Annotated in this window: 41 protein-coding genes; 26 read left to right on the top strand and 15 right to left on the bottom strand. The window is 66.9% G+C overall.

What is annotated here, in order from left to right; translation table 11 throughout:
* Positions 1-357 precede the first annotated feature (357 nt).
* Both O3656_RS05605 and O3656_RS05600 read right to left on the bottom strand, forming a co-directional pair.
* Complete coding sequence (locus tag O3656_RS05605) at positions 358-1,605, bottom strand: chloride channel protein (RefSeq protein ID WP_500063008.1); 1,248 nt, start codon at positions 1,603-1,605, stop codon at positions 358-360.
* Complete coding sequence (locus O3656_RS05600) at positions 1,596-2,057, bottom strand: MarR family winged helix-turn-helix transcriptional regulator (protein WP_500063007.1); 462 nt, start codon at positions 2,055-2,057, stop codon at positions 1,596-1,598. Before O3656_RS05600 ends, O3656_RS05605 begins: the two co-directional genes overlap by 10 nt.
* 224 nt (positions 2,058-2,281) lie before the next feature.
* Between O3656_RS05600 and O3656_RS05595 the strand changes: the two genes are divergently transcribed.
* A complete protein-coding gene (locus O3656_RS05595; protein ID WP_500063006.1) occupies positions 2,282-2,611 on the top strand; it encodes a histone-like nucleoid-structuring protein Lsr2 in 330 nt (109 codons plus the stop codon).
* Between the two features lie 106 nt (positions 2,612-2,717).
* Here the strand turns inward: O3656_RS05595 and O3656_RS05590 are convergent, their stop codons facing one another.
* Together O3656_RS05590 and O3656_RS05585 are read right to left on the bottom strand one after the other, a co-directional pair.
* Positions 2,718-3,209, bottom strand: a complete 492-nt coding sequence (locus O3656_RS05590) for a DUF3060 domain-containing protein (protein ID WP_500063005.1) — start codon at positions 3,207-3,209, stop codon at positions 2,718-2,720.
* Between the two features lie 48 nt (positions 3,210-3,257).
* A complete protein-coding gene (locus O3656_RS05585; protein ID WP_500063004.1) occupies positions 3,258-4,466 on the bottom strand; it encodes an OmpA family protein in 1,209 nt (402 codons plus the stop codon).
* 268 nt (positions 4,467-4,734) lie between these two features.
* Here O3656_RS05585 and O3656_RS05580 point away from each other — a divergent pair, with 268 nt between their 5' ends.
* From O3656_RS05580 to ispD, 3 genes are all read left to right on the top strand, one after another.
* Positions 4,735-5,472: a phosphoglyceromutase gene (locus tag O3656_RS05580; protein WP_021612715.1), complete on the top strand. Its 738-nt coding sequence runs from the start codon at positions 4,735-4,737 to the stop codon at positions 5,470-5,472.
* Between the two features lie 275 nt (positions 5,473-5,747).
* On the top strand, positions 5,748-6,266 hold the full coding sequence (locus O3656_RS05575; RefSeq protein WP_048775386.1) for a CarD family transcriptional regulator: 519 nt from the start codon (positions 5,748-5,750) through the stop codon (positions 6,264-6,266).
* Complete coding sequence (gene ispD / locus O3656_RS05570; protein WP_500063003.1) at positions 6,250-6,966, top strand: 2-C-methyl-D-erythritol 4-phosphate cytidylyltransferase; 717 nt, start codon at positions 6,250-6,252, stop codon at positions 6,964-6,966. The genes O3656_RS05575 and ispD overlap by 17 nt, the downstream gene beginning before the upstream one ends.
* A 109-nt stretch (positions 6,967-7,075) precedes the next feature.
* Here ispD and O3656_RS05565 read toward each other — a convergent pair whose 3' ends face one another.
* The 3 genes from O3656_RS05565 to O3656_RS05555 all read right to left on the bottom strand — a co-directional run bounded on the left by O3656_RS05565 (position 7,076) and on the right by O3656_RS05555 (position 9,851).
* On the bottom strand, positions 7,076-7,921 hold the full coding sequence (locus O3656_RS05565; RefSeq protein ID WP_500063002.1) for a hypothetical protein: 846 nt from the start codon (positions 7,919-7,921) through the stop codon (positions 7,076-7,078).
* 322 nt (positions 7,922-8,243) lie between these two features.
* Positions 8,244-9,068, bottom strand: a complete 825-nt coding sequence (locus O3656_RS05560) for a hypothetical protein (RefSeq protein WP_500063001.1) — start codon at positions 9,066-9,068, stop codon at positions 8,244-8,246.
* A gap of 3 nt (positions 9,069-9,071) precedes the next feature.
* A complete protein-coding gene (locus tag O3656_RS05555; RefSeq protein ID WP_500063000.1) occupies positions 9,072-9,851 on the bottom strand; it encodes a hypothetical protein in 780 nt (259 codons plus the stop codon).
* Positions 9,852-10,025: 174 nt separating this feature from the next.
* Here O3656_RS05555 and O3656_RS05550 point away from each other — a divergent pair, with 174 nt between their 5' ends.
* Entirely contained in the window at positions 10,026-11,375 is a 1,350-nt protein-coding gene (locus tag O3656_RS05550; protein WP_500062999.1) for an MFS transporter, read from the top strand.
* A gap of 131 nt (positions 11,376-11,506) precedes the next feature.
* On the opposite strand, the gene O3656_RS05545 is transcribed toward O3656_RS05550, so the two are convergent.
* The 6 genes from O3656_RS05545 to O3656_RS05520 all read right to left on the bottom strand — a co-directional run bounded on the left by O3656_RS05545 (position 11,507) and on the right by O3656_RS05520 (position 20,008).
* On the bottom strand, positions 11,507-12,931 hold the full coding sequence (locus O3656_RS05545; protein ID WP_500062998.1) for a hypothetical protein: 1,425 nt from the start codon (positions 12,929-12,931) through the stop codon (positions 11,507-11,509).
* A gap of 130 nt (positions 12,932-13,061) precedes the next feature.
* A complete protein-coding gene (locus O3656_RS05540) occupies positions 13,062-14,486 on the bottom strand; it encodes a hypothetical protein (RefSeq protein ID WP_500062997.1) in 1,425 nt (474 codons plus the stop codon).
* Positions 14,487-14,550: 64 nt separating this feature from the next.
* The gene (locus O3656_RS05535) at positions 14,551-16,002 is read right to left on the bottom strand and encodes a hypothetical protein (RefSeq protein ID WP_500062996.1); all 1,452 of its coding nucleotides are present in this window, start codon (positions 16,000-16,002) and stop codon (positions 14,551-14,553) included.
* Between the two features lie 50 nt (positions 16,003-16,052).
* Positions 16,053-17,891, bottom strand: coding sequence for a hypothetical protein (locus O3656_RS05530; RefSeq protein ID WP_500062995.1), 1,839 nt, complete (start codon positions 17,889-17,891; stop codon positions 16,053-16,055).
* Positions 17,892-17,935: 44 nt separating this feature from the next.
* A complete protein-coding gene (ispF, locus tag O3656_RS05525; RefSeq protein ID WP_500062994.1) occupies positions 17,936-18,430 on the bottom strand; it encodes a 2-C-methyl-D-erythritol 2,4-cyclodiphosphate synthase in 495 nt (164 codons plus the stop codon).
* A gap of 15 nt (positions 18,431-18,445) precedes the next feature.
* Positions 18,446-20,008 (bottom strand): hypothetical protein, encoded by a 1,563-nt coding sequence (locus O3656_RS05520; RefSeq protein ID WP_500062993.1) that lies wholly within the window; start codon positions 20,006-20,008, stop codon positions 18,446-18,448.
* 123 nt (positions 20,009-20,131) lie between these two features.
* On the opposite strand from O3656_RS05520, the gene thrC reads away from it, so the two are divergent.
* The 6 genes from thrC (at position 20,132) to rlmB (ending at position 28,330) form a co-directional block, all read left to right on the top strand.
* Entirely contained in the window at positions 20,132-21,589 is a 1,458-nt protein-coding gene (gene thrC, locus O3656_RS05515; RefSeq protein ID WP_500062992.1) for a threonine synthase, read from the top strand.
* A 139-nt stretch (positions 21,590-21,728) separates the two neighbouring features.
* Entirely contained in the window at positions 21,729-23,186 is a 1,458-nt protein-coding gene (gene cysS, locus O3656_RS05510) for a cysteine--tRNA ligase (protein ID WP_500062991.1), read from the top strand.
* A 1,139-nt stretch (positions 23,187-24,325) separates the two neighbouring features.
* Complete coding sequence (locus O3656_RS05505) at positions 24,326-24,892, top strand: DUF1697 domain-containing protein (RefSeq protein ID WP_500062990.1); 567 nt, start codon at positions 24,326-24,328, stop codon at positions 24,890-24,892.
* A 90-nt stretch (positions 24,893-24,982) separates the two neighbouring features.
* Complete coding sequence (locus O3656_RS05500) at positions 24,983-25,864, top strand: glycosyltransferase family 2 protein (RefSeq protein ID WP_500062989.1); 882 nt, start codon at positions 24,983-24,985, stop codon at positions 25,862-25,864.
* A gap of 9 nt (positions 25,865-25,873) precedes the next feature.
* Positions 25,874-27,247, top strand: a complete 1,374-nt coding sequence (locus tag O3656_RS05495) for a lipopolysaccharide biosynthesis protein (protein WP_500062988.1) — start codon at positions 25,874-25,876, stop codon at positions 27,245-27,247.
* A 105-nt stretch (positions 27,248-27,352) separates the two neighbouring features.
* Positions 27,353-28,330 (top strand): 23S rRNA (guanosine(2251)-2'-O)-methyltransferase RlmB, encoded by a 978-nt coding sequence (rlmB, locus tag O3656_RS05490; RefSeq protein WP_500062987.1) that lies wholly within the window; start codon positions 27,353-27,355, stop codon positions 28,328-28,330.
* Positions 28,331-28,482: 152 nt separating this feature from the next.
* On the opposite strand, the gene O3656_RS05485 is transcribed toward rlmB, so the two are convergent.
* A complete protein-coding gene (locus tag O3656_RS05485; RefSeq protein WP_500062986.1) occupies positions 28,483-29,115 on the bottom strand; it encodes a hypothetical protein in 633 nt (210 codons plus the stop codon).
* Entirely contained in the window at positions 29,112-29,765 is a 654-nt protein-coding gene (locus O3656_RS05480) for a hypothetical protein (protein WP_500062985.1), read from the bottom strand. The genes O3656_RS05485 and O3656_RS05480 overlap by 4 nt, the downstream gene beginning before the upstream one ends.
* A gap of 83 nt (positions 29,766-29,848) precedes the next feature.
* Here O3656_RS05480 and O3656_RS05475 point away from each other — a divergent pair, with 83 nt between their 5' ends.
* From O3656_RS05475 to ppdK, 15 genes are all read left to right on the top strand, one after another.
* Positions 29,849-30,343, top strand: coding sequence for a DUF456 domain-containing protein (locus O3656_RS05475; protein WP_500062984.1), 495 nt, complete (start codon positions 29,849-29,851; stop codon positions 30,341-30,343).
* A 94-nt stretch (positions 30,344-30,437) separates the two neighbouring features.
* The gene (locus tag O3656_RS05470) at positions 30,438-31,718 is read left to right on the top strand and encodes an adenylosuccinate synthase (RefSeq protein WP_500062983.1); all 1,281 of its coding nucleotides are present in this window, start codon (positions 30,438-30,440) and stop codon (positions 31,716-31,718) included.
* Between the two features lie 408 nt (positions 31,719-32,126).
* A complete protein-coding gene (locus O3656_RS05465) occupies positions 32,127-33,047 on the top strand; it encodes a hypothetical protein (protein ID WP_500062982.1) in 921 nt (306 codons plus the stop codon).
* 227 nt (positions 33,048-33,274) lie between these two features.
* Positions 33,275-33,946, top strand: coding sequence for a heme-binding beta-barrel domain-containing protein (locus tag O3656_RS05460; protein WP_500062981.1), 672 nt, complete (start codon positions 33,275-33,277; stop codon positions 33,944-33,946).
* Positions 33,939-35,108: a CAF17-like 4Fe-4S cluster assembly/insertion protein YgfZ gene (gene ygfZ, locus O3656_RS05455; protein WP_500062980.1), complete on the top strand. Its 1,170-nt coding sequence runs from the start codon at positions 33,939-33,941 to the stop codon at positions 35,106-35,108. The genes O3656_RS05460 and ygfZ overlap by 8 nt, the downstream gene beginning before the upstream one ends.
* Entirely contained in the window at positions 35,108-35,653 is a 546-nt protein-coding gene (gene dtd, locus O3656_RS05450; protein ID WP_500062979.1) for a D-aminoacyl-tRNA deacylase, read from the top strand. Before ygfZ ends, dtd begins: the two co-directional genes overlap by 1 nt.
* A 1,044-nt stretch (positions 35,654-36,697) precedes the next feature.
* Entirely contained in the window at positions 36,698-39,166 is a 2,469-nt protein-coding gene (locus O3656_RS05445) for an ATP-dependent Clp protease ATP-binding subunit (RefSeq protein ID WP_500062978.1), read from the top strand.
* 185 nt (positions 39,167-39,351) lie between these two features.
* Positions 39,352-45,471 carry an Ig-like domain-containing protein gene (locus O3656_RS05440; RefSeq protein ID WP_500062977.1) on the top strand — a complete coding sequence of 2,040 codons (6,120 nt, stop codon included), beginning with the start codon at positions 39,352-39,354 and terminating at the stop codon, positions 45,469-45,471.
* 51 nt (positions 45,472-45,522) lie between these two features.
* Positions 45,523-46,488, top strand: a complete 966-nt coding sequence (locus tag O3656_RS05435; protein ID WP_500062976.1) for an AAA family ATPase — start codon at positions 45,523-45,525, stop codon at positions 46,486-46,488.
* 20 nt (positions 46,489-46,508) lie between these two features.
* Complete coding sequence (locus O3656_RS05430) at positions 46,509-47,735, top strand: DUF58 domain-containing protein (RefSeq protein ID WP_500062975.1); 1,227 nt, start codon at positions 46,509-46,511, stop codon at positions 47,733-47,735.
* Complete coding sequence (locus O3656_RS05425) at positions 47,732-50,404, top strand: transglutaminase-like domain-containing protein (protein WP_500062974.1); 2,673 nt, start codon at positions 47,732-47,734, stop codon at positions 50,402-50,404. Before O3656_RS05430 ends, O3656_RS05425 begins: the two co-directional genes overlap by 4 nt.
* Positions 50,401-51,933, top strand: a complete 1,533-nt coding sequence (locus O3656_RS05420; RefSeq protein WP_500062973.1) for a serine/threonine-protein kinase — start codon at positions 50,401-50,403, stop codon at positions 51,931-51,933. Before O3656_RS05425 ends, O3656_RS05420 begins: the two co-directional genes overlap by 4 nt.
* Positions 51,934-52,069: 136 nt before the next feature.
* Positions 52,070-52,942 (top strand): PP2C family protein-serine/threonine phosphatase, encoded by an 873-nt coding sequence (locus tag O3656_RS05415; RefSeq protein ID WP_016460923.1) that lies wholly within the window; start codon positions 52,070-52,072, stop codon positions 52,940-52,942.
* Positions 52,942-54,258, top strand: coding sequence for an FHA domain-containing protein (locus tag O3656_RS05410; protein ID WP_500062972.1), 1,317 nt, complete (start codon positions 52,942-52,944; stop codon positions 54,256-54,258). Before O3656_RS05415 ends, O3656_RS05410 begins: the two co-directional genes overlap by 1 nt.
* Positions 54,259-54,490: 232 nt before the next feature.
* The gene (gene ppdK / locus O3656_RS05405) at positions 54,491-57,208 is read left to right on the top strand and encodes a pyruvate, phosphate dikinase (RefSeq protein WP_500062971.1); all 2,718 of its coding nucleotides are present in this window, start codon (positions 54,491-54,493) and stop codon (positions 57,206-57,208) included.
* Positions 57,209-57,671 lie beyond the last annotated feature (463 nt).

Raw genomic sequence — 57,671 nt, 5'->3', positions numbered from 1 at the left:
AGGCCGGGGACGAGGCCGGGGTGTCCCGGGCGGTGACGTGCCACTAGGGGGTGGATGCGGCGGCTCGTTGATGCGCGGTGGCCCATTGATGCGCGGCGGCCCGTTGATGCGCGGCGGCCCGTTGATGCGCGGCGGCTGATCCAGGTCGCCGCCGCCATCGGGTGCTGAACGACTGCACATACGAATAGGTAATGAACATCCGGATAGCTTAATAACCTATCCATATGCGCATTACCTATCCAGATAGGAACAACCTATCCATATGTGCGCAACCTATCCGCGTAGCACTCAGACAGAAGCCGCTGCGGCACCCGTAAGGGGGCTACTCAACCCGGTGGGTCAGCGAAATACGGCGGCTCAGTGGGCCCTGCGGCCCGTTGAAGCCCGGCGGGTCAGCCAGGTCGCGGCCGCCGTGGCGCCGCCGACGGCGAGGACCGCGGGCACGAGGATCGTCGTGCCCTGGCCGGTGAACTCGATGACCAGGATGAGCCCGGTAAAGGGTGCCTTCATGGAGGTTCCGAGGAACGCTGCCGCGCCGATGAACGCGAAGGCGGCGACCTCTGAGCCCGGCCATGCGGCAGCCCACGGCAGTCCGATGACGGCTCCCAGCCCGGCGCCGAGCGCGACCGCGGGGGTGAGGACGCCGCCCCAGCCTCCCGCGCCGATCGTCAGGAACGTGGTCGCCGTCTTGGCGAGGAGGACCACCAGTGCGAATGTGAGTCCCGCGCCGGCCGCCCACGTCGCGTCAAACTGCGTCTGCGCGCTGGCCTGCCCGTTGCCGAGCACGGAAGGAATGCGGGTAGAGACCAGGCCGACGGCGACGAACGCGAGGGGCAGGGTGACGAGGATGCGCCAGTCGCGCGGCCGGATTGCCCCGGTGCGCGCGACGGCCTGTTTGAACGCCCATCCAGCGGCGCCGAGCACCGGCCCCATGAGCGCCCCGAAGACCGTGAGGGACAGCGACGGCGTGAGGGTGGGGACCGTGTAGAAGAAGGTCGGCCTCGTGAATCCCGTGGAGATGAGGACTGCGATCCCCGAGGTGATGAGCGCGGGGGCCACCGCGCGCGCCGAGAGCGACACGAGGAGGATCTCGAGGGTGTAGACCGCGCCCGACAGGGGGATCGAGTAGACGGCGGCCAGGCCTGCGCCCGCGCCGCACGCGACGATGATGCGCCGATCTTCGGGGGTGAGCCCCAGCCGGTCGGCGGCGGCCGCGCTGAAGGCGGCGGCCATCTCTCGTGGGGCGACCTCGCGCCCCACAGACGCGCCGAGGCCGACGACGAGGACCTGGGTCAGGGCGTGCCAGGTGGCGCGCAGGGGAGGCATGGGGGTGCCGCTCACGGCACCGGCGACGGAGGTGACGGCCTTGTTGCGGCGGAAGAGCAGGAACCAGGAGAGTGCGCCGACGACACCGGCGAGCGTCAAGACGCCGACGCGACGGGCGGGGGAGACGGCGCTGACGGCCTGCAGGAGGGTGCCGCCGTGCATGTCCCAGGCGAGGGTCTGGATCCAGTGGAGCAGGTGAATGCACGCCAGGCCGACGAGGCCGGCGATGACCCCGGTGAGGAGTGTTGCGACCGCGAGGCGTCGCGTGCTCACGGACATGGCGTGTCGGAGTCGAGGCGCTCGCTCACCCGCGTGAACAGCCCGGTGAGCATGTCGATTTCCTCGGGCGTGATGTCGTCGAGGAAGAGGCGGCGGATGACGTCGCGCTGGACCAGGGCGGCCTCGTCGAAGAGGGTCTTGCCTGCCTGCGTCAGGAAGACGAGGCCTCCGCGCCCGTCGCCCTCGCAGGGGCGGCGCTCGATGAGGCCGCGGGATTCGAGGCGCTTCATCGTGTGGGTGAGGCGCGAGCGTGAGAAGACGACTTGGTGGGCGAGGCGGGAGGGGCGCACGCCCGTCTCCCCGGCGCGGTCGGTCATCAGCAGCACGGAGTATTCTGGCATCGACAGGCTGGCCTGGTACTTGAGGGCGGCTTCGATGCGCTCGGTGAGGCGAGCCGTCGTCGTGAAGTAGAGCTCCCAGGCCGCCGCTCGGGGGTGGTGTGCTCGGCTCACTGGGTCTCCTCGTATCGTGTGGCATCTCGACGAGGCCAAACCGGCCTCGGGTTGCCTACGAGTATAACTTTCAATTACTCCGATCAAAAAATCGATGCTGCGTAGCTCACGTTCCCATGATGAATTGTTTATTAGCAGAAATTGTATGAATTGCGATATCCTCATGATAGGAATTGACTTTTTCAGAAATTCCCCGTCTCTTTTTCTCTGAAAGGACAGACATCGTGAAGAAGACGAAGAAGATTGTGGAAGTCGTCGACGATTTCGACGGCACCCCCGCAGATCAGACCGTGCGTTTCGCATTCAATGGTGCGTCGTACGAAATTGATCTGAACCGCGCCCACTTCGAGGAATTCGCGGAAGCGATTCAGCCCTACATTAAGGCTGGCCGTAAGACGGGGACAACCCGCCGCCGCGGCAACGCCGGTAACCCGGCGCAGCGCCTGGAGAATGCGAAGATTCGCGCCTGGGCGAAGGAAGAGGGACACGACCTGTCCGACCGCGGTCGTATCCCCGCTCCGATTGTTGAGGCCTATCGCAAGGCACACGCCTGAGTGAGAGCAGAATTGCGGGCGCACACCACGTGCGCCCGCAATTCTTTCTCGATGCACTGAAGGGGTGGTACGCAGATGCGTGCCACCCCTTCACCTGCGTCGGATGTCAGTCCTTGGTGACGGCGTTATTCACGCCCGAGTCGGTGCCGGTCTGCGGGGCGTTGCCCTCCTCGTACTGAACCGAGTTGTTGGAGCCCGTGAAGGACACCTTCTGGACGGACTTCACGGCGATGGCATTTTGGGAGCCGTTGACCGTGATCTCGGAGACGGCCTCGCCCTCGATGTGGTTGTTCGAGCCGTTGATGACGACGGTCTTGGTGCCCGCGGGGATCTCGACGTGCGTGTTGGACTCGTCGATCGTGAAGGTGTCGGCGGCGTCGGACTTGCCGGAGTCCTTGGAGGTGTCCGACTTGCCGGAGTCGCTGGATGCATCGGTCTTGGTGTCCGTGCTCGGGCTGCTCGAGGCCTCGGGAGCGGACGAAGCTGCAGGGGCGGAGGAGTCGCCGCCGGACACGTTGGCGGTCTGGGAGCAGCCGGTGAGGGCCACGGTGGCGACGGCGAGAGCGGCCGCAGCGGGAAGGGGGGACTTCAGGGACATGGTGTCTCCCTTTCGTCGATCGGTCGTAGGCAAGCCCTAGTTGGGGTACTAGAAGGCGGGGATGAAGATTTCGACGCGGCGGTTGAGCGCGCGACCTGAGGGGTTGTCCGACCCGTCGGCGTTCTCGTTGGGCGCCACCGGCTTGGACTCGCCGTAGCCGGTCGCGTCCAGGGTGGAGCTCACGCCGTCCTTCTTCAGTTCGGCCACGACGGCGTCCGCGCGCTCCTGGGAGAGCTGCAGGTTGAAGGCCTCGTCCGAGATGGAGTCGGTGTGCCCGTAGACGTGGGCAGCGGGGACCTTGTTGCTGGTGAGCACGGTCGCGAGCGACTTGATCGTCAGGGCAGCCTCGGGGCGGATGTCGGACTTGCCGAAGTCGAAGAGGACGCCATCTTCGAGAGTGATGACGGTGCCGCAGGATTCCACGGGCTTCAGGTTGGCGACGGGCGGGAACTTGCCGAGCTTGCCGAGCTTGCCGACCTTCGGCGCGTCCTTCACTTCCTTGCCGTTGACGGTCGCGGTGCCGTCGCCGTTGTTCTGGATCGTCAGCTTGTCGTCCGAGTAGCTGCCGGTGCCGTCGCCGTTGTTGATGATGGTGACGGTGCCCTTGGAGTACACGCCGGAGCCGTCGCTTTCAACGGTGATGGTTTCGGAGGTGGAGGAGTTGGAGTAGTTGCCGCCGCCCTGGCCGTCCAGGACGATGCTTGTGGTGGGGGTGGAGTAGGTGCCGGAGCCGTCGGTGCTCACGACGAGGGACACCATCGTATCGGCGTTGGAGTAGGTGCCGGAGCCGTCGCCGCCGTAGACGATCGAGATCGGGCCCTCGGTGATCGTGCCGCCGCCCTGGCCGTCGTTGACGACGGTGCCGTTGTCCGAGGAGGAGACGACCGAGCCGTCGCCGCCGAAGACGGTGGAGCCGGACACGAGGGAGGTGCCGTCGCACTTGGCGGGTGAGATGGTTACGCCGGGGACGGTGTTGAGGGACTTGGAGGCGGAGTCGACGATGGCCTTATCGGCGTTGGAGGCGAAGACGTCGACGGAGGGAACGGAGAACAGGGGGATGGCCGGGATTTCGCCGGGGCGGTATCCGGACACGGTCGGGACGGACGAGGCCGTGGCCGAGGGGGTGGCCGCCGGGGTCGTCGGGTCTGCGGCGGGGGATGCATCGGTGGCCTGGGGCTTCGAGGAGCCGCAGGCACCGAGGGCGAGAGCGGTCGCAGCGATGAGAGAGGCTGCCAGGGTGCGTCGTGTGATGTTCATGAAGTTAACCGTACGGGTAAAAACGAGGGGCGCACACTGTTCCGGTAATCATGTAAAACCGCGGAATCTCAAGGCTGTCAGGGGTAAATTTCGGGTGAGTCAGGGGCGAATCAGGGTATGCCCGGGGTCTGGGCCTGACCGAGAGCTCCAGCCGCCTTGGGGGCGTCAGGGGGGAGAGGTGGTCGTGAGGGAGAAAAGTGTCCAAGCTGTGGCGTGATCAACCCCACGGGATGTATGAGGGGGCCTCCACCTGTGGAAGAATGGAGACATGAGCTACAAACTGGTGCTGCTCCGCCACGGCGAGAGCGAATGGAATGCAAAGAACCTCTTCACCGGTTGGGTGGATGTTCCGCTGTCGGACAAGGGCCGCGCGGAGGCTACCCACGGTGGTGAGCTCCTCAAGGAATCCGGCGTTCTCCCGGATCTCCTGTTCACGTCGATGCTGCGTCGCGCCATCATGACCGCGAACCTGGCTCTCGACGCCGCCGATCGCCACTGGATCCCCGTTGAGCGCAACTGGCGCCTCAACGAGCGTCACTACGGTGCGCTCCAGGGCAAGAACAAGAAGGAAATCCGCGACGAGTACGGCGAGGAGCAGTTCATGCTGTGGCGCCGTTCCTTCGACGTGGCTCCGCCCGCCATCGAGGCCGGCTCCGAGTTCTCGCAGGATCAGGATCCCCGCTACGCCGGTGAGCCCGTTCCCATGAGCGAGTGCCTCAAGGACGTCATCGCGCGTCTGCTGCCCTACTGGGACGAGGCCATCGTTCCCGCGATCAAGACCGGCAAGACCGTCATGATCGCCGCGCACGGCAACTCGCTGCGCGCTATCGTCAAGCACCTGGATGAGATCTCCGACGAGGACATCGCTGGCGTCAACATCCCCACCGGTATTCCGCTGGTGTACGAGCTCGACGAGGAGACCCTCAAGCCCATCAAGAAGGGTGGCACCTACCTGGATCCCGAGGCTGAGGCGAAGATCGCCGCGGTCGCCAACCAGGGCAAGTGACCTGACGCCGAGCCCCGGCCTCGTTGATGCTGACGAGGTCGGGGCTTCGCTATGCCTGGAAACACGGGACTTTTCGGGTGTGATGACTCTCCTTATCGTGCACGTTTGATCGTGACCAGGGTCGCATGCTGGGACGAATTGCGGTCGTGCTTGAAGTTTGTTTGTGTCGTTCCTTGTATACGTGTAACGTTGAGCTTTCACACTGTATGGGTCCGATTCTCTCGCCAGCTGGTAGAATAGTTCTGCTATCCACGCAAGCATCCAGGAGTCCATCCATGTCGTTTGAAATCGGTCAGACGGTCGTTTACCCGCACCACGGCGCAGCCACGATCGAAGAGGTCATGACGCGCACCATTCGTGGTGAGGAGCGGACGTACCTGAAGCTGCGTGTGAACCAGGGTGATCTTGAGATTCAGGTTCCCGCCGAAAACGTCGACATGGTCGGCGTTCGCGACATCGTCGACGAGGACGGCCTTGAGGAGGTCCTGTCCGTCCTGCGCGCCCCCTACATTGAGGAACCCACCAACTGGTCGCGCCGCTTCAAGGCGAACCAGGAGAAGATCGCCACCGGCGACATCGTGAAGGTCGCCGAGGTCGTGCGTGACCTGACCCGCCGCGATGACCTGAAGAAGCTGTCCACGGGTGAGAAGCGCATGCTGACGAAGGCGCGCGGAATCCTCACCTCCGAGCTGGCCCTGGCGCGCAATATCGAAAAGTCCGCCGCCGCCGAGCGCCTCGACGCCGTCCTGGCCGAGGGGCGCATCGAAGTCGAAGAAGATGCCGTCGACGAGTGAGGTCCGCGCGGTCCTGACGGCCGCAGGCTCCGGCTCTCGCCTCGGCTGCGAGGGCCCGAAGGCCCTCGTTGAACTTTCGGGTCGCCCCCTGGTCTGGTGGGCGGCCCGCGGCCTACGCGCCGGGGGAGTGGGCGCGATCGTCGTGACGGCCCCGGCCTCGTCGATCGAGGAATTTCGCTCCGCTCTGTCCGATGTCGGCGGCGTGAGTGTCGTTGCCGGCTCCGATCGCTCGCGTCAGGAGTCTGTGGCCCTGGGACTCGCCGCTCTTGGTGAGTGTGAGGCGGACACGGTCGTCCTCGTGCATGACGCGGCTCGCCCCCTGACACCCCCGCGGGTCACCGCGCGCGTCATCGACGCGGTGCGCGCCGGCGCGGGTGCCGTCATCCCCGTCCTGCCCGTCACTGACACTCTGAAGACCGTGGACGCCTCCGGCGTCGTGACGGGCACGCCGCGCCGCTCCGACATGGTGGCCGTGCAGACCCCGCAGGGATTCCGCTGGGATGTGCTCACCCGTGCGCACGAGGCGGGTGCCTCCCTGGGCGCGGACGAGGCCCGGGCGGCCACGGACGACGCCGGCCTCGTCGAGGCGATCGGTGGCTCCGTTCAGACGGTTGCCGGTGACGAGCTGTCCCTGAAGGTCACGCGCCCCCTCGACTTGGCGCTCGCGCGCCTCCTCGCCGATCAGGAGCAGGCGGACTGAAGCGATCAGGGTGCTTCCGCGCGCACCCCGCGCGTGCCAGGAAGCGCGCCAAGGGCGACGGAGGTCAACACCGACCGGCCGTGCGCACCCGCAGTACGCTGCTCGCGATTCAGCGCGGCCAGAGCGCGGGGTTGTCGTCGATGAGTGCCCGAACGAGAGTGACCCCGCCGTCAGTGGCGAGGGCTCCGCGATACTGGGGGCGGCAGGCGAAGCAGCCGATGAGGCGCTGGAGCTGTTGGTATGTGAGGTCCAGGCACGTGATGTCGATCGTCGTGGGAACCGGGTTGCCCGTGGTTGTGATGCGTGCCTTCTTCGTGGAATCCCTCTTCACGGTGACGAGGTCGATGCCCGCGAGGTAGGGCATCCGATCCCAGGCGATGGTGACCGGCTCGGCCTCCAGTAGGGGGTGGAACTCCAGGTGGGTTGGGGTGAGTGTCAGGATCGGGCCCTGGTGGATCGTGTTGAGGCGATAGGCGGTGCCTCGCCGAATGAACAGGGCGACTCCAGTCGCGGCCAGGCCAAAGACGACCGTGACTATATCCAGGCCGATGGTCACCGCGCTGACAGCGCCGCCGGTCGTGGTGGAGGCGGACGACAGGACCATGCTGTGCGTGAGCGCGCACGCGATCAGGGAGATGGGGAACGCCGCTGCCAGCCGGATGAAGTCCGCGGTCACCAGCTTGATGGGCGCCGTCATCGGCGTGAGGCCAACGCCCCCGTTGGAGAACGTGAGATCCGGGCCTCGGCGAAGCCTCCGAGACAGCGCCGCGGCGTAGTAGAAACGCGTCGATGCGTGGCTAGCGAAGATGAAAATCGCGAGGATGAGCATGGAAAACGGGGAGAGCCAGAGGAGAAAGAGGTTGAGCAGTGCAATGAAGCTGTACAGGGCTGCGGTAACAGTCAGGGCAAACACCGCCGCTGAATTCAGGGGCCCGTCGTATTTGTTGGTCAGCATCAGTGTCTACTCTCTGAAGTCATCGGTGGCGGTGGTCGTGCAGTGAGACGAGCGTCCTGCCCAGGTCATGACGCTATCAGGATAGCGCGCGCGATCCTGCCCACCTCCGGGGACGCCAGTCTCGCGGGCTTCTCCGGCCTATTCTTGCCGTGGCTGACGTGCTGACGGCGAATAAGGCTGAGGCTGGGGCGTATCGGTCATCCGTCACCCTCCACGTGCGTCTCCCATGTTCCTGACATACCAGCATATGGCATGTGGTCAGGTTGTGCTGGCGCTTCCCCCGGCCTCGTTGTGTGGATCCTTCGGCCGACGGGGCCGCGTCTTAGGCGTCCGGGTCCTGCCCTCGCAGGAGGGCTCGCACCACGTCGACGCCGGTCTCGGTGCCGAGAACGCGTCGGCACCGGGGGTTGGAAGCGAAATAGTCAATAAGTCGCTCGAGGGCGACATAGGAGAACCCCGGGTCGCTGAAGCGAAGCCATAGGACGCCATCTTCGCCATCCTTGGTGCAGTGAATGGCGGTCGCTCCCTTGATGGTCTCACCCATGCCAACGATATAGCTCCAGGCGACCGTCTCGATACGAGGGACGAAGTCTTTCTCGGCGATTGCGAACCCCTCGGCGACGAGAACAATCATTTGCACATGTGCGCCATGTTCACGCGGAAAGTAAATTTCTGGGACTTTCACGAGGAGATAGATGATGAAAAAGCCCATGCCGAGCGACATGAGGAAGCCATTTTTTGTGCTCGACGAGAATGCGAGAGGAATGAGGGAGATAGCAATGCCGCTCAGTCCCCATGCGATGCCGGCAGCGCGACTCCGGGCAAAGGTGGTGTCCCCGGTGATCATCAGCTCGGTGACCGTGCGGTCCTCCTGGCGCGTTGTGGCGGCGGTTACCCTGGGCGGGCGGCTGGGTGCTCGCGCGTAGGCAACGGCGGCTGGAATGAAGGCGACGAGGAGAATGCAGACGATAGCGAGCCCGTAGCGCAGGCCGAGGGCGGGGAAGCCGAGTGCGATGAGAGCAACGAGGACAAGTGCTGCCGCGACTCCGACGGCATACAAGCACGCGGGGACGATCCATGCTCGTCGCATGATGGCGTCTGCCTGGGTCGGGGTGAGGGGGCGCCGAATGAGCGTCAGGGGGAGCATGGGCTAGCCCGCCGTTAGGATATCGGTGACGAGCTGCGGCCCCTGCGGTGTCCCGAGCGTTGCTCGATCCTCGGGATGGGCGACAAAGTGGTTGATGAGCCGTGCTAGTTGCCAGTAGCAGATGGGCATCCCCCTCATCTCGAAAACGAGCGCATCCTCGGAGTCGCGGGTGGATACGTGCATCAACTGGTGTGGCTCATGGGCGGCGACGAAAAGCTCGAAACCCTCAATCTGGGGATTGTGATCCCAACGGATGTGCGTCGGATTGTCGTGCAGGAGGGGCTGAATCGACAGGTGATCGGGGCCGAGCGTGATCAGTGGCGACCGGTGAATGCGTGAGGGGCGATACGCCGTCATCTTGAGCATTGTGTACCCGAGGAATGAATACGAAAAGCCCAGGATCAAGCCGCTAATGGCGTCTGGATGAATGAGGAACAGAAGGAGGGCGATGGGGCCACAGCTCATCAAGAACACGGAGCTGATCGACGAGACGTAGAAGGGGAAAATAAATGGGTAGAGGGCGATCCCTTCCGGCTCGACATGCATGAGGACTCCACGGTGCTGTCGAGCGATTTCGGCGAAGCCGAGTGTCAGGAAAACGAGCGCGAGGAGAATCGGGACTGCGACAAAAAAGAACGTGTAGGCGATCGGGAAAAAGCTGCTAATGCAGAAAAAGAAGAGCGCGCCAGCAGTGCATCCGGCAGCTGTGACGAAGCTTGTGCGCGTTGTCGACAGTCGTTCGTCTGCCTCGGACACGCTACGCAGTGATTGCTGTGCCATCATCGGCCTCCTTCCCGGGCAACACATCAGCATATGACATGCGGTCAGGTTGTGCTGGTGGTTCCCCCGGCCTCGTTCCGAGGGCGGCTCGAGGAGAGCGTGAAACGCGAAACGTGGTAGGTTCACCCTGGACGCACACGCGCCACCGAGCACTCCCCACCGAAGGAGCCCGATTCCATGAGCACAACGCCCGCCGCCCGCCGCCGCGTGATCACGCGCCAAGTCGTCGAATGGGCGGCCTGGGACTGGGGCAGCGCCGCCTTCAACGCGGTCGCCACGACCTTCGTGTTCACGACCTACCTGACCAGCGACGGTGTCTTCACCGACGCTGGGACCGCCTCAAGCTGGCTCAGCAACGGCATGACCATCGCGGGCCTGTTCATCGCGCTCCTCGCACCCATCACGGGTCAGCGCGCCGATCGACGAGGCCGGGGCGGAGTCTGGCTCGGATGGTTCACAGGGTTGGTCGTCGCCTGCATGCTCGCCATGTACTTCGTACACCCCGAATCGGTGCTCGGACCCAAGGGCGCCCTCATGCTCGGCATCGCCCTGCTGGGCCTGGGCAACGTGTTCTTCGAGTTCGCCTCCGTGAATTACAACGCGATGCTCAACCACCTGGGCGAGAAGGAGGACCGCGGCAAGATTTCGGGCTTCGGCTGGGCGTCCGGCTACATCGGCGGCATCGTCCTGCTGCTCATCCTCTACGTGGGCCTCATCGGCACCAACCTGCTCGGCGTCCCCACGGACGAGTACCTGCCGATCCGTATCTCCATGGTGATCGCCGCCCTGTGGCTCGGCGGCTTCGCCATCCCCGTCATCCTCCACCCGCCGCTGCCCAAGAAGGTCCACACCGGCGGCGATCACGAGTCCATCCTCGACTCCTACAAGCTCCTGTGGCGCACCGTTCGCACCCTGAGCTTCGAGGCCCCGCACACCCTCTTCTTCCTCATCGCCTCCGCCGTCTTCCGCGACGGCCTGGCCGGCGTCTTCACCTTCGGTGCTGTCCTGGCCAAGACCGCCTTCGGTTTCACCGCCGGACAGGTCATGATCTTCGCGATCGCCGCCAACATTGTCGCCGGCCTGGCGACCGTCGCCTTCGGCTGGGTGGACGACAAGATCGGCCCGAAGAAGGTCATCATCCTGTCGCTGTCCGCCATGGTCGTCGCCGGCTTCGGTGTCTTCTTCCTCCACGCCCGCGGCCCCATCGTCTTCTGGACCCTGGGCCTGGCCCTGTGCGTCTTCGTGGGCCCCACTCAGTCCGCGTCGCGCTCCTTCCTGTCGCGCATCATCCCCGCCGGGCGCGAGGGCGAGGTCTTCGGCCTCTACGCGACGACCGGCCGCGCCGTGTCCTTCATGGCCCCCGCCATGTACGGCCTCTTCCTCATGATCGGTAAGGCTGTGACCCCCGCCGGCGAGGACTACACCTACTGGGGCATCCTCGGCATCATGCTGATCCTCCTCGTGGGCCTGGGCCTGACCATCCCCGTGAAGGCAGACCGCGCGACGCTCCACCACATGGAGGACTGAGCGCCCAGGGGCACGAGGCCGTCCAGGCACGCCCCGGCCTCGTCCCAACGAGCCACCCCTGACCACACACGACACGTCCCCGACGCGACCGAGCAAGTCTCGGGCGTCGGGGACGCGTCGTTTATCGGTCGCTACGTGGCGGGTGTGAACGCGACGACGCTGTCGCCCGTGACCCCGATCAGCAGATCGTCGAAGACCCACGCGAGTGTTCGAGAATCGTTGAGTTCCTCGGACTCGTAGGTTGTGCTGTTGGTGATATCGAAGAAATGGACAGTGGTCCGCGATTCGCCGCGTCCCTTCACGAAGAGCGCGGACGCGTCAGCGCTCATGCGCGAATATGTGGGGACGACAGCACCATAACCCGCTTCATCGAAGTAGGAAACGCCTCTGGTGTGAACCATCGGGTAGGAGGTGGCGCCGGTGGGACGCACAGACAGGCAATACTCGTCGTGCTCGTGGTCCAAGGAGATGGAAATCTGTCCGGTGGTCCACACCGGCATGTCCTTGGTGGCGTAGGCCTTGAGTTCCTTGAGCGAGGGCATGTGACCATCATCCGTGGGGGGAACGTCGATGTATTTGGCCTCGTACGTCTCGACGAAGGCTCCCGACGCATCGTAGGCGCTCACTGTGCGGAAATCCTCGATGACGGCCACGCCGTCGCTCGCAAGGATGATCCGAGGAACATCGCGCTCGCCCTTGGGCGGCCAGTCTCCCAGAGTCGTCAGATCGCCAGTGTGGGGGTCGACGATCTGCGGGGTGTAATGCTCGTCGTCAACCGGAACGAGCACCGACGAGCGCCCGTTTGCAGTGAGCACGCCATCGGTTGGGTGCGTGATGTCGGACGTACGCAGGCCCTCGTGATGCTGCGGCGAGGTCGCGGTGCTCCACTGCTGCGTCCATTGCCCGTCCTGCTCTGTCCACCCGCTGCACGACTCGCGCGTGTCACAGGTGACGACGATACCGTCGACAACACCCATGGGCAGAGCGTCTCCCCAGGGGGCCTGAGACTGGGTACCTGTCGCTTTGTCGACCACGAGCCCGTCGATCAGGAGCTGCGTGTCAGTGGTCAGGGAGGCGGGGTTGGGCGTGGCTCGGATGGCGGGAGCCTGCGGGCCGCTCGTCTGCCAGAGTTCGCGTGCATCGGTGCCGGACACGTCGTACGCCATGATCGTCGCTGATGATGGGGCAGTGCCCTCCAGGCCGTAGACGAGCGCGTAGACGGTCGTGCCGTCCGTGACGAGGCGCGGGGGCAGAGACGATGTCCACTGGCCGATGGGAAGTTTCCACGCGACGGCGATCCCCGACGACCATGCCGAGGACAGGGTGTGTGTATCGGTCGCATCTCCGTGGTAGCCCACCGGAGACGAATCCGCCCACACATGGGAGGCGTTGGCGTACTTTGGGTTGTCCTCGTGAACAGGGAGGAAGGTTCGGGCCAGACCGTAGCCTGCGATCATCGTTGCCACCACGACGGCGGCGATGATCAATACTTGGCCTCGTTTACGAGGAGTCTCCATCGTCATGTCGTTCGCATCGGCGCGCTGGTCGGCGGTCATAGTCCCCGTCCTCTCGTGTTGTGTCTGTCGTTGTCGTTAGAACGAATGCGGTGTAAAGGCTGCGATGCCCTCGTCGGTGACCGCAATGAGCAGGCCTCGGGCGTCGGGGACGAGTCGTGTAGAGAACCGCTTACGGGGTCCGCGGTGTCACGGCGATGACCTCGCCGCTGCGCGCCCCCACGAGCAAGTCGTCGAAGACCCACACCAGGTTCGTGGCCTCGTCCAGCTCCCGCGACACGTAGGTCAACTCCCGTTCCATGCCGAAGAAGAAGGGGCCGGTGGGGGTCGATGGCAAGCACTGGACGAACAGCGCCTTGCCGTCTGCGCTGGCGCGCACCTGCGCGGCGGACCAAGGATCCGTCAGCGCGTGGTCGGAGAATGACTCACCGGGGTTGATCGTGCGGCTGGAGTTTCCACTGGTCGGACTCACCGCCAGGAGATAACCGTTGACGTCGCTCGAATAGGGCCGCTCCACGGTGGCCGTCGTCCACTGCGCGCCGCCCTGCGTCAAGAAGGCTCCGACGTCTGCCACGCTCGGGAGAGCGCGATCCGACGCCGGGAAACGGTCGAGCTCCCACCCGGCCCCGAAGGTGCCCACGACCTCGCCCGCGGTGTTGTAGGCGATGGTTTCCTTCTCGCCGGCGACGAGGACGCCGTCGCTCGCCAGCGTGACCCTGGAGACGGGCGCACCGCTCGCGGAGGGTGCCTCTCCGAGAGTCGTCAGCTCCCCCGTGGCCGGGTTGATGAGCTGTGGGGCCTGATGGGCCTCGTCGACGGGGACGACCACGGCGGAACCAGCGCCGCTGCCGATGACGGCGCTCGCGGGAGCCGTCAGCCCCGAGTGGGCCAGGCCCGCGCGGCGCTGGGGCGAGGTCGTCGTGGACCACAGCCTCGTCCACGCGCCCGAGTCGCGGGACCACCCCGAGCACGAGCTGAAGGTGTCGCAGGTGACGAGGACGCCGCCTGCCACCCCCATCGGCAGGTCGGAACCCCAGGGTGCCTGCGTCTGGGCGCCGGTCGAGCGGTCGACGATGATGTCACTGAGCAGAATCTCGTCCTGGGTCGAGACGGAGGACGGGAACGCCTCGGCGCGAATCCGGGACAGTTGGGGTCCGGTCGTGGTCCACTGGGCGACCGGCTCGCTGCCCGACACGTCGTAGGCGGACACTGTGGCGACGGCCTGGCTCCCGCTGCCGTAGGTGAGCACGTACAGGGTCTGACCCACGGTGATCAGCTGCGCAGGCAGGAGAGAGTCGCTGGTGGGCAGGATCCACGCTGTCGAGACGCCCGATGCCCACGCGCTCGACAGCTCGTTCGTGTTGGTGGCGCTCCCCCGGTAGCCGGTCACGTCCGGATTCGTTTCCTGCTCCGAGCCGGTGATGTGCGGAGGCGGGGTCGCCGCCGGGCCGGGGAGCTGGTGGGCGCTCGTGCTCAGCGAGGGAGCGAGGAAGGCACCGAGGCTCGCGACAAGCGCGACGCCCGTCAGGAAGAAGCGCCCGTGCCGCGTGGGCGTAGTTCTCGTGGAAGTCCCGTTGAAGGGGGCGTTGGTACTCATGGGAGTGTCATTTCTGTCGTCGCTCGTGCGGGCGTTCGTGGGCAGGCGCGCGTGGGTTGAAACATCACGAGGCCTTTGGGGTGAAGGCCACGATGCCGTCGATCGTGACGCCAATGGCCAGGTCGTCGAAGGCCCACGAGAGGTCCTCGGCGTCGTGGAACTCCGCCGACCCATGTCCCATCCCGCTCGCCGTGTCGAAGAAGAACCGGTTGCCCGTGGTATTAACTTCGACGGACTCGACGTACACGACCGACATGTCGGCGCTGGCGCGGACCTCTGAGGGCCAGAAGGGGCTGGAGTGGTACTGGTCGTTGTTGGCGGGATCAAGGTCGAATGCTGGGCTTCCGTCGCTCGGGGTCACCGTGAGGGCGAAGGCCCCCGCCTGGGCAGTGACCACCGCATTCGACCACGTGGGCAGTCCTCCGACCAGGAAATCGGTGAGTTCCGATGTGGAGGGCACGCGTCCATCGCGCGTCGGTCTTCTCAGCGATTTCTCATAGGAATGAGTGCCCGTGATGAAGCCGTCGGCGTCGTAGCTAACGAACACGTCGTCGTTGAACGCCACGATCCCGTCGCTGGCGATGACGAAAGACACCACGTTGTTGTCCCTATCCCTGAAGGGGCTCGCAGAGGCGGCGTCCGTGACCCGCCCCGTTCGCGGATCGAGGAGCTGCGCCAGGTGCGTCGGCGAGTCCACCCGCAGGACGACCGACTGGTGTTCTCCGGCACCGATCACGGGAGTGTTGGGGTACGTGAGCATGGCCGAGGTGGACAGGCCACTCCGTTGGCGGGCTGTGGTTGTCTCCCACTGGCGCACCCACGAGGAGGACTCCTGCGTCCAGCCCGAGCACGCCTGTTTGCGGTCGCACGCCACGACGACGCCGTCAACCGCCGCGAGCGCCTCCGACCCCTCCCACGGAGCCAGGGACTGGGCGCCCGTCGCCTTGTCGATGACGATGGAGCCGACGATGAACTGATCGGCCAGCGAGACGAAAGTCGGACGCCCGAAGGACTCGGGAAGAGGGCCTGTCGTGTGCCACAGCTCGCGCGGTTGCGCGGATGCGATGTCGAAGGCCGCGACTGTGGCCCGGTGGGTGGCATTGTCGGGGTCCTCGAAGAGGGCGTACAGGGTGGTGCCCTCAACGGTTGTGATTGCGCGCGGGCCGTACTGTGTGGAGGGGAAGGGGATTCTCCACGCCGTTTCGACGCCCGAGGCCCAGGCGGGAGAGATCGCTCCCGTGCTCGTCGCGGACCCTGAGTAGCCGACGGTAGAGGTGGAGGTGAATGAATGGTGAGGGTCCTGACCCCCCAGGATCTGTGTGAGCTGACGGATGCCGAGGACGGCGACGATGACGACGACGATGCACAGGAGAACCGCGAGAAGGACTGGCCTCCCGCGTCTCCTCGAGCGGGGCCGCGCACTGGCGGGTTGGGGGATTGGGGGCGTCCCGCTCGGCATCACCCACTGTTCGGCGCGCGGTGGAGTGTTCGTGCCCGGATGATCGTCATTGCTCATGTTCATTTTCTACCACATGTCAATGGCGGTGCGGTAACCGGATGTCGGCCTCAGGAGGATGCCGGGACGAATGCCGTGAGTCCGCTGTCGGTCAAACCGATGATCATGTCGTCGTAGACCCACGTCAGTTGGTCGGCCGCATTCATCTCGCTTGACGTATAGGTGAGCCCGTGATCGATGTCGATGAAATATTTGCTCGTGTCCTCGCGATCAAAAGCGTCAATGTAGAGAGCTGATCCGTCGGCGCTGACGCGCAGCTGGCGTGGTTTCATCACGCAGTACTCGGTCGCGTATCGGCGAAGCTCCTCCGGGAGGTGGGTCTTACGCGTCGATCCGCCAGCGGAGAGAGTGGCCACAAGCTTGCAGTCGTTGTCGCGCTCCAGTTTGACCGTACCGCTCGACCATTTCGCTTGCCCCTCAGTCATGTAGTTTTTGAGTCCTGAGATGCTCGGGTACGTCCCGTCATCACTGACCGTCGGCAGAAGAAGCATGCGCGGCGCGCTGAACGTGGATTGCAAGGTTCCGTCACTGTCGAAGAGAGAGCCATGCGACTTGACGTTGTCGAAGACGAGGTAACCGTCGGACGCGACTTCGACGCTCGGGGACTTACTGTCTTCGTCTGAGCCGCTCAGGGTGGTCAGCTCGCCCGTATGGATGTGAATGATCTGGGGACGTTGCGAAAAGCGCGTCGGGAGCAGAACGGAGGTGTGTTCCCCGCTGCCGGAGAGCGTGAACTGAGAGGGCACGTAATCCAAGAAATGTTGCTCCAACCCGCTTTCACTCAGCTGCCCTGTTGGTGTTGTCCACAGGGTCGTCCATTCGCCGGATGCCCTCGTCCACCCGTTGCAGGTGGACGGTGGCATGCAGGTCACGAGGATGCCGTCGGCATATGCGAGGGGAAAAGCCGTGCCCCAGGGGGCTTGGGTCTGCTCACCAGTCGTCTTGTCGATGATGACGTCGCGGAAGAAAACGCTGTCGTCGCTCGAGACGAACGCGGGCGTGTAGGGGCTGGATACGTCACTCGCTGAGGGGCCGGTCGAAGACCATAGGAGGGCGGGTTGTTCCCCTGACACATCGTAGGCAGTGACGGTGACGGCTTGGCTGGCGTCGCCTTCGGGAGAGCCTGGACCGACGAGGTAGACGGTCGAACCGTCGACGTGCACCTGGGGCGGGAGCGCGGAGTGCTGCTCCGGAATGGGCAGCGTCCATGCGGTGGCCACGCCCGAGGCCCACTGAGGCGACAGCGAGTGCGTGTTCGTGGCGCTCCCGCGGTATCCGGGTGCGCGGGCGGGCAGGTTCGCCGCATGTTCGCGCGCGTCCGTGCTCGTCGCAGCGGTGGCGTCCGCCGACGGCTTCGACGAAGGCGTCGATGAGGACCCGAACAGGCCGGGAACGAAGAGAACGATCCCGAAGTTGAGCGCGGCAATGCAGCCGAGCACGATCATAACGACGGACGGCTTGCGCTTGACAGCTGCCGTGTCCACCCGCGTTCCGGAGGACGCCGAGCCGGGGGTGTGGAACTCCGTCGTCGCCTGGTCGCCTCCGGGATTCGCCTGCGACGAGGCCGTGGCGACGATCGGGGAAGCGGTGTCCTTCGAGGTGGGCGCAGCCTCCTCCGAGGAAGGCCCGTCCGGCATAAGAGTGGATGCGGGCAGGGCGGTGCCGGCCTCGTCGGTGAGCGGCGACGGGGTCGCGGCGAGGAGATCATCCAAGTCCGGTAGCGGCGCCAAGTCCGGCAGCGGTGCGAGGTCGGGCAGCGGCGTGAACCCGGGCAATTCCCCGAACTCCGGGAAGTCGGGCACGTTTACCTGCGGATCCGCGTTCGGCGTGTCGGAGGGGCGAGTGCGCGCCTCGTCGTCGGAACCACGGCGCAGGTCATCGTTGCTCATGAGACGTTTCTACCATGCAACGCCGACCGGCGAGCGCTCGCGGGCTAGCCCTCGGCGCGCACCATGAGGGCGCTCGCGAGCGCGGCCACGCCCTCGCCTCGTCCCGTGAAACCCAGGTGATCCGAGGTCGTCGCCGACACGGTGACCGTGCCGCCCGCGATCTCGCTCATGACGGCGCAGGCCTCGGGCAGGCGAGCCACCATGCGAGGCCGATTCCCCACGACCTGCACGGTCGCGTTGCCCAGAACCCAGCCGGCCTCGGCGGCCATGCGGCGCACCTCCTCGAGCAGCGCGCGCCCCGACGCCCCCGCCCACTCCGGGCGATCCACGCCGAAGACCGTGCCGAGCTCGCCCAGACCCGTCGCCAGTAGCATCGCGTCGCACAGCGCGTGCGCGGCCACGTCCGCGTCCGAGTGACCCTCAAGAGGGCGCTCTCCCGGCCACTCCAGGCACGCAATCATGAGCGTGCGCGGCGAGTCGGGAGCGGCGAACGCGTGGACGTCGACCGCTTGGCCGATGCGGAAAGGCAGATCAGTCATGGCACCAGGGTAGCGTCACGACGAGTGCGGCGTGAAGGCCACGACCCCCTCCCGGGTCACCACGATCAGCAGGTCGTCAAAGGCCCACGTCAGGTTGGTCGCGTCCCTCAACGCCGGAGGGGTCAGGACCCTGGAGCCCTCCAGGTCAAGCACGTAGACGGTGTGCTCCTGCCATTCCTTGAGCTCGAGTACCATCGCTGCGCCGTTCGCGCTGGCCCGCATCGAACTCGGCTGGAAGGAACACACGAATGCGTTGGTCTGCACCGTGTTGATGCGAGGCAGCGTCTTCGGCGGCAGGTCCGCACTGGGGAAGAACATGATGTCCTCGCACGTGCTTGCGTCCAAGCCGGCCGTTCCTGATGTCCAGGACGCCCTGCCGTCGCGCAAGAAGGCGCGCAGCTCCTCCAGAGTCGGGGGCGGGCCGTCATCCGTCGCGACGGCGTCCGCGTCGCGCCCTGTGAAGCGTTCGATAACCGCGCCGCTGGGATCGAGCAGCGTCACCTCACTGTTCGTGTCGACGACCGCGATGCCGTCACTCGCCCGGTAATAGATGGGTCGGGAGGAGCCACCCGAGCCCGGGTCCTCCCCGAGAGGCGTGCGCGCACCCGTGTGGATGTTGATCAGCGCCGGGGCGCTTGAATAGCTACCAAGCGCAATGAAGGAGGCCTGCGCCCCGGTGCCGACGATGCGCGACCCATGCAGGTACCACGTGCTAGCCAGGCCGGCCGTCGAGCCCGTCCGCGTCGTCCACATGCGCGACCAGGCTCCCGATTCCTGCGTCCAGCCGGAGCATTGCTCCGGCCCCGTGCAGGTGACGACGACGTCGTCGGCGACCGCCATCGCAGTGTCGTCCTCCCAGGGGGCCTGCGTCTGCTCGCCCGTCTCCTCGTTCACGATGACGTTGCCGACCAGCAGCTGCGCGCCGTGAGGGATGATCTCGGCATGGAAGTATCCGCGCGTCATGCGCACGTCCGTCGCGTCGGACACCCACAGTTGGCGCGGCGACGAGGACGCGACGTCGTAGGCGGTGAGCGTCAGACTGCCGCTCTTCTCCGCGACGGAAGCGACGTACAGGGTCGTGCCCCGAACGAGCAGGTTCTGCTTGGCTGCCTTCGCTCCCTTGCGTTTCTCGTTGGGTATCACCCACGCGGTGTCGACACCCGACGCCCAGGCTTCGGATAGCACGCCCGTATTCGTCGCCGTCCCCGTGTAGCCCCGGGATCGCACACCCGGACGCCCGTAAGCGAATCCCCACAGGGCCGTGATGACGACGATGACAAGGACTGTCAGCGTCCCGGTGAGGAGAAGCGGATCCTTCCACAGCTTCTCGGGAGCGCGGCGCGTCGACGAGGCCGTGGCTCCCTCGTCCGCTTCGTGGCCGGGTGTGGGTGTCGAGTCTGCGGCCCGCGCGGGCGTGGGCGTCGGGCCTGTGTCGGGGGTGGCCTGCGCTGCGCTCGCGGCGAGCTGCTCGGCAGCTTCTTGGGCGAGTCTCGCCCGGCGTTCACGCCTGCGCTTGCGCCATCCCTTTCTCCGTCTCTTGGTGCCCGGAGGCGCCCACCTGTCGTCGTCGATACTCACCCGTCGTTTCTATCACACACCACCTGGCCGCGCCCACGCCGCCTCTCCGCCCCGGCCTCGTCAAAACGTGACGAAGGACGAACCCCCTCGCTTCACACGCGCACACTCCGATAGGATCGGCCCGTGCGTTACATTTCGACCCGACGCGGCCCCAACACGCCCACCCGTTCTTTCAGTGACATCCTCCTGGAAGGTCTCGCCCCCGACGGCGGCCTCTACCTGCCCGAGGAATACCCGACGCTGTCTCGCTCCGACCTGGACGAGCTGCGCATCGTCCTGCGCGAGGACGGCTACGCAGCCATGGCCGCCGGCATCATCTCCCTCTTCGTCGACGATATTCCCGCCGGCGACCTGAGCGCGATCACAGCCCGCGCCTACCGCACCCCCGCTTTCTCCGACCCCCAGATCGTCCCCGTCGACGCCCTGGAGGGCACCGACCTGCACATCGCCCACCTGTCGAACGGCCCCACGGCAGCCTTCAAGGATATGGCGATGCAGCTTCTCGGCGAGCTCTTCGAATACGAGCTCACCCGCCGCGGCGACTGGCTCACCATCGTCGGCGCCACCTCCGGCGACACCGGCTCCTCCGCCGAATACGCGCTGCGTGGCCGAAGCGGAGTTTCCGTCGTCATGCTCACCCCCGCCGGGCGCATGACCGCCTTCCAGCGCGCACAAATGTTCTCCCTTCTGGACGAGAACATCGTCAACGTCGCCGTCGACGGCGTCTTCGACGACTGCCAGGACCTCGTCAAGGCCATCAACATGGACGCCGACTTCAAGGCCACCTGGCATGTGGGCGCCGTCAACTCCATCAACTGGGCGCGCCTGCTCGCCCAGGTCTGCTACTACGTCGCCACCTGGCTGCGCGTCACCGCCGAAGGGGCCGACGCCTCGTCCACGGTCAGCGTCGTCGTGCCGTCGGGCAACTTCGGCAACGTGTGCGCCGCCCACATCGCCCGCCAGATGGGCGTGCCGCTGGGCACCCTCGTCGTCGCCACGAACGAGAACGACGTCCTCGACGAGTTCTTCCGCACCGGCGTTTACCGCCCCCGCTCCTCCGCGGACACGCTGGCTACCTCCAGCCCGTCCATGGACATCTCCAAGGCCTCGAACTTCGAGCGCTTCATCTTCGACCTGCTGGGACGCGACGGGGATGCCACCCGCGCTTTGTTTGACGAGGCCCTGGCCCGCGACGGCTACTTCGACCTGTCCGGCACGCCCGAGTTCGCCTCCCTGCGCGAGACCTACGGCTTCATCTCCGGCACCTCCACGCACGCCGACCGCCTCGCCGAGATCGCGCGCACGGAGAAGGAAAGCGGCTACCTCCTCGACCCGCACACCGCCGACGGCGTGCACGTCGCCCGCGCCGTGCGCTCGCAGATCGAGGGTCCGCTCGTCGTCATGGAGACCGCCCTGCCCGTCAAGTTCGCCGACACCATCCTCGAGGCAACCGGCCACCTCCCGCCCGTGCCCGAGCGCTTCGCAGGCATCGAAGGACGCGAAGAGCGCGTCACGCCGCTCGCCAACTCCGCCGAGGACCTCAAGGCGCTCATCCGCGAGCGCGTGCGCCCCGGCGCCTGAGTTTTCCCTGACTCGCCGAGGCCCGAGCCCCCACCAGCGAACCCGCGCGGTTGCATGGGCGGGGCCCGGGCCTCGTTACATACTCCCGGGGAGCGCCCCTTTCCCTCACCCCCTCGCCCCGCCAGGTAGGATTGGTGCCATGCTGCACCTGTACGACTCCAAGAGCGCCCGCATCCAGCCCCTGAACCCGGTCACCCCCGGCAAGGTCGGCATCTACCTGTGTGGCGCCACCGTGCAGGGATCCCCGCACGTCGGCCACCTGCGCGCCGCCGTCTCCTTCGACACGCTGATCCGCTGGCTGCGCCGCAGTGGCTACGAGGTCACCTACGTGCGCAACGTCACCGACATCGACGACAAGATCCTCAACAAGTCGGCCGAAGCCGGCTGGGACTGGTGGGCCTGGGCCTACCGCTTCGAACGCGAATTCACGCAGGCGTACGAGACACTCGGCGTCGAGGCCCCCACGTACGAGCCGCGCGCCACCGGCCACATCCCCGACCAAATCGACCTCGTCCAGCGCCTCATCGACGCGGGCCACGCTTATTCGGATGGGCGCGGCAACGTCTACTTCGACGTCCACTCCCAGCCCGACTACGGCTCGCTCACCCGCCAGCGCCTGGCCGACATGCGCACCACCGAGGACGACGCCCAAATCGACGAGGCCGTCGAAGCCGGCAAGCGCGACCCCCGCGACTTCGCCCTCTGGAAGGCCAGTAAGCCGTCTGAGCCGGCCACGGCCTCGTGGGACAGCCCCTGGGGGCGCGGCCGACCCGGCTGGCACCTCGAATGCTCCGCCATGTCGCGCCGATACCTCGGCGACGAATTTGACATCCACGGCGGCGGCATCGACCTGCGCTTCCCGCACCACGAGAACGAGCAGGCCCAGTCCCACGGCGCGGGCTGGCCTTTCGCGCGCCTGTGGGTCCACAACGCGTGGGTGACCACCAAGGGCGAGAAGATGTCCAAGTCGCTGGGCAACGTCCTGTCGATCGGGGCGCTCACCGAGGAGTACCCGGCCGTCGCCGTGCGCTGGGCCCTGTCCACCGTCCACCACCGCTCCGCCATCGAATGGGGCCCCGAGACGCTGCCCGCCGCGCACGCCGCCTGGGAGAAGTTCTCCACCTTCGTGGCCCGCGCGATCGAGGCCGCCGGCGAGGCTCCGGCCTCCGAGATCGCCCTGGCGCCCGCCGACCTGCCCGAGGCCTTCGTCGCCGCGATGGACGACGACCTCAACGTCGCCGGTGCGCTCGCCGTCCTGCACGAGCACCTCAAGGCCGGCAACGCCGCGCTTGCTGCTGGTGACGTTTCCGGTGTGTACCGCGAGCAGATCCTCGTTCGCTCCATGCTGGACGTGCTGGGGCTGGACCCTGCTTCTGAGCAGTGGCGTGGACAGGCCGGCATCGGCGCGGGTGCCTCTGGTGCGGCTGCGGCCGAGCACTCGGCGCTGGACGCGCTGGTCCAGGCCGTGCTCTCTGAGCGGGCCGATGCCCGTGCCGCCAAGGACTGGGCGCGCGCCGACGAGCTGCGCGACCGCCTGGCCGCCGCCGGCGTCACCGTCGCCGACGGCCGCGACGGCGCGACGTGGAGTGTTGGCTGAGCTGCTGCTGAGCTGAGGCCCCGGGAGTGCGAGCTCCCGGGGCCTTGTGCGTGCCTGCGGGACGGGCACCGCAGCCAGGCGCGGGGCGTTGCCTCACGGGCTGCTCTCCCATCAATTTCGCACGTAATTCCCCTGCGAGTACTTCAAACATTGAATTCATGTCGTTGGGATTGCAACGTTTTCGGGCTATCTCCAAAAGTGACCGTGGGAAATTATGTGCGAAATGTGTCTGGGGCGGGTGCGTCGGCTCGTTGTCCGGCCAGGCCCCGCCCCCGCCCACGGGCACCGCAGCCCGGCCCGCGCCTCGAAGCTCGCCCGTGCCCTCCAGACCCTCCGGTGCCCTCCCTAGTGGCGTGGCTGCCAAGGAGCCGCGTTTTCGCTTGTTGATCGGTGGTATTGCACTACTTTGGGTGGCATTGCACTGCCTAGTAGCTAGTGCATTGCTGGCCTATCTAGTGCATCGCTTCCTCTAGCAACACATTCCTACTCATGCCCACGGGTACGTGGATAGGTTGTTGCTTCATGGATAGGTTATGAGCATACGTATAGCTTATTTTCCTATCCGCGTGGCGATAACCTATCCGCATCGTCGCAACCCATCCGCGCAGGGGCTTTCCTGGGCTCGGGTACCGCAAAAATGCTTGTTGGTGTGAGGTGTGCACCCGATCGGGAAGATTCAACCCCTTCCGATCGGGTTGAATCCTGCCGATCAGGTTGAATCTTACGGAAAGGTGTCCCCTTCTGAGCAGACGTGGCCTCGGCGCTGTGTCTAGCCCGGCGCTCACCCATTTCGCACGTAATTCTCCCTCGACTCGTTCAAAACGTGAAATCGCATCGTTGGAATTGCAGCGTTTTAAGGCTGTCTTAAAAAGTTACCGGATTAAATTACGTGCGGAATTGAGGGGGGCCTGGACAACAGCCGCATAAACAAACCGTCAACAACTTGCGCACAGGCCCAACCGATGCAATTGCCCCGAGAGAGTCTGTGGGCAGTGTCGTCAGCTAGGCCTCTCTACGGGCTCGGATCACCCTGCAATCGGTGCGATACCAACGGGTGCAGAGCGCCCGATGCGAGCCGAGGCCCTACCCTGGTGTCAGGTTGACGGGGTGAGGGATCGCCATAGCAAGGGGAGGAACACATGGAATACGTGGCGCTGCTGCGCGGCATTAATGTCGGCGGCAAGAATAAGGTCGTCATGAGCGACCTGCGCGAGCAGATTGCCGCCGAAGGCTTCGACAACGTGCGCACCTACATCAACAGCGGCAACCTCCTCTTCGAGGCCGAGGCCGAGGTCGGTGCTGGGACCAACACCCCGCGCGAGGCCGTCGCCCAGATAGTCGAGGATGTCCTGGCGCGCCGCTATGACTTTCCGATCCGGCTGGCCCTCCTGACGGCGCAGGACTACGTCGCGGAGCTGCGCAGTCTCCCCGACTGGTGGCATGGTGAGGTTGCACGCCGTGACGTGCTCTTCTTCACGCGAGGCCTGGACCGGGCCCACGTGCGTGAGCGCATCGAGGCGATGGAGCTGGGGGACGAGGCTGTGTACTTCGGCAAGCACGCCGTGTTCTGGGGAAAGTTCGATGAGAAGACCTTCCTGAAGACCGCGTACCACAAGCGCCTCCTGCGCGAGGACTTCTACCGCCAGGTGACGATCCGCTCCGGCTCGACGGTCGGGAAGATCGCGGCCATGCTGTCGCGGGGTTGACGGGCGGGGAGTCCTTGGCGACGGCGCAGGTGGGGAACTAGACTGAATCGGGAGAACACTGACGTAGGCCGTTCGCCGGAAGGAATACGGATGACAACCGCTGCCCCGACACTGTGTGTTTTTACCCCGACATACAACCGCGCGTACATTTTGCCTGCGCTGTACGAGTCGCTGCTGGCTCAGACGTCGACGGATTTCCAATGGATTATCGTGGATGATGGATCCACTGACGACACGGAGTCTCTCGTCCAAGGCTGGATTGCTGAGGGGCGTATCTCGATCGACTATGTCAAGCAGGAGAACGGCGGAAAGCCTCGGGCAACGAACACGGGTGTCGCCCGCTGTCGCAGTGAGCTGTTCTTTGTCGTGGATTCAGACGACCACCTCGTCCCGACCGCGGTGGAGCATGTTCTTACGCGTTGGGAAGAGATCCGAGGCGATGATTCCTTCGCGGGAATCGTCGCCTTGCGCGGCACTGACGAGCACACCCCCATGGGCACGTGGATGCCCGACGGGGTGCGTGCGGTGACGCTGTGGGACCTACACGAAAAGATGGGTTTCCGTGGTGATACGTCGCTGATTCACCGCACCGAGATCCTACGTCGCTACCCCTTTGAGGTGGCTCCCGGTGAGAAGTTCGTTGCCGAATCTTCTGTGTGGTTCCTCATTGACGAGAGCTACAACATGCTGGCAGATAACGAGATTCTCACGATTTGCCACTATCTGCCCGACGGTCTGACGCAGAATTTTGCGTCCAATGCCAAGAGGAATCCGATCGGCTATTGGAAGCACAAGCGTTACTGCGCGGCGCGTTCCACCACTCTGAAGTCGCGTGCCCGCGAGACGAGTCTGTTCCTCGTCGGATGCATGCTCGCCCATCAGAAGGGGGCTATTTCCATGGCGCCGAGCAAGGCGCTCGCGGTTGTCTGCTACCCGGTTGCGCTTCTCGCTCGCTATACGATGTTCCGTTGAGGGGGGCTCATGGAAATGCCGCAGGACACCGCCCGAGAGGGGGCCTCCGTGGACGAGGCCGTGGCGACCGACGAGGCGGTGGCGACCGACGCGGAAAGCGCTGAGGCGCCTGAGAAGCTCTCGCTGAAGGCCAACATGATGTGGAGCTCCGTGGGCTCCCTGACACGCTTGGGCTGCAACTACCTCGTCTCATCGGTGTTGGTTGTGCGCCTGGCGGCGGGTTTTGACGCGGCGGGCTTGCTCGCGTTGGCGATGGCTATAGCGAACCTCGTGAACCCGATTGCGGATTTCCGCCTGCGCACGGTCCAGGTGACGGATGTGACGGGGGAACGCACCTCGCGTGAATATGTCGGACTGCGTTCGGTGCTGTCTATCGTGGCATTCCTGGTCGGTGTGGCCTATTCCATTGTGACGACGTCCTATGATGCGTTGCCTGTTATTTCTTTGTATCTCGTGTACTCGTTGGCGACGAATTTCATCGAGGTTTTCCACGCGATTGACCAGAGGCATCTGCGTCTTGATTTCGCGGGAAAGTCCTATGTGATGCAGGGGGTTGGCACGCTCGTTGCTTTCACAGTGGGCCTGTGGTTTTTTGATTCTTTGCTCGTCGCTGTGGGTCTCATGACGGCGGTCGTCATCCTGGTCGGTGCTCTGTATGACGCGCCTCGTGCGTCCATGTTTGAGCCAATTCGTCCGCGGGTGCGTTTCGGGCGTGGGGTGAAGACGCTCGTTTCGTTGGCGCCACTCGTCGTTGCACAGATCGCTGCGACGTCGGTCTTGACTGTCCCGCGCCAGATGCTTTCTGCGAGCGATGGTGCTGAGGCTTTGGGCGTGTATCAGGCTGTCGCGTCTCTCGCTGTCATCGTGCAGATGGGTGCCACCTACGTCTACAGTCCGCTGATGGGCGTGTTCGCTGAGCGTTTCCATACGAACAAGCGCTCGGCGCTCACGCTGTTGTGGAAGACGATCGGCGCGATCGTTGCCATTGCTGCCGTCGCCGCACTGGGGTTGGAGATTGTTGGTGAGCCGGTCTTGACGCTCCTGTTCGGAGAGAAGATCAGGGGTAATACTTTCCTGCTCCAGCCCGCGGTTTTGTGCACGGTGATCACGGCTTTCGGCTGGTTCTTTAATGACTTGCTGCTGTCTGTGCGTGATTATGTGGCGAGTTTTGTCGGCAATGTTGTCGCCTGCGTCGTTGCTCTCGTGCTGGCTCGCCCGTTCGTGAATTGGTTCGGTATGAACGGTGTCTCGTGGGTGGGTGTTGCCGGCTACGCGTCGGGTGTTCTCGTTTTGGCGATTTTCCTGGCCGTCGACTATCGCCGACTGACAGATGCTCCCGTTGATTGTGTCGAGGAGGGCGGGGAGGCTCCGCAAGGGGAGTGACCGTTGCGGGCGGCGTGATTTTGGCCCCCGCGCGTGCCCCTGCGGCCCCGGCGCGGCCTAAAACCCGTACGCTTGTGTCAGTTCACGAGAAAACGAGGAGACACTATGGCCTCACACAGCGGGCGCCCCGGCGCCATCCGTAAGAAGGGCACCAAGAAGGGCGCGCAGGTCGGCACCGGCGGGCACTCGCGCCGCCGCCTCGAAGGTAAGGGCCCGACCCCCAAGGCCGAGGATCGCACCTACCATCCGGCCCACAAGCGCAAGGTGAAGCGCGAGGCCCGCGAGGCCCAGGAGGCCGCGATCGCTCGCGCTCGTGCCAAGTCGTCGATTCGCATCAAGCCGGGTCACGAGCTGATCGCCGGCCGCAACCCGGTCGCCGAGGCCGCCCGCGCCTCGGTCCCGATCGAGCGCGTCTTTATCCTCGACAACGTGAAGGATGACCGCGTGGAGGAGGTCGTACGCCTCGCCTCGGCCATGGGTGCCCCCGTGTACGAGGTCACCCGCCGCGATCTGGATGTCGCGACCGATGGCGCCGTCCACCAGGGCGTCGCCATTGAGGTGCGCGGCTACGAGTACGCCGACGCCTCGGATCTGATCGCGGGTTCCATGCAGCAGCTGGGCCACCCCCTCCTCGTCGCCCTCGATCAGGTGACGGACCCGCACAACCTGGGCGCGGTCCTGCGTAGTGCCGGCGCGTTCGGTGCGGACGGCGTCATCATCCCCGAGCGTCGCAGTGCGGGCGTCAACACGACCGCGTGGAAGGTGTCGGCCGGTGCGGCCGCCCGCGTGCCCGTGGCTCGCGCGACGAACCTCGTGCGTGCTCTCGAGGAGGCCAAGGCGGCCGGTTACTTCGTGGTCGGCCTGGATGGCGGCGGGGACGCGCCTCTGCGCGGCCTGTCGCTGGCGGACGGCCCCCTCGTGGTCGTGACCGGCGCCGAGGGCGCGGGCCTGTCCCGCCTCGTGCGCGAGACCTGCGATCAGATCGTGTCGATCCCGATCGCGTCGACCGTCGAGTCCCTCAACGCGGCCGTCGCCACGGGCATCGCCCTGTACGAGGTCGCCTCCCTGCGCGCGCAGGGCTGAGCTTTTCGGACTGCTTGTTGTGTCGCCGCGGGTGCTTGAAGCGCCCGCGGCGATATTCTTGTGCGATCAACGGGGTGTGCGTCTATGCTCGCGCGCTCGCGCGGGGAAATCCTGCCGTCAGCCTCGACTCACGGTACGGGCCGGTGGACGACTCAACACTGCGCCAGGCCGCGCGCCTCAGTTTCCCGAGAATCGAATAGGGCGCCGACCGTGTGTTCCTTTTTGGCGGCGCGCCGCATTGTGAGGATGCCTTCGATCGTGAAGAGGTGGTCTTTCGGCAGGTCTGCGCCGTGGAAGAATCGTGGGGCTTCCAGGAGGAGGCCTTGGTGCTGTAGTGCGCCAGCGAGTTCGCGAAAAGACATGTCCATGAACGCGTCTGTGCCCCAGCGGTCATCGTGCAGGATGCGAGCCTCGCAGCACCAGAGTTCGGACGCTGGGCGTCCCCCGACAGAGCAGGATCGTGCGGCGACGAGGATCTCGGTCCTCTCCTGACTGGTGCGTTTGAGTGGCGTGGGTGTCGCGGAGGGGACGAGATTAATGCCGGGAATAGCGTCGAGGAGAGGCCTGATCGCCAGGCTGCGCAGGTCGCTGCCTATGATGATCTCCGCGCCGACCCACCCGTGCTGGGCGAGCTGCTCGCGCATGCCGTTCGTCTCTCCCCAGGCACCTTTGGACACCCAGTAGTTGACAGTATGTGTGACCGCCTGATTCGGGTCGGCCGCGATGAGCGCGTAGAAGTACCTGCGGCGGTTGAAAATCCGGCGCGGTGAGAAACCGGGGGTCATGACCGCTCCTTCGACGGGAGGAACTTGGTGACGGGATCGAGGAAGCTGCCCCGCATCTGGGCAATGTTGGCGGGGGAGAGGGGGTGATCCTCGGGCAGTTCCTCACCGTCGACGAGGCGCGGGGGAGCCAGGAGGATGCCCTGCTGGTGCAGGGCCGTGTGCAGGTACTCGAAGACGCGGGCGAAGGGATCTTTGCCGGGGCGGGCACGCTGAATCGTCGTGTCCCAAGGGAAACACCACAGCTCGGTTGACGGCTGCTCGGTATTGGGCATAGGGCGCGCCGCGATGATGATCGTTGTCTTGTTGAGGTGGCGCAGCTGCGCGCGCACGGCCTTCGACCCCAGGTAGACGGCGAGGCCTCCCAGCAGCAAGCTGGGAGGAATATCTGAGAGATCATCAGGAAAATGGCGGTGACGGAACCGCTTTCGGTTCTCGACCTGCCCGGGCATGACCGTGACCTCGGTGCCCGACCAGCCGATGTCCGCGAAACGCTTGCACATGGTGGTCGACTCGCGCTTGATGCCGACAGCACGCCAAAACGCCACGCAGCGCGTGACGGCCTCCGCCGGCGGACATGACACGGTGTACACCGTCATAGGACGTCTCTTCAGGAGGGAATCCAGAGACAGGCGTGGGGGAGTGATATCCATCGGTTTTCCTGGGGCTCGGGGTGACGAGGTCAGGCTATCAGCGCGAGGCGCCCGCTCACAGCTCGGGCCGCTATGATCACCCTATGAGCGTCCTGGGAACCGTCATCGTTGGCATCGTCATCCTCATCGGAGTGATCGGCGCGGTCGTGCAGATTTGGCCGTCCGCACCCGTCGTTGGGGGTGCGATCCTCGTGTGGTCGTGGATGACCGGCACGCGCGCCGCGTGGATCATCTTCGCTATCGCGGCGGTTGTCCTGATCCTTGGAACGGTCCTGAAATACGTGATTCCCGCCCGTGGCATGAACAAGGCGGGGATCCCTCAATCCACGCTCGTGTGGGGCGCCGTCGGCGGCGTCGTCGGCTGGTTCATCGGCCTGCCCCTCGGCCTCGTCCTGGGCATGATCGCCGCGATCTTCGTCGTCGAATACCTGCGCAGCAAGGACACGGCGACCGCCTGGAAAGCGACGGTTCAGGCCCTCAAGGCCTTCGGCTGGACGATCGCCATCGAGCTGATCGCCGCCCTCACGTGCGCCACCGCGTGGGGCGTCGGCGTCGCCCTGGTCGCCGCCGGAAACTGACGCGACCAGCCGGTGCCCCGGCCTCGTCGTTCCTCCGGTAGGATAGATCTGTTGCGCGCGCCCGCGTAACAGACCCAACTAAACGGAGATTCTCATGCCCGCCGTCATCGTTCTCGGCGCCCAGTGGGGCGACGAAGGCAAAGGCAAGGCCACTGACCAGCTCGGCCAGCACACCGACCTCGTCGTGAAGTTCAACGGAGGAAACAACGCCGGACACACCGTCGTTATTGACGGCGAAAAGTACGCGCTGCACCTCCTGCCCGCCGGAATCCTCTCCGAAGGCGTCACCCCCATCATCGGCAACGGCGTCGTCGTCGACCTGGACGTGCTCTTCGAGGAGCTCGCGGAAATCACCGCGCGCGGCGTCGACTGCTCGCGCCTGCGCATCTCCTCCAACGCGCACATCATCCCGCCCTACAACCGCCTCATGGACCAGGCGAACGAGCGCGCGCGCGGCAACAACCTCATCGGCACGACCGGACGAGGCATCGGCCCCACCTACGCCGACAAGATGAACCGCATCGGCCTGCGCATCCAGGACCTCTTCCACCCCGAGGAGCTGCGCGCCAAGGTCGAGGCCGCCCTGGCCCCCAAGAACACCATTTTCGAGGCCGTGGACATCCCCGTCCTCGACCCCGCCGAGGTGTCCGACCACCTGCTGTCCTTCGCGGACCGCGTGAAGCCGATGATGTGCGACGTGTCCCTCGTCGTCAACGACGCGCTGGACCGCGGCGAGACCGTCCTTTTTGAGGGCGGCCAGGCGACCATGCTCGACATCGACCACGGCACCTACCCCTTCGTGACCTCCTCGAACCCGACCGCGGGCGGCGCGCTCACCGGCTCCGGCGTGGGCCCGACCCGCATCGACCGCGTCGTCGGCGTCGCCAAGGCCTACACGACCCGCGTCGGCGAAGGCCCGTTCCCCACGGAGCTGGACGACGAGGTCGGTGAGGCCCTGCGCACCAAGGGCGGCGAGTTCGGCGTGACCACGGGCCGCCCGCGCCGCACCGGCTGGTTCGACGCCGTCGTCATGCGCTACTCGACGCGCATCAACGGCCTGACCGACATCTGCCTGACCAAGCTCGACGTGCTCTCCGGCTACGAGACGATCCCCGTGTGCGTGGCCTACGACGTCGACGGCGTCCTCACCGACGAGATGCCCCTCGATCAGGCGGGTTTCGAGGCCGCCGTGCCCGTGTACGAGGAGCTGCCCGGCTGGAGCGAGGACATCTCGCAGTGCCGTTCCTTCGAGGAGCTGCCACGCGCCGCCCAGGACTACATCAAGCGCCTGGAAGAGCTGTCGCGCTGCCGCATCCAGTCCATCGGCGTGGGCCCGGGCCGCGAGGCCACGATCGTGCGCTACCCGCTGATGTGACGCTTCGCTACAGACGCGAGTGGGGGCCGGTGCTGCGCTGCAGCACCGGCCCCCACTCGTTTCACGCGCCAGCATCGGTGCGCAGAGACGACAAAGCACGCCGAACCGAATGCGCCTGTCGGCGCGAAGGCCGCTCGTAGCGGCAGAGTTTGGAGCCCGGGGCATACCGGTCCGGCGTGCCCCTAAACTTTACGGCCGGCCCTGCCCGCGCGCATCCCGAGGCGGCGTGCATCAACCCACACGCGGCATCCGCCATATCGCGCGTCCCGTCACCGTCGCCCCGTCACCATCGCCGAGGCCGTGGCTGGCCCATGCGGTGCCGTGCCCCCGCCCCGCACGCGCGAGAGCCGACCCGCGCGGGCGGCCCCTGCCTCGTCAGGCGCGCACATGTGGGACCATGGAAGCGTGATGACTTCGACCCCGCCCACGCGACCCCGAACCCGCCCGAACCGCGGGCGTCGCCGCGAGACCCTGGCGACCCGGCACGTGCCCAACGGAATCGGTACCCTCACCGTCACCCTGCTGGCCGTGGCGACCATCGTCGCCTGGTGGCTGCCCGGTTCGCGTTGGAGCGTCGGTCCCGTCGTCGCCATCGCTTCCTTCCTGCTGGCCATCGGCTGGCCGACGCTGGCGCGCCTACACATGCCGTGGCTCGCGCAGGCGGTCCTCGCCCTGGGCGGGGCGCTCACCCCGATGGCCGTCGCCTACTGGAAAAACCTCGACATCGCCGTACCCCTGACGGGCATCACCCTGGTCGCCCTGGTCGCGGCCACGATCCTGGACGCGCCCGCGCCCCGCGACCACTCCGTGGGGCACACGAGCGAGCACTGGGGGTCCACGTCGCTGACCGCTGCCCTTGCCTCGTCGGTGACCGCGCTCCTCATCGTCACCTCCGGGTCCATGTGGGTGTCCCTGACCGTCCACGAGCGCTGGTCCGTCATCGTCCCCATGGCCGCCCTCATCGCGATTATCGCGGCGGCGTCGGCGCGCTCGGGACGCAGCGCAAAGGCGGGCGTCGTCTACGCGATGCTGACCGGCATCATGGCGGGACTCGTAGCGGCCTCGATTGCGTGGATCCTCGGGCAGACATCGGACCTGCTGCCCGTCGTCTTCCCCTTCATCGCCAAGCGTTTCGGCGACTTCGCCGCCTTCCTGACGCTCGGCGGCGTCACCGGCTTCGGCGTCGGATTCGCCGTCTCCGTCGTCGATGCGCTTCTCGGGGAGCGCGCCTCCTCCGCGCAGCTCGCCAACGTCCTGGGCCGAGGCGCCGCGAAGTTCCTCGTCACCGCGCTGCCCGTCTACGCGATGATTCGCATCGGCGGCGTCTGAGCTCCAGCAGCTGAGCCGCTGCGACCTCTGAGAACCACGGCATCCGATGACCCGCGGCGTGCGATGACCCGCGGCGTCCTCGGTCGCACCCGGGTCAGGTTCGCGCGCGGTCGGGCCCCGGCCTCGTCCGTGTTCGCTTCCAGCGGCGCGCCCCTGCGCCCCGGCCTCGTCCCTGTTTGCCCCCGCGCCGCGCGGTGCGCGCACGCCCCACGCGTTAGGCTGGAGGCATGATGGTGATACCCGATGACTTGCCCGCACTCGTCGCTCCCGTCGCGTGGATGCTCGGAACCTGGGAGGGGTGGGGCATGCACGCGAACCCCGCCGCGCCCGGCCAGGAGGCTTCCGCCGAGGCCCCCGCGGATTCGCCCGTCATCGAGGAGATCCGCGGCGACGTCGTCGGCGAGCAGATGCGCCTCGTGACCCGCGTGTACGCGGGCGAGGCCTCGGCCCCGATCGATCCCACGTGGGACGCCGCGCAGGGCCTGGCCGCCATCCAGAAGGGTGCCCTGATCAGCGAAGAGACCCTGTACGTGTCCGTCGCCCCCTCCGACGCGCCGCTGCCGCCGCCCGGCCAGTACAACCCCCGCGAGTTCACGGCGACCTCCGCCTCCACCGAGGGCCACAGCGCCGTGTGGGACGGCGTGAGCGTCGGCCCGCGCGTGCAGATGGTCTCCGACGCGATCGCGCTCGGCGCGGACGCCACCCGCCTGACGCACCTGGGCCGCATGTTCGGTCTGGTCGCGGGCGAGCTCATGTGGACGCAGGAGCGCACGCTCGACGGCGAGGATGAGGCCGACGTCGAGATCTCCGGCCGCCTGCACCGCACCGAGCAGGCCTCGACCGCCTCCGGTGAGGTCATCGAAGGCATCGACGACTCCCAGGATGGCTTCCTTGTCTGAGCCCGCACTCGATTCCGCGTTCGTCGACGAGGCCGTGGCCTCCTTCGGCGCGACCCCGCACTTCGGGGACCCGTCGGGGGAGCAGTGGGCCCTCGAGGGCGGCCGCGCGCTGGTGCGCCGCCCGGACCTGGCCGTCATCTCTGTGTCGGGGGCCGATCGGCTCACGTGGCTGACGTCGCTCGCCTCACAGATCGTCACCGACCTCGTCCCCGGCGCGAGCCGCGAGCTGCTCATCCTCTCGCCCGAGGGGCGCGTCGAGCACTGGGCGGGCGCGAGCGACGACGGGACCGCGCTGCACATGATCGTGGAGCGCGCTGATCTTTCGGGGTTTGTGGCGTTCCTTGAGTCGATGCGTTTCGCGTTGCGCGTCGCCGTTGCTGAGCGGGACGTCGTCGTGTTCTCCTCGGTCCGCGCGGGCGCAAACACACCCGATTCGGTGTCGGGCCTGCCCGGGCTCCTGTGGACCTGGGAGGACCCGTGGCCCGGCGTCGTGGAGGGCGGGGCCGCCTACTTCCAGGGCGAACGCCACCCCGGCGCGCGCACGCCCATGATGTTTCACGTTGTTTCACGGCAGGACGCTGACCGGTTTGAGGAAGCGTGGCTGTCTGCGTGCCCCGAGGCCGGCTCCCGTCGCCGCGCCGGATACCTGGCGTGGGAGGCCATGCGCATCGCCGCGTGGAAGCCGCGCCTTGGCCGCGAGACCGACGCGCGCGCGATCCCGCCCGAGGTGGACTGGCTGCGCACTGCCGTCCACACGGCGAAGGGCTGCTACCGCGGCCAGGAAACCATCGCGCGCGTCCTCAACCTCGGCCGACCCCCGCGCCGCCTGACCTACCTGCAGCTGGACGGCTCGCGCGGCGACCTGCCCGCGCCCGGCACGCCCATCGAGGTGGGTGGCCGCCAGGTCGGCGTCATCACTTCCTCGGCGCGCCACGCGGACGAGGGCCCGATCGCCCTCGCGCTTCTCGCGCGCACTGTTCCCGTCGGTACCGTCTTCGACATCGACGGCGTCGCAGCCGCCCAGGAGGAAATCGTGCCCGTCCACGGCAAGTCCTCCGTGTCGCCCGAGACCCGCCCGGGTGCCGACCTGTCCCGCGAGGCTGGCCAGCGCGGCGGTTCCACGGGCTTCGGCGGCCTCGGCTCGGCCCTGGGGTCGCGCTGATGCGCGCCGTCATCCAACGCGCCACCTCCGGCGAGGTGCGGGTCGGCGGCCGCGTCGTCGGCCGCCTTGCCCTTTCTGCTGGCGCTGCTGGTTCTGCTGCTCAGGCCTGCTCGCGTGGCGCGGGTGCCCCCGGTGACGTCGCCGCACCCCCTGGCGACGCCACCCCGTCAGGGGAGGGCACCGGCGGAGCGCGCCAAGGCCTCGTCGTCCTCCTGGGCGTCCAGCGAGGCGATGGTGCCGAGCAGGTGGCCACGGTTGCCCGCAAGATCGCCGAGCTGCGCATCCTGGATGACGAGCGTTCCGCGGTGGATGCGGGTGCCCCGATCCTCGTGATCTCGCAGTTCACGCTGTATGGGGACACGCGCAAGGGGCGTCGGCCCTCGTGGGCTCATGCCGCGCCCGGTGATGAGGCTGAGCCCCTCGTCGACGCGGTCGTGGCCGACCTGCGCGGCCGGGGCCTGCACGTCGAGACCGGCCAGTTCGGGGCGATGATGGAGGTCTCGCTGGTGAACGACGGCCCGTTTACGGTCCTCGTCGAGGCGTAGTTTCCCCACAACGTCGCATGCAATTCCCATGTCAACCTTTCGAGTGTTGAAATACGACCGTTGCAATTCCAACGTTTGTGGGCGTGTCTGAAAGTTCGGGTAGTCGAATTGCATGCGACTTTGGGGTGGGAGTTCCCAGCGGGAGCTACGGTGGTGCCAGCCTCGCCCGTCCCTGCCTCGTCAGTGCTGGCGCGCCTGCCGCGCCTCAAGCTCAGGGGTAGGTGTGCACGGATCCGCGCTCGTGCTTGTTGTCGAGGGGTGTTACACCTGATCGGGAAGCTTCAACCCCTTCTGATCGGGTTGAATCTTCCCGATGAGGTTGAATCCTGCCGATAGGGTTGAATCCTCTCGACAGCTCCGCGTCCACGCTTGTTCCTAAGTGGTGTTACACCACTTGGGTGGGTATTACACCAGCTGGGAAGTGGTGTAATGCTCCCTAACTGGTGTAATGCCCCCTAACTGGTGCAATGCTTTCTAACTGGTGCATTGCTGCGTTCGGTCGCATGCAGAGTTTCTTGTGGGGTTAGTCGTTTCTTGTGGGGCTAGCTGCTTGGATTCTGGGTGTGGCCCCATCGCGTAGTTTCCCCACAATGTCGCATGCAATTCCCATGTCAACCTTTCGAGTGTTGAAATACAACCGTTGCAATTCCAACGTTTCTGGGGGTTGGTGAAATCTGGTGTGGGGGAATTGCATGCGATTTTGGGGTGGGAGTTCCCAGGGGGAGTTGCGGTGGTGCCCGCACCCGGCCTCGGTCGCCGCCCTCCACTGCGCCCCGCACCCGCCGCAGCCTAGAGCCCGCGCCCCGCCGCGCCCCGCCCAGCCGTTCGCAGTCTGCACCCGCGCCACGGCCTCGGCCCGCGCCCAGCCGCGCCCCGCCCAGCCGTTCGCAGTCTGCACCCGCGCCGCGGCCTCGGCCACCGCCCCTGCGCCGAGGGCGAAAGCGCGCGCACGGCGCTCCCGCTTTCCGTAGGCTGTAACCAGTCAACTGGGACGGGTGTACGCCGAGCTCGGCGAAGTGCCTGTCCTACACAATGAGGAGAGGCATGTTCGAACGCTTTACCGACCGCGCTCGCCGGGTCGTCGTGCTCGCGCAGGACGAGGCTCGCGGTCTCAAGCACAACTACATCGGCACGGAGCACCTGCTGCTCGGCCTGATCTCCGAGGGTGAGGGCGTCGCCGCCAAGGCCCTGGAGACGATGGGTATCAAGGGCGAGGCCGTTCGCGCCTCGGTCATTGAGATCATCGGCGAGGGTGAGAAGCCGGTCGAGGGTCACATTCCCTTCACCCCGCGCGCTAAGCGTGTCTTCGAGCTGAGCCTGCGCGAGGCCCTGCAGCTGGGCCACAACTACATCGGCACGGAGCACCTGCTGCTCGGCCTCCTCAAGGAGGGCGAGGGCGTGGCCGCCCAGGTGCTGACCAAGCAGGGCGCGGACCTGGCGCAGGTGCGTCAGACCGTCATCCAGATGCTCAGTGGCTACCAGCGCGGCGACGAGGAGGGCCGCGAGTCCGTGGGTGCGGGCGTGGGTGGATCGGGCGGTCCGGAGCGCTCCAACTCCGCGATCCTCGAGCAGTTCGGCCGCAACCTGACGCAGGCCGCGCGCGAGAACAAGCTGGACCCCGTCATCGGCCGCCGCGTCGAGATGGAGCGCGTCATGCAGGTCCTCTCGCGCCGCACGAAGAACAACCCGGTCCTGATCGGTGAGCCCGGCGTCGGTAAGACCGCGGTCGTCGAGGGCCTCGCCCAGGCGATCGTGCACGGCGACGTGCCCGAAACCATCAAGGACAAGCAGATTTACAGCCTCGACATGGGGTCGCTGGTCGCCGGCTCGCGCTACCGCGGCGACTTTGAGGAGCGCCTGAAGAAGGTCCTCAAGGAGATCCGCACGCGCGGCGACATCATCCTGTTCATCGACGAGATCCACACCCTCGTGGGTGCGGGTGCCGCCGAGGGCTCGATTGACGCGGCCCAGATGCTCAAGCCCATGCTGGCGCGCGGCGAGCTCCAGACGATCGGCGCGACCACGAACGACGAGTACCGCAAGTACATCGAGAAGGATGCGGCCCTCGAGCGCCGTTTCCAGCCGGTGAAGGTCGAGGAGCCCAGCGTCGAGGAGACGGTGGAGATCCTCAAGGGCCTGCGCGACCGCTACGAGGCGCACCACCGCGTCATCATCACGGACGCCGCGATCCAGGCTGCCGCCGAGCTGGCGGACCGCTACATCTCGGATCGTTTCCTCCCCGATAAAGCGATCGACCTGGTCGACGAGGCCGGTGCGCGCCTGCGCATTCGCCGCATGACCGCGCCGCCGGAGCTGCGCGAGCTGGACGAGAAGATCGCCGAGGTGCGCCGCAATAAGGAGGCGGCCATCGACGATCAGGACTTCGAGAAGGCTGCGTCGCTGCGCGACGAGGAGTCGAAGCTGTCCGATGAACGCAAGGCGAAGGAAGAGGCCTGGAAGGGCGGCGCGTCCGACGAGATCGCCGAGGTTGGGGATCAGGAGATCGCCGAGGTCCTGGCCATGTCGACCGGTATCCCGGTCGTGCGCCTGACCCAGACGGAGACCGCGAAGCTGCTCAAGATGGAAGATGAGCTGCACAAGCGCGTCATCGGCCAGGACGAGGCCGTCAAGGCCCTCGCCCAGTCGATCCGCCGCACGCGCAGTGGTCTGAAGGACCCGAACCGTCCCGGTGGCTCGTTTATCTTCGCCGGCCCGACCGGTGTGGGTAAGACCGAGCTGGCGAAGGCCCTCGCCGAGTTCCTCTTCGGCGACGAGGATGCCCTCATTCAGCTGGATATGTCCGAGTTCTCCGAGAAGCACACGGCCTCGCGCCTCTTTGGTGCCCCTCCCGGCTACGTCGGCTACGACGAGGGCGGCCAGCTCACGGAGAAGGTGCGCCGCAAGCCGTTCTCGGTCGTCCTCTTCGACGAGGTCGAGAAGGCTCACCCGGACATCTTCAACTCGCTGCTCCAGATCCTGGAAGAGGGCCGCCTGACGGACTCGCAGGGCCGCAAGGTGGACTTCAAGAACACCGTCATCATCATGACGACGAACCTTGGTACCCGCGACATCAACAAGGGTGTCCTCACGGGCTTCCAGACCGCAGACAACTCGACGCACGACTACGGCCGCATGAAGTCGAAGGTCGCGGAGGAGCTCAAGCAGCACTTCCGTCCCGAGTTCCTCAACCGCGTCGATGACACGATCGTGTTCCCGCCGCTGACCAAGCCCGAGATCGCGCGCATCGTCGACCTGATGATCGCCAAGCTGGCCAAGCGTATGGAGGCTCAGGACATGCGCCTGCAGCTGACGGACGAGGCGCGCGAGCTGCTCGCGGACGTGGGCTTCGACCCGGTCCTGGGTGCGCGTCCGCTGCGTCGTGCGATCCAGCGCGAGATCGAGGACGCGCTGTCCGAGCGCATCCTGTTCGGAGAACTGCAACCCGGTCAGGTTGTTACCGTTGGCGTGTCTGGAGAAGGAAAAGACCGCAAGTTCACCTTCAACGGAGAGTGATTTACTCGCCAATTGTTAGCGGCTGACAAGCCGGACACTTCGGAAGGCGGCCCGTCGTACTGCGACGGGCCGCCTTCTAGTTGTTAAGTAACTGCACATCTGATAGATTCTCATTAACCATTAGGCTGCGGTGTAGTCGTGTCACACTATTGCGTGGAGACTACTCAGCAATCGGGAGAGGGTCAATGAGCGCGCACTCGCAACGAAAAGTAACCAGCACAAGGCGGCGTCTACCGGCGTTTGTCCTGGTGCTGGTCGTTGCTGCGTTGTGCATCGCAGGCGTCATCTACAAGGGTGCTGAAGTCACGCAGGTCAACGTCAACGACGGTGGCATTTGGGTGACCAATAAGTCCAAGCAGATGGTCGGCCACCTCGACTACGAGGCCCGCATCCTCGACGGCGCCCTGCGCACCGAGGCCTCCAACTTCGACGTCGGCCAGGCTGGCGAGACCGTCACCGTCTCCGACCTCACCTCGCTGACCGTCGCTCCCGTCAACGTCACCCAGGTCTCCCTCGGCTCCCCGACGGCTCTGCCCTCCGGCTCGAGCGCGATGCAGGGCGGCGACGTCCTCGGCGTCCTCAACCCCACCGACGGCACCCTGTGGACCACGTCGGCCACCGCGCCGAGCCCCGCGAACTTGTCCGAGGGAGCGGCCCTGTCCTCGAACATGGGTGCGAGCGCGTTCGTGACCGGACTCGACGGCTCCGTGTACTCCCTGGCCGCCTCGGGCACGCTCACGACCGTGAAGCGCCAGGGGACCGTCGATCAGGCCGCGACCAGCCGGATCGACGGAATCCCCGAGGACGCCCAGCTGAGCATGACTGTCGTCGGCGACCAGGTCGTCGCCCTCGACTCGCAGTCCAATACCCTCTTCCTCCCGGGCGGCAAGAAGCTCGACCTGAGCGCCGCCGGAGTCGAGGAGGGCGGCATCTTGCAGCTGGCCGGACCGAAGGCGGATTCCGTCCTGCTCGCCACGCCCTCGGCGCTCGTGTCGATCCCGCTGGCGGGCGGCGCCCCGGCGATCACGCCCGCCACTGAGAGTGGCGTCAGCGGCAATCCCGCGGCCCCCGTTCGCCACGAAGGCTGCGCGTACGGCGCGTGGACCGGCAGCGGCGCGTACATGCGCGCCTGCGACGACCCGTCGGCGAACAAGCAGATGGTCGTCGATACGCTCACGACCGCTCGCGAAATCGTCTTCCGTACGAACCGCAAGGCCATCGTCCTCAACGACGTCGCGCAGGGCAGCGTGTGGCTGCCCGACTCGAACATGGTCCTCATGGACAACTGGGACGAGGTCGAGAACCAGCTCGAGGAGACCGAGGAGGAGCAGGACAGTCCCGAACTGACGAACGAGATCGCCGATCCTCAGCAGCGCGAGCAGAACACCCCGCCCGAGGCCGTGGATGACGAGTTCGGCATCCGCCCGGGACGCTCGACGGTTCTGCCCGTCCTCGACAACGACTCTGACCTCGACGGAGACGTGCTGACGGCCTCCCCGACGAGTGCGCCCGAGTGGGGGACCATCTCCGTCGCGCGCGGTGGCCGCGCCCTGCAGATTTCCGGCGTCGACGCGAACCAGACCGGGTCGACGTCCTTCTCCTACGAGGCCTCCGACGGGCAGGCCACAGCCTCCGCTCGCGTGCAGGTGACGATTCACCCCTACAGTCAGAACGCGGCGCCGAACCAGCTGCGCGCATCGACCGTCAAGATCGGTGCGAATGCGCAGATTCAGTATCAGGCGCTGAGCGACTGGCGAGACCCCGATGGCGACCCGATCTACCTCAAGAATGCGGAGGCGCCCGAGGGCCTGAGCGTGTCCTTCAGCGAGGATGGTTCCCTGACGATCACCGATGAGGGCAGCGCACCCGGCCCGAAGTCCATCGTCCTGACGGTCGCGGACGATCAGGGGGCCGAGACGCGTGGCGAGCTCATCGCGACGGTTCAGGAGGCCGGAAACCTGCCTCCGTCGGCGAACGGCGACCTGTTCCAGGCGCACCCGGGTGAGACGGTCACCCTCGACCCGCTCAAGAACGACACCGATCCCAACGGCGACCCGCTGAGCCTCGCCGCAGTCTCGGGTGCTCCCGCGGGCGCGACGATCTCACCGGACCTCGACCGTGGCACGATCGACTTCCGCGCCACCGCGCCGGGCTCCTACTCCTTCGCCTACACGGTGTCCGACGGCATCGCGACGACGCTGGGCATCATCCGCGTCGAGGTCGTCGAGGCCACTGCTCTGCCGCCGGTCGCCGAGAACGACACGGCGGTGCTCCCGCTGGGCGGATCCGTCCTGGTGGCACCCCTGGGTAACGACTACGACCCTGCGGGTGGCCTGCTGTCCATCACGTCGGTCGATGCCTCGAACGTTCCCGGCCTCGAGGTGGCTCTCATCGACCGCCACCTGCTGCGCGTGACCGCGCCGTCGGGCCTGACCCAGACCGCGACCTTCTCCTACACGGTCTCCAACGGCCAGGGCGAGGCGACCGCGGACGTCATGGTGATTCCCGGCGCGGCCGATCGCTCCGACCTGCCGCCCGTCCTCAAGCCCGACCGCGCCAAGGTGCGCGTCGGTGACGTCGGCACCGTGTCGGTCCTGTCGAACGACCGCTCCCCGGCGGGCCTGAACCTGCAGGTCGAGTCGACGCTCGCCTACGACCCGACGAACGCGCTGGGAAACCCCTTCGTGACCGGTAACCAGGTGCGTCTCGAGGCCGGGGCAACCCCGGGCATCATGGACGTGACCTACTCGGTCATCGACTCAGCGGGCAACCGCGCGTCGAGCACGGTCACCTTCGAGGTGGTCGCCGCGTCCGACCAGAACCAGCCTCCGCGCCCCCGCGATATCAGCGCGTGGGCGGCCGCGGGGCAGACGACCCGCATCCCGGTGACCCTCGACGGCATCGACCCCGACGGCGACTCCGTGAGCCTGACGGGCCTCGACTCCTCGCCGCAGCAGGGCAGCGCCACGGTGAAGTCGACCTGGATTGACTACACGCCGAACCAGAACGCCTCGGGTACGGATTCCTTCACCTACACGGTCACCGACCGTCAGGGCGCACGAGCCTCCGCTCGCGTGCGCGTCGCGATCTCCGCGGCCCCCTCGCTCAACCAGAACCCGGTGGCCGTGCCCGACACAGTGCTGACGCGCCCGGACCGCATGGTGACAGTCAATGTCCTCTCGAACGACGTTGATCCCGACGGTGATCCCCTCACGTTGGAGGAAGACGGCCTCGAGACGGCGACGCCCGAGCTCGATCCGCAGGTCCGTTCCTCCTCGACCCTGCAGGTCCACACGCCTTCGCAGGCCGGCACCTACCTCGTGTCCTACACGGTCAGCGACGGCCGCGGCGGCTCCGCGCGCGGCACCGTGACCGTGTACGTGCAGGACGACGCGCCGCTCAAGGCGCCGATCGCCCGCGACGACTTTGTCACCTACGAGGACCTGCCGACCGATGGTTCCGCCGTGCGCGTGAAGGTTCTCGAGAACGACGAGGATCCCGACGGCAGCGTCGATGAGCTGACCGTGACGAGCGGCGAATCCGGCGTGACGGTTGACGGATCCGACCTGCTGATCCCGGTGACCGACACCCTGCGCCTCGTCGTCTACACGATCACGGACCGCGATGGCCTGACGAACTCCGCCGTCGTGACCGTGCCCGGACGCGACTCCACGGCACCCCTCCTGAACGCTGCGGCCCTGCCCATCGAGATGGACGCGGGCACCTCGCGCACGATCAACCTGTCGGACTATGTCGTGACCCGCTCGGGCCGCAGCCCCCGCCTCGTCGATGGGACCTCCCCGGTGCCCCAGGCCGGCCTGGACTCCGTCGTGGCCGACTCCTCGACGCAGCTGACGCTGACGGCTACCGCGACCTTCGGCGGTAACTCCGCCTTCCTCATCCAGGTCGCGGACGGCGGTGCTGACGACGCGGGCGCGCTGAGCGCCTCGCTGTCGCTGCCGGTGCGCATCAAGGCGACCACGAACCAGCCGCCGACCTTCGCCCCGACCGCGATCCGCGTCGAGGCCGGGGGCGCTGCCGTCACGCAGAACCTCGCGCTCGCCGTGCGCGACCCCGAGGGGACGGATGCCTCGACCTTCACCTACGCGATGGGTTCGGCACCCAGCGCCGTGTCCGCGTCGCTGTCCGGTACCGTCCTGACGGTCTCCGCGCCCGAGGGTGCGACCCCCGGATCCGCCGGCTCCATCCCCGTGAGCGTCACCGACGAGCAGGGCAACACCGTCAACGCCTCGATCCCCGTCGAGATCGTCTCGACGACGAAGCCGCGCATCCAGGTGCCCCCGTACTCCGTGAATGCGAAGGTCGGGGATACCGTGATCGTTGACGTGGCCTCGCGTGCCACCAACCCGTTCCCCGACACGCCGATCTCCCTCGTCGGAACCGCGGTGTCCTTGGGTAACGCGGACATCGCGTCCTCCGGCACGTCGGTCATGGTCACGCCCCGATCCACCGGCACGATCTCGGTGGGCTTCCAGGTCAACGACAAGCTGGGAGACCCCTCGCGCGTCGTGCAGGGCACCATCACCGTCACGGTGACGGACAAGCCGGGCGCGCCCACGAACGTGGTCGCCGAGGCCGTGGGTGCCACCGGCGCGAGGGTGACCTTCGAGGCCCCCGCGTCGAACGGCTCGCCCATCACCGGCTACCGTCTCTACGACTCCAACGGCGCGAAGATCGCTGACTGCCCGAACACCGTGTGCGAAGTGAACGGCCTGAGGACGGGGCAGCAGTACAGTTTCGCGGTGAGTGCGGTGAACGAGCAGGGCGAATCCGCTCGCACCACATCCAACGAGATCACGCCCACCGGCGTCCCGGATCGCCCGGGCGGACCGAGTGTTACCCCCGGCGATGGCGAACTGACGATGACATGGGACGCCCCCAACAACAATGGGTCCCCCATCACCGGCTACACCGTGTACGCGACCGCTGCGACCGGTTCACGCACCTGCACGACGAGTGGGGCTCGCACGTGCACGATCAGCGGTCTCGTGAATGACCAGAACTACACTGTCACGGTCGTCGCGACGAACGCGAATGGTAATTCCCAGGCATCCCCGGGTGTGAATGGCACCCCGAAGGCGACGCGACGCGGCCCCGATCAGCCGGTCATCACGAGCGCCAGCGCCCAGCAGCACGACGGTAATGGCGCTCTGGCGACCATCACCTGGTCCCTGGGGAGCTCCGGCAGCGCCGGATGGGGCCAGACGATTGTGTCGGTCAACGGCACCACCAAGACCCTCTCGGGCGGAACCACCAGCACCCAGATGACCGTTCCCTACGGCGTGGCCCTCACCGTGTACGTGACCGTGAGTAACACGAACGGTGACACGGCGACCTCTCCTGGCTACGTCATTCCAGTGGTCGTCCACGAGGACCCCACTCCTGCCAAGACGACGCCGCTGGCCCCCGACGCACCGCGCCTGGGCCCGCCCTCGGACAACGCCCTGGGCAAGCTCAGGATCTCGAATGCGCGCCTGAAGGAAGGCAACGGCTACACGGTCAACGACCTGGAGCTCTTCTACGCGGACAGCGCGGCGGGGTGCACGGCGCCCGGCAACCCGCTTCGTCTCAACAACGGTGATCGCGGCGACTTCGACATCGGCCCGCTCACCCCGGGCGCGACCATGACCTATTACTTCTGCCAGCGCGGTAAACGTGGCCCGAACGACTATGTCTGGAGCCCGGTCGTCTCGGCCTCCGGCACGGTCGGTAACGGCCAGCGCGACGGTGGCGGCGGTGACGATGACGATCCGATCCCCGTGTTCAGCGTGTCGGTCACCCCTTACATCAACAGCGCGTCCGTGTCGTGGACCATCCCCGCCGGCGTCAACCCCGTGCAGACCAGCGTGTGGATTAAAGGAATGGAGGGGTCGACTAAGCAGACGTTCAGTGGTCCGATGACCTCGTGGGCGGTCCAGGGCCTGGCACCAGTCAACCAGTACACGGTTGTCGTCGAAATGGTCGGCGCCGGTGGGTCGCACCGGCAGGTAGAAGCCACCTTCAAGACCACCGAAGCCGCGGAAAATATCGGCGCGACCTTCACCGGAAAAACCACGTGTTCGAACGGGCAGGAATGCGGCTCGATGACGCTGACGGCCAAACGAGCCTCCCAGTTCGGATCGGGCGTCACGCTCATCTGCACGGTCAGCACCGGTCGCCCCGCCCAGGACACCGAATTCCGCTTCTCACGGGACACGCCGAGCATACCGGGTATCCTGACGGAGGCAATCACCGCCAAAGAGCTCAATGCGCGGAACATCGTGAAGAGCTGCCGAGTCGAATAAGACGACCATACTTTCCCCGTTACGAGCAACAAGAGAAACATAGGACAACTCATGACCCTTTCCATTGAGGATGCAACCAGGTTCGCCCAGGTCTTCAAGGGCCTCGTCGACGGCGTGTCCGTGGCGGTGCTGGACAAGCGCCAGGCCGTGCGACTCGCACTCACGACGATGTTCGCCGGCGGCCACCTCCTGCTCGAGGACGCCCCCGGTACCGGCAAGACCGCGCTGGCGCGCGCCATCAGCGCCGTTATCGACGGTACGCACTCGCGCATCCAGTTCACCCCCGACCTGCTGCCCTCGGACATCACCGGCGTCAACATGTTCAACCAGAAGACGGGCGAGTGGGTCTTCCACGCCGGCCCCGTCTTCGCGGAGATCGTCTTGGCCGACGAGATCAACCGAGCGTCGCCCAAGACCCAGTCCGCCCTCCTGGAGGTCATGGAAGAGGCCCAGGTGACGGTCGACGGCGTGCGCCGCCCCGCCCCCCAGCCCTTCATGGTGATCGCGACCCAGAACCCCGTCGAACAGGCAGGCACCTACCCGCTGCCCGAGGCCCAGCTCGACCGCTTCCTCATGAAGACCTCGATCGGCTACCCCTCGCGTAGCGCCATGATCGACGTCCTCGACGGCTCGGCCTCCCCGGACCGCTCGAAGAACCTGCGTCCCCTCGTGACCGGTCAGGACATCGTCGCCTGGGCCGCCCTGGCCTCGGCGAACCACACGGACCGCGCCGTGCTCGACTACGTGGCCGCGCTGGCGGAGGCCACCCGCGAGGACGAGTCCTCGCTGCTGGGCGTGTCCACCCGTGGCGCCATCGGCATGGTGCGCTGCGCCCGCGTGTGGGCCGCCGCGCAGGGCCGTAACTTCGTCCTGCCCGACGACATCAAGGCCCTCGCCGTGCCCGTGTGGGCACACCGCGTCATCGTCGACCCCGACGCCGCCTTCTCCGGCGCGACCGCCGAAGGCATCATTCAGCGTGCCCTGACCTCCGTGCCCGCCCCCGCGGTCGGCGCGTAAGGAACTGGCCGGACACAACGATGACAGGGAAGCGCACGGACACCCCCACGATGGTCTCGCCCCGCAGGGCGAAGGCCGGTCCTTCGCATCCCCTGAAAGCCCTCACCTCGGCGGTCACGCCGATCGGCTGGGCGGTCATCGCCTTCATCATCGCGGGCCTGGTGCTCGCGGTGACGCTCGAATGGGTCGAGGCCCTGGCGTGTGCGCTCGCGGGCGTCGTCGCGCTGGCGTTGGCCGCCCTGCGCGTGGCGTGGCGGCCCCCGCACCTCGTCTCGATCCGCGTGCCGAACGAGCGCATCGTCGCCGGCCAGACCGCCGTCGGCGAGATCTCGGTGCGTAACGAGCGCTCTCGCTCCGTGCGTTCGGGCATCATCGAGCTGCCGATCGGCTCGGGTACCGGTGAATTCGTCGTGCCCCCGCTGGGCGCCCACGAGACCTGGGACGAGATGTTCCTGATCTCCTCGCGTCACCGCGGCCTCATCAGCATCGGCCCCGCCCGAGCCGTGCGCTCGGACGCGCTGGGCCTGCTGCGCCGCGTGCGCATGTGGGACGAGCCGGTCGTCCTGCACGTGCACCCCCGCACCGTGCGCGTGCCCTTCGACGCGACCGGCTTCCAGCTGGACGTCGAGGGCGTGTCCACCGGCAAGCTCTCCAGTTCCGACGTGTCTTTCCATGCCCTGCGCGACTACGAGCCGGGCGACGACCGGCGCGCCGTGCACTGGCAGTCGACCGCGCGCCTCGGCAAGCTCATCGTGCGCCAGTACGAGGAGACGCACCGCTCGCACCACGTCATCGTCCTGGACACGTCGCGCGACGCGTGGGACTACGAGTCCTTCGAGACCGCGGTGTCTGTCGCGGGTTCGCTGGGCCTAGCGAACCTGCGCGAGTCGCGTCCCGTCTCGCTGACGACGACGGAGTCCTGGCTGCCCTCGGGGCACGCGATGCGGATGCTGGATGCGCTGTCCGAGGTCTCGGCGCGCTCCTTCGGGGACCTGCCCCTGCGCGTGCGCGAGGCCGTGGCCCAGCGCCCCGGCGTCTCCGCGCTCACGCTCATCGTCGGCCCGCAGGTGAGCGATAGCGACGCGGCGCACCTGGCCCGACTGGCACCCATCGACGTGCCCGTCTCCATCATCCGCATCGGTGCCGAGAACGAGCGCGCCCGCCGCGACCTCGGCCGGGGTATCCTGCTTGACTGCTCCACGCTCGACGACCTGCCGCGCATCATCGTTGCTGGAGGCCTGGCATGAGCAGCAACGTCAACACCAAGCCGCGCGCTCAGCGCATCGAGTCGCAGGCCCGGCCCGAGGCAAACGAGACGCACGTTCGTGCGGTGGGAGAGATCCCTGATGCGACCGAGAAGCGTGATCGCGGCGCGGGCGAGCAGTCCTCGGATGCCCCCAAGCCCAAGACGACGCGCAACCGCCTGCTGACGATCACGCAGCGCTTTGCGACGTATCGCACGCGCCTGCCGATCTGGTCGCTCCTGATCCTCGCGCTGCTCTTCGTCGGCCCCGTCGCCGCCTTCGAACCCGTCTTCGGCGGGGGAGTGGGTGCCATCGCCGCGGGAGCGGGCGTCATCTGCGGCCTCGCACTGTCCGCCGCCTCGACGCGCTGGCGCTGGGACGGCGTGACGAGCGTGCTCAGCGTCCTGGTCACCTACTTCCTGCTCGGAAGCGCGGCCGCGCTGCGCTCCGAGGCCCTCTTCGGCCTCCTGCCGACCGGCAAGACGCTGCAGGTCATGGTCCTGGGTTCCTTCCGCGCATGGAAGGACCTCCTGACGCTGACCGCCCCCGTGTCGGTCTACTCCGGCCCCGCCCTCGTGCCGTGGATGAGCGGCCTCGTCCTGGCCTTCCTCGCCGGCATCATCACCGCGCGCTTTGGCCGCGCGGTCCTGGGCTCCATCCCCGTCGTCCTGATGGGCGTCATCTCCGTCTTCTTCGGACTGTCGCGCCACACCCTGCCCCTGTGGGCGGTGCTGGCTTGGTGGGCGCTCCTGGCAGCCTGGTGGGCGGTCGCCGCGCAGTATCAGCGCATCACCCTGGGCCAGGACGTCCTCGTGGGCCGCTCGAGCGCGCCCGGCGCGGACAACACCCTCGGGCGTCATTCCCGCTCCACCGTCTACGTGTGGACCCGGGTCATGGGTGCGCTCGCGGTGCTCGCGATTTCCGTGGGTATTGCGCTGCCCGCAGCGTCCTACTTGGGGTCCTCGGGGACGCGCGTCGTCGGCCGTGACCTCGTTCAGCCGCCCCTGGATATTCAGGCCTATCCCTCGCCGATGGCATCGTTCCGCCACTACACAACGGACCTGAAGGATGAGACCCTCCTGACCGTGTCCGATCTGCCTGAGAACCAGCGCGTGCGCATCGCCGCCATGGACGTCTACGACGGCACGACCTTCGGCATGACGAACAAGCGCGATGACGCGCACACCGGCTATATTCCGGTCGAAACGACGATCCCCGGGCGCCCCGAGGGCAACTCCATCGTCACGGTGGAGACCACCGGCATGTCCGGTCCGTGGGTACCCATCCTGGGTGCGCCCTCGCAGATCACCTTCACGGGTCCTCATGCGAGCGCCCAGAAGGAAGGCCTGTTCGTCGACACATGGTCGAACGCCGCGCTGACGACCGGCCCCGCGGGGACGATGAGCTACTCCGTGACGACCACCTTCACGGCCCCCGTGCGCGACGAGGACGTGGCGACCCTGGCGGTCGCGCCCTTCACGATGGCGGACACCAACGTTCCCGAGGCCGTCGCGACGAAGGCAGCCGAAATCACGCAGAACGCGTCCACCGCGCTGGCCGCCGCGCGCGCGATCGAGCACTACCTGTCGACGAACGGCTTCTACCTCAACGAGAACACGCAGTTCTCGCGCCCCGGCGTGCGCGCCGACCGCCTCGAGCGCATGCTCTCCGACGACAACAACCTCATCGGTGACGACCAGCAGTACACCGCGCTGATGGCGCTGATGCTGCACCAGCTGGGCATTAACGCGCGCGTGGTCATGGGCGCCTACCCGGAGGGCGGCTCCCAGGGCGGCGGCGCGACGCTGCGCGGTTCCGACATTCGCGCGTGGGTCGAGGTCGAGTTCGCGGGCGGCAACTGGGTCGTCTTCGACCCGACGCCGCCGCGCGATCACACGCCGCAGACGCAGGTCCCCAAGCCTCGGTCCGTGCCGCGTCCGCAGGTCCTGCAGCCGCCGGAGCCCCCGGAGGCTCCCGCCGAGCTGCCGCCGACGACGCGCGACCAGAACGCTGATCCGATGACTCCTCCGGCCGCCCCCTTCCCGTGGGGCGTCGTCGCCGGCATCGCGGGTGGCTTCCTGCTCGTGTTGCTCCCCCCGCTGCTCATTCTGCTCTACAAGGCGGGCCGCCGGAGGCGTCGCCGCCGCGCTGCGGCCACCCAGGCGCTCGTCGGCTCGTGGGACGAGGTCGTCGACCTCGCCGCAGACTCGGGCCTGCGTATCGACGTGGGTCGCACCAGGCAGGAGACCGCCTGGTCGCTGGCCTCGCAGTGGGACCTCGGCGAGGACCCGGGCGACCCCTTCACCCTGGTGACGGGCGAGGTGCGCCACGGGGACGACGGGTCGACGGACTCCGTGGAAATCGACGAGGCCGTGGCTGGCAAGGGCCGCTACGTGATCGACGGCTGGAGCCGCTTCGGTGACGACGTGCCAGCACCGGTCGTGATCGCGCGCTACGCGGACGTCGCGAACTTCGCGTCCAACGGTGCCTCCCGAGACCGCGCGCGTGACGCGTGGGAGCAGGTGGGTGCCCTGCGCGCCCAGGTGGGCAAGCGCGCCGGATTCTTCGTGCGCATTCGCCGCGCGCTGTCGCTGCGCAGCCTGCGCATGCGCCGTAAGCTGCGCCTGAGCGCGTCCATCGCACGCACGATGCATGAGGAGGAGGATCGTTGACGCCCCCGGTCGCGGGCCTGAAGGGCCCTGATATTCCCGGCTTCCGATGGGTGCGCCCGCTCGGTCAGGGCGGCTTCGCCGACGTCTTCCTCTACCGTCAAGAGCTGCCGAGCCGCGACGTGGCCATCAAGGTCGTGCGTACCCAGGGCGATGAGCGCGGCACGAAGGAACTGCACCGCGAGGCTGACGCGATGACGCTGCTCGCCGGCCACCCCTCGGTCGTCGAGCTGCACGGCGTGGGGACGACGGCCGACGGTCGCGCGTACCTGATCATGGAGTATTGCCCGGTCGCGGACCTGCTCACGCAGGTGCGTGCGCGCCCGATGCCGCTCGACAAGGCCCTCGACACGATGATTAAGATCAGCGGCGGCGTGGAGATGTTCCACCGCCAGGGCTACGTGCATCGCGACATTAAGCCGTCGAACATCATGCTGGACTCCTACGGCAAGCCGGTGCTCGCGGACTTCGGCGTCGCCTCGAAGGTGGGTCAGCTCGAGGTCGGTGCCTTCGATGGTTTCTCGGTGCTGTGGGCGCCCCCGGAGCAGCAGGACGTGAACTCCCCGGCCTCGCCCCTGCAGGACGTGTGGGCGCTCGCCGCGACGACGTGGACCTTCGTGACGGGGCGCAGCCCCTTCGAGGATCCGATCGGCGACAACTCGGCTGCGTCGATCGCGAACCGCGTGCAGCGCGGGCGCATGCGCGGCCTCGGGCGTGCGGATGCCCCGGCGGAGTTGGAGCGCGTGCTGCGTGCCGCGATGACGATCGACCCGGCCGAGCGTACGCCCTCGGCGATGGAGTTCGGTCAGGGCCTGCAACGCGTCCAGAAGGAGCTGGGCCTGCCGCGCACCGAGATGGAGATCAAGGAGAAGCGTTCCAAGGCCTCGGCTCCCACCGCGGGCGACCAGAAGACGCGCCTGCGCGGTGCGCCCGTCATCGATCCGGATAAGACGCGCCTGCGCTCGAACTCGTACTCCTTCGAGGGCGGGGCTGGTTCCGGCGGCATCGAGGCGGTTGCTGACTCGTGGAAGATCGAACGATCCGGGGACGCGGACGAGGTCTCGGCTCGTCGCGTCGTCGAGGATCCCTCGGCGGCCAAAAAGGGGATGTCACCGGTCACCGGCGTGCTCCTGGCGCTGCTGGCCGCGGTGATCGCGGCCGGCCTGATCGTCGGCATGCTGCGCGGCCAAGGCTCGTTCACGCGCATCTCTCCCGCACCCGAGACGACGAGTGCTTCCTCGGCTCCCGGTGACGCGTTGGGCGCGGCTCCCCCGCAGGTGTCGGGCCTGTCCGGGGAGTACTCCGAGGGAATGGTCACCTGGACGTGGACCGCTCCCGACGGGCCCTCGCCGCAGGATATCCTGTACGCCTACGAGGGCTCGGGGGCTGCCGGGGCGTCGCGCGGTCGCGTGGAGTCGACGAGCGTGACGGTCGACGGTGCGAGCGGGCAGAACTGCATCGAGATCACGACCGTGTCGCGCTCGTCCGGTCGCATGTCCGACCCGGTGCAGGCCTGCGTGGAGGCCCCGTGACGTACTACGATCAGTCGGTTTGCTTTTTTCGTCCGCTCTCTGCTCTTGTCGGACGAGACCCTGGTCACGCCGGGTGTAAAATGGTTAGTATCGCGCGCAGTCCCTCGCGCTCAACGCAGCTAAAGGATGAAGGCTCATGTCTCTAGAGGAACACGCGGAACGGCCCGCAGTTCGATGGGGTGCCTCGACCGATATCGGTCCGGTTCGCTCCGAGAACGAGGACTCCTGGCTGGCGGTTCCTCCGGTCTTCGCCGTCGCCGACGGAATGGGTGGCCACCTAGGTGGGGCCCAGGCCTCGTCGAAGGCCGTTATTACCCTGCAGGAGTTTCTGAGCTCGGACCGCCTCGGGAATCGCCCCGTTGATCTGGTGGATCTGTCCGTCGCGATCGACGCGGCGGCTAACGCGGTGGCGTCGCTGGCGCCCGCCGATAATCCGATGAGCGCGCCCGGCACGACCCTGTCGGGGCTCATGGTGCTGCGCACCGCCGAGGGGCCCTACTGGCTCTCATTTAACGTGGGTGATTCGCGCGCCTATGTCGTGGGCGGCGGTGGCATCCGCCAGCTCACGCACGATCACTCGGCGCTGCAGGAGGCGCGCGACCTCGCGGCCACCTCCGGGGCGCCTCGTGTGATCCCTCCCGCGAATGTTGTGACGAAGGCCCTGGGCGCCGGACAGACCGGAAGTGTGAAAGCGGACTACACAATCATGCCGCTGGAAGAAGGCGATCGGGCCGTCATCTGTACAGATGGGGTGCACGGCGTCCTGAGTGATTCGCAGATTCATGCGGTTGTTGCAGCCGGCGACGGTCCGCAGGGGACGGCCGACAGACTCGTGCGCGCCTCACTGGAGACGGGAACACGGGACAATACGACCGCCGTTGTAGTTTACGCAGGAACCAAATCACGAGTAACATTGACATCGAATGTCATGAATCGGATGATTCAACCAGTACGTCCGGCGTCGATTGAGACCGCTCGCCGGGTCCCTCGTAGAGAAGGCAGTAACTGATGCTTCAGATTGGACGTTTCCTGTGCCGCGGGCAGGGCGCGATGCTCGTCACGGGTCCCCTCGGCGCGGCGCTGGTTCCGCTCGACTTCGCGGACTCTGCGGCCGACGTGGTGTGGGGGCGCGCCGACACCCAGGCGTGGCTGTCCCACGTTCAGGCTGAGAAGGGTGACGCCCTCCTGCTCGACTGCGCCGGCGAGCAGCCCTACCTGACGGTCCTCGGCAGCATTCAGCTGCGCATGCGCGCCGCCGGCCAGATCACCGAGCAGGTCTGGACCGACCCGATCTGGGCCTGGCCCTTCGACCCCGGTGAGTGGCAGACCTTCGAGGCCACGATCGTTGACGGCGACGAGGTCACGTGGATGGTGCCCGCCGCCGACCGCGTCGAGGCTGGCGAGATCCGCATCGGCCGTGCGCTCGACGAGGTCGAGGCCCTCGCCTCGATGCCCGTCGACACGATGGGCTTCCTCATCAACCCCGACATTCCGGACCACGAGCGCCGCGCGCGTCGCGACGCCCGCGAGGAGCTGCCGGAACCCTCCACGCGCACGTCGTCCGTGGACCTGGCCGCCGTCGAGGCCCAGTTCCTCGCCGCGACCAGCAACGGTCCGGTGTCGCTGAGCCACGCCTCGCGCACCCCCGACGCCAAGGAGGTTCCCGAGGCCGCCGCCGAGCACGTCGAGGAGCCCCCCGAGGAGGCACCCGCGAAGGAGCCCGAGCAGCCCTCCGGCGAGCTCTACGTCGTCGCCGACGCCGAGGAGCCGCCGGTCGATACGGCCGAGTCCGCCGAGCGCCAGGGCGGTTTCGGCGAGTCCGGCACCCCGGCCTCGTCCGAGGTTGTTGCTGAGCCTCCCGTCGCTGAGCCTCCCGCCATCCCCGAGGCCATGAGCGCCGAGGGCCTGGCTGGCCTGGGCGCCGAGACCGACACTGAGGCGACCATCCTGCGCCTCGCCCCCGCGAACTCCGGCCCCGCGGCCCCCGTCGCCTTCCTGATTCACGGCGGCACCGTGCCCGTCGAGGTCTCCCGCGACGTCGTCATCGGCCGTGACCCCGATGCCCGCGCGCTGACCGGCCGCCCCGTGGCCACGGTCCTGCGCGTGCCCAGCCCCGAGACCGAGATTTCCCGTTCGCACTGCGCCGTCATGATGACGACGCCCGGCTCGTGGGCCCTCATGGACCTGGGCAGCGCGAACGGCACCGTCCTACGTCACGCCGACGGCTCGTTCCAAGACGTCACCCCCATGGTGACGATCGCCCTGAACGACGGCGACCTCATCGACGTCGGCGAGGGAACCACGATCGAGTTCCGCGTGCGCTGACATCGCTCATTGATGCTGGTGGGGCGGGCCTTCGGGCCTGCCCCACCAGCATTTTTCTGTCTTTTCCGAGGGGGAGGGGGGAGCGCGTGGCTGCCCCGGCCTCGTCAATGTCAGAACAATCATACGGCGGGGCGTCTCGAAGTGACCTAGGTCCCTTGAAGCGTGTATTCTTACCCCTGGTAGCGGCCCGTCGATGGGCCGGACATCGCAAACACGGAAGTTGAGGACCACGATGGTCAAGTATGTGTACGACTTCTCCGAGGGTGACAAGTCTATGAAGGACCTGCTCGGAGGAAAGGGAGCCAACCTTGCCGAAATGACGAAGCTCGGCCTGCCCGTTCCCCCCGGCTTCACGATCACCACCGAGGCATGCCGCGCATACCTCAAGGACTCCACGGTTCCCGAGTCGTTGGCCACCGAGGTCACCCGCGCCCTGCGCGGCGTCGAAGACCAGATGGGTCGCCACCTGGGCGACCCCTCCGACCCGCTCCTCGTCTCCGTGCGAAGCGGCGCCAAGTTCTCCATGCCCGGCATGATGGAAACCGTCCTGAACATCGGCCTCAACGATGAGTCGGTCCTCGGCCTCGCGGCCGTTAGCGGTAACGAGCGCTTCGCGTGGGACTCCTACCGCCGCCTCATCCAGATGTTTGGCAAGACCGTCCTCGACATCGACGGCGACCTCTTCTCCGACGCCCTCGACGACCTCAAGGCCGCGCGCGGCGTGAAGGGCGACACCGAGCTGAACGCCGAGGACCTCAAGGGCCTCGTCGAAACCTTCAAGGGCATCGTCAAGGAACAGACCGGCCACGACTTCCCGCAGGACCCCCGCACCCAGATGGACATGGGCATCGAAGCCGTGTTCCGCTCCTGGAACACCGAGCGCGCCCGCATCTACCGCCGCCGCGAACGCATCCCCCACGACCTGGGCACCGCCGTCAACATCTGCACCATGGTGTTCGGCAACATGGGTGAAAACTCCGGCACCGGCGTGTGCTTCACCCGCGACCCCTCCTCCGGCCACTCCGGCGTCTACGGCGACTACCTGGAGAACGCGCAGGGCGAGGATGTCGTCGCCGGCATCCGCAACACGCTGGCCCTGTCCGACCTCGAGCGCATCAACAAGCCCGTTTACGACGAGCTGCGCGCCATCATGCGCAAGCTTGAGACCCACTACCGCGACATGTGCGACATCGAGTTCACGATCGAGCGCGGCAAGCTGTGGATGCTCCAGACCCGCGTCGGCAAGCGCACCGCGGCCGCCGCGTTCCGTATCGCCACCCAGCTCCTCGGCGAAAAGCTCATCACCCGCGACGAGGCCCTGGGCCGCGTCACCGGCGACCAGCTCACCCAGCTGATGTTCCCCCAGTTCGACGCGAAGGCCGACAAGGACCTCATCGCTCGCGGCATGGCCGCCTCCCCGGGTGCCGCCGTCGGCAAGATCGCCTTCAACAACGCCCAGGCCATTGAAGCCGCCAGCGAAGGCGTCAAGACCGTCCTCGTGCGCCGCGAGACCAACCCCGACGACCTGCCCGGCATGGTCGCCGCCGAGGGCGTCCTCACCGCGCGCGGCGGTAAGACCTCGCACGCCGCCGTCGTCGCCCGCGGCATGGGCAAGACCTGCGTGTGTGGTGCCGAGTCCCTCGTTATCGACGAAGCCGCCGGCACCGTCACCATCGGTGACCTCGTCCTGACCGCCGACGACACCATCGCCATCGACGGCCAGACCGGCGAAATCTTCCGCGGCGAGGTCCCCGTGACCGACTCGCCCGTCACCACCTACCTCGCCGAGGGCCTTGAGGCCGGCCTCGCCGCCGCCGGCGACGACGCGGGCACCCGCGAGCTCGTCGAAGCCGTCGACAAGCTCCTGTCCCACGCCGACAAGGTCCGCCGCCTGCGCGTGCGCGCCAACGCCGACACCCCCCTCGACTCCAAGCGCGCCATCGAATTCGGTGCCGAGGGCATCGGCCTGTGCCGCACCGAGCACATGTTCCTGGGTGAGCGCCGCCCGCTCGTCGAGCGCGCCATCCTCTCCGCCCCCGAGTCCGAGGAGCGCCAGGCTGCCTTCGACGAGCTCGAGAAGCTGCAGAAGCAGGACTTCCTCGAGATGCTCGAGGTCATGGACGGCAAGTCCATGACCGTGCGCCTCATCGACCCGCCGCTCCACGAGTTCATGCCCGCCCTCATCGAGCTGGAGACCAAGGTCGCCGTCGGCAAGGCCACCGGCACCCTCGACCCCGCCGACGAGGCCATGCTCGTCGAGGTTCGCCGCATGCACGAGCAGAACCCCATGCTCGGCCTGCGCGGCGTGCGCCTGGGCATCTACCTGCCCGGCCTGTTCGCCCTGCAGATGCGCGCCCTGTGCGAGGCGGCTGCGCAGCTCGTGGGCCGCGGCCTCGACCCGCGCCCCGAGATCATGGTTCCGCTCGTCGGCTCCGTGCGTGAGCTCCAGCTCGTGCGCGAAGAGGCCGAAGGTATCATCGCCTCCGTCGCCTCCTCCCGCGGCGTCGACCTGTCCGGCGTCTCCATCGGCGCCATGATCGAGCTGCCGCGCGCCGCCATGACGGCCGAGGACCTCGCCGAGGAAGCGGACTTCTTCTCCTTCGGCACCAACGACCTGACGCAGACCGTGTGGGGCTTCTCGCGCGACGACGTCGAAGGCGTGTTCTTCCCGCAGTACATCGAGGCCGGCATCTTCGGCGTCTCCCCCTTCGAGTCCATCGACGTCCACGGCGTGGGCACCCTGGTCTCCGAAGGCGTGCGCCGTGCCCGCTCCACCAAGCCGAACATCAAGCTCGGCGTGTGTGGCGAGCACGGTGGCGACCCGCAGTCGATCCACTTCTTCCATGGCGTGGGCCTGGACTACGTGTCCTGCTCCCCGTTCCGCGTCCCCGTCGCCCGCCTCGAGGCTGGCCGCGCCGCGGTCGAGGATCACGTGGACATGACCGCCTGATCGCTGGTGGCACCGTTGCTTTGATGAGCGCGGTGCCGATCCGCGCGGTGCCGTCTTTCTGATCGGCGCTGACTGAGTGGCGAGGCCGTGGCCGGGAAACCGGTCGCGGCCTCGTTACGTTGTTGGTGCCGGTGGTGTTGCGGCCCCACGGGTGTTCCGGGCGCCGGAGGTCCCGGCCGCCCGCGAGGCTAGGCATCCTCACTTCGTTCGGTGCCGCGCCTCGAAGCCCGCCCGTGCCCTCCGGTCCCTCCGGCACCCTCCACACCAGTGGGGCCTGGTGTGCTCGTGGGCGGCGGCCCTCCCGTTGGGCCGGGCTGCTTGGTGTGCCCGTTGGGCCGGGCTGCTTGGTGTGCCCGTGGGCGGCGGCCCGCCCGCGAGATCGCCACACGCGAGCTTCGCTCGGCGCGTCGGCTCGATGTCCGGCCAGGCCCTGTCGCCACCCACGGGCACCGCAGCCAGGCCC

The sequence above is a fragment of the Pauljensenia sp. 27098_8_83 genome (genome assembly GCF_041432695.1).
Lineage (GTDB): Bacteria > Actinomycetota > Actinomycetes > Actinomycetales > Actinomycetaceae > Pauljensenia.
Note: the sequence above shows the minus strand (reverse complement) of the source record. Positions and strands in the feature narration are given on the sequence as shown.

Bases quoted from the DNA above. Each gene is read 5' to 3' on its own strand.
- O3656_RS05605 (WP_500063008.1), bottom strand. From the start codon at position 1,605: ATGTCCGTGAGCACGCGACGCCTCGCGGTCGCAACACTCCTCACCGGG.
- O3656_RS05590 (WP_500063005.1), bottom strand. From the start codon at position 3,209: ATGTCCCTGAAGTCCCCCCTTCCCGCTGCGGCCGCTCTCGCCGTCGCC.
- O3656_RS05585 (WP_500063004.1), bottom strand. From the start codon at position 4,466: ATGAACATCACACGACGCACCCTGGCAGCCTCTCTCATCGCTGCGACC.
- O3656_RS05580 (WP_021612715.1), top strand. From the start codon at position 4,735: ATGAGCTACAAACTGGTGCTGCTCCGCCACGGCGAGAGCGAATGGAAT.
- O3656_RS05575 (WP_048775386.1), top strand. From the start codon at position 5,748: ATGTCGTTTGAAATCGGTCAGACGGTCGTTTACCCGCACCACGGCGCA.
- ispD (WP_500063003.1), top strand. From the start codon at position 6,250: ATGCCGTCGACGAGTGAGGTCCGCGCGGTCCTGACGGCCGCAGGCTCC.
- O3656_RS05565 (WP_500063002.1), bottom strand. From the start codon at position 7,921: ATGCTGACCAACAAATACGACGGGCCCCTGAATTCAGCGGCGGTGTTT.
- O3656_RS05560 (WP_500063001.1), bottom strand. From the start codon at position 9,068: ATGCTCCCCCTGACGCTCATTCGGCGCCCCCTCACCCCGACCCAGGCA.
- O3656_RS05555 (WP_500063000.1), bottom strand. From the start codon at position 9,851: ATGATGGCACAGCAATCACTGCGTAGCGTGTCCGAGGCAGACGAACGA.
- O3656_RS05550 (WP_500062999.1), top strand. From the start codon at position 10,026: ATGAGCACAACGCCCGCCGCCCGCCGCCGCGTGATCACGCGCCAAGTC.
- O3656_RS05545 (WP_500062998.1), bottom strand. From the start codon at position 12,931: ATGACCGCCGACCAGCGCGCCGATGCGAACGACATGACGATGGAGACT.
- O3656_RS05540 (WP_500062997.1), bottom strand. From the start codon at position 14,486: ATGAGTACCAACGCCCCCTTCAACGGGACTTCCACGAGAACTACGCCC.
- O3656_RS05535 (WP_500062996.1), bottom strand. From the start codon at position 16,002: ATGAGCAATGACGATCATCCGGGCACGAACACTCCACCGCGCGCCGAA.
- O3656_RS05530 (WP_500062995.1), bottom strand. From the start codon at position 17,891: ATGAGCAACGATGACCTGCGCCGTGGTTCCGACGACGAGGCGCGCACT.
- ispF (WP_500062994.1), bottom strand. From the start codon at position 18,430: ATGACTGATCTGCCTTTCCGCATCGGCCAAGCGGTCGACGTCCACGCG.
- cysS (WP_500062991.1), top strand. From the start codon at position 21,729: ATGCTGCACCTGTACGACTCCAAGAGCGCCCGCATCCAGCCCCTGAAC.
- O3656_RS05505 (WP_500062990.1), top strand. From the start codon at position 24,326: ATGGAATACGTGGCGCTGCTGCGCGGCATTAATGTCGGCGGCAAGAAT.
- O3656_RS05500 (WP_500062989.1), top strand. From the start codon at position 24,983: ATGACAACCGCTGCCCCGACACTGTGTGTTTTTACCCCGACATACAAC.
- O3656_RS05495 (WP_500062988.1), top strand. From the start codon at position 25,874: ATGGAAATGCCGCAGGACACCGCCCGAGAGGGGGCCTCCGTGGACGAG.
- rlmB (WP_500062987.1), top strand. From the start codon at position 27,353: ATGGCCTCACACAGCGGGCGCCCCGGCGCCATCCGTAAGAAGGGCACC.
- O3656_RS05485 (WP_500062986.1), bottom strand. From the start codon at position 29,115: ATGACCCCCGGTTTCTCACCGCGCCGGATTTTCAACCGCCGCAGGTAC.
- O3656_RS05480 (WP_500062985.1), bottom strand. From the start codon at position 29,765: ATGGATATCACTCCCCCACGCCTGTCTCTGGATTCCCTCCTGAAGAGA.
- O3656_RS05475 (WP_500062984.1), top strand. From the start codon at position 29,849: ATGAGCGTCCTGGGAACCGTCATCGTTGGCATCGTCATCCTCATCGGA.
- O3656_RS05470 (WP_500062983.1), top strand. From the start codon at position 30,438: ATGCCCGCCGTCATCGTTCTCGGCGCCCAGTGGGGCGACGAAGGCAAA.
- O3656_RS05465 (WP_500062982.1), top strand. From the start codon at position 32,127: ATGACTTCGACCCCGCCCACGCGACCCCGAACCCGCCCGAACCGCGGG.
- O3656_RS05460 (WP_500062981.1), top strand. From the start codon at position 33,275: ATGATGGTGATACCCGATGACTTGCCCGCACTCGTCGCTCCCGTCGCG.
- dtd (WP_500062979.1), top strand. From the start codon at position 35,108: ATGCGCGCCGTCATCCAACGCGCCACCTCCGGCGAGGTGCGGGTCGGC.
- O3656_RS05445 (WP_500062978.1), top strand. From the start codon at position 36,698: ATGTTCGAACGCTTTACCGACCGCGCTCGCCGGGTCGTCGTGCTCGCG.
- O3656_RS05440 (WP_500062977.1), top strand. From the start codon at position 39,352: ATGAGCGCGCACTCGCAACGAAAAGTAACCAGCACAAGGCGGCGTCTA.
- O3656_RS05435 (WP_500062976.1), top strand. From the start codon at position 45,523: ATGACCCTTTCCATTGAGGATGCAACCAGGTTCGCCCAGGTCTTCAAG.
- O3656_RS05430 (WP_500062975.1), top strand. From the start codon at position 46,509: ATGACAGGGAAGCGCACGGACACCCCCACGATGGTCTCGCCCCGCAGG.
- O3656_RS05425 (WP_500062974.1), top strand. From the start codon at position 47,732: ATGAGCAGCAACGTCAACACCAAGCCGCGCGCTCAGCGCATCGAGTCG.
- O3656_RS05415 (WP_016460923.1), top strand. From the start codon at position 52,070: ATGTCTCTAGAGGAACACGCGGAACGGCCCGCAGTTCGATGGGGTGCC.
- O3656_RS05410 (WP_500062972.1), top strand. From the start codon at position 52,942: ATGCTTCAGATTGGACGTTTCCTGTGCCGCGGGCAGGGCGCGATGCTC.
- ppdK (WP_500062971.1), top strand. From the start codon at position 54,491: ATGGTCAAGTATGTGTACGACTTCTCCGAGGGTGACAAGTCTATGAAG.